The organism is Nitrospira sp. Vd2, assembly GCF_979581665.1.
In genome coordinates this window covers 1-56398 of sequence record NZ_CEFZSK010000033.1, presented here as the reverse complement: position 1 = coordinate 56398, position 56398 = coordinate 1, and the positions used below count along the sequence as shown (strand labels likewise).

Sequence of the window (56398 nt, the reverse complement as noted above, 5' to 3'; positions counted from 1 at the left end):
CGGGCTCTTGAGCAGTTTCTCCAAGACGGCCGTCTCGAAGATGATGTCGCCGTAGAGGATCAGGCAGCGGCCCGTCATCTCGTTCTCGGCGCAGAACAGCGAGAACAATTCGCCGGTCTCCTCGTACCGGTCGTTGTCGTAATAGCGGAGGTTGGGGAGCGTAATCGCTTCCTTTTTGTAGCCGCGGACCACGGCAATGTCCTTGATGTTGCACTCATTGAGAGCAGCGATCTGGCGCTCCAAGATGCTCTTGCCTTTGATGTCGAGCAGGCACTTTGGTTTGTCCTCGATCAGCGGCAACAGATGTTTTTCGAATCCTGCCGCGGCGATGATCGCCGTGATCTTCTCTCCTCCGACGGGCAGGAAGCGGCGCTCGTCTTCCTCCATCTTCGGCACGCCGACGATCTCATACACCTCCTTGAGCTTCACGATGCGATCGTTCACGCTGCCCGGCCGCGTGTCCGCCTTGATAACACTCAACGCGTCCCGCATCGCCTTGATGCTGGCTCGAATCGCCTGATTCGCATAGATCACGATTTTGAAGCCGGCATCCTCCAATTCGGCCGCCGTGACGCCGTCGAAAATCGTGGGTACAACGACGAGCGGCACGCGGCCCGACCAGGCCTTGGCCACCGCTTTCAGCTCATCAAAGGTTGGAGATTTCGAATGGATGAGCACGGCATCAGCGCCTGCCTCGGCATACGCCTCTGCACGGCGGAGGGCTTCGTCCTGGCCCCAACCGGCAATCAACGCTTCGGTTCGAGCGATCACGACGAAGTCCGGCACCGTTTGGGCCGCCTTGGCCGCTTTGATCTTCCCGCAGTGCTCCTCGATGGGAATCAGCTCGCGGCGGACCCCCGCATAGAAGCTGCACCGCTTCGGATAGACGTTGTCCTCGATGCAGAGACCGGCGACTCCGGCCCGCTCACGATCCGTGACGGTGCGCATCACGTTGAGCGCGTTCCCGTAGCCGGTGTCGCAATCGGCAATGATCGGGATCGTCACCGCCTCGGCCATGTTGCGCTCAACTTCCAGTTGCTCGGTCGCCGTGATGAAGCTCGCGTCCGGGATACATTTCAAGGCGGCCGAGATCCCAAACCCGCTCGCCCAGACGCCATCGAAGCCGGCGAGCTGGATCAGCTTGGCGCTGAGCGCGTCGTGCGCGCCGACGATTTTAATGATGCCTGGACGCTCTAGGAGTGTGCGGAGTTTCGTCGCGTTGTGCATGGGGCGCCATGATGCAAAAGAAGGAGAACCCTTGTCAATAAAGATCAGTAGCCGTGCTCGGGCAGCATGTCGTTGAACAAGGGGGCCAGCATCCGGCTTTCGAAGAAGACGTGACCGCGGTCGCCCTGCGGTTGGTACATGATGTTGATCTCCGTGTGCTCGCCGCGCCTGTTGAACTGCTGATTGAGGCCGCGGGCGATTTGGCCGGGCGTGCGATCCAATGCGCCGAACCGTTCTTGGAGATAGGCGACGATTTGATCGTGGGTCGCCTTGCCGCGATACCGGATTGAGACGCGCGCAAATTTTCCATCGATCGTGAAATACTGTAGCGCTTCCACGGGGATGTTCCCCAGCGTGGGCGCCTCCCGGCGTTCGTACCGTTTGATGCGATCGCCCGAATCCACGAGCGCGAAGCCGTCCGCATCTTGCAAACTCGTGCCCCACCTGACGTCGGCGAAGCCGTTCGGGTCGTTCTTCATCTCCACCGAGGCCTGCACGACGCCGGCGGCCATGAGTGCGACCAGCAGGACCAGGGCCGGTTTCGCGGCGACCGCCCGCTGTGAGTGCCGATCATCTCGTCGCCACCCCAGACCGCGTAGCGTCCTGTGCTCCTGCATGCCGCGTCCCTTTCTATTCGGTGACCGTGTCATTGAATCGAGGGGCCAACTCTCGGCTATCGAAGAATAGAAAGCCCTGCTCTTTCGGTCCCTGGTACGTGAGGTTCACCTCTGTGTCCGGACCCCGCCAATTGAACTGCTGGCTCAACCCGCGCATCATCTGGCCCGGCGCATGCTCCGGCGTACCATAGTGTGTCTCCAGATAGCTCAACACGCGACGATGCGTGGCGTCCCCGTGGTACCGAATTGCGACCCGCGCGAACTGCCCTTCGATCGCAATATACCGGACGGAATCAAGCGGACCGACGTCAAGCACCGCCGGACCGTCGCGCCGTTCGTAGCTTTGAATACGCTCGCCGTTCTCGACGATGGTCATGTCGGAGCGATCGTTGAGCGAGCTGCCCCACGGAATCCCGCCGGCACCACCCGGGTCGTGCGCGAGGTCCGAGGCGGAAGCCGGGACGGCGAGCAGCGGAGGGAGGGCGATCATCAGGACGGAAAAGAGGTGACGAAAGCGCATGGGCAATCGCGTCGCATGTCCGTCGAACTTGACACTATCATGACCGAAACGAGCGAGCAATACTGCGGGGCAGAACCTTGTACCGGCTCAGGCGTGCCGCTATAATGCGCTCCGCTCAAGCGGCATGTGTGTCTAACGGCCAGAGCGGGTATGATCGAAAGCGACGTCTTCGTCCAAGCGCTCCAGGATATCGGCTTCGATTTTTTCACCGGCGTACCGGACTCGATTCTCGGCGGAATCATCGCGACGCTGATGGAGCGCCGCCTCTATACGCCGGCGGTCCGGGAGGATGAAGCCGTCGCGATGGCGGCCGGCGCCTTCATGGCCGGCAAGATCCCGGTTGTGTTGATGCAAAACTCGGGACTCGGCACGTCGCTCAACGCGATCATCTCGCTCAACCTGATCTATCAGCAACCCTGCCTGCTGCTCATTTCATGGCGCGGCTTTCAAGGCAAGGACGCACCCGAGCACCTCGTGATGGGCGAGAGCCTGCCGCATATTCTGGATGCCGTGAAAATTCCCCACCGGACGCTGTCGGAACAAAGCGTGATCGAGGATTTGAAGTGGACGGCTCAGACGTTCATGAAGCAGCGCATCCCGGTTGCGCTCCTATTGAAAAAAGGCCTCGTCAAGAGCATTCAGCCATGAGACCGGAAGAAGGCACCATTCAAAGTCGGGCACGAGCCATCGCGGCCGTCTTGGAGTTGCTGACGGACCAGCCGACCATCATCTGTAACGGCTTCCCCTCGCGCGAAGCCTACAAAATCGCCGATCGCCCCACGAATTTCTATATGATCGGCTCGATGGGCGTGGCGCCTGCCATCGGCCTCGGGGTCGCGCTTTCCAAACCGAACAAACAGGTCGTGGTGCTCGACGGCGACGGGAATGTGCTGATGGGCATGGGGACCTTGGCGACCGTCGGGGCGATGAAACCAAAAAACTTCATTCATGTCGTGTTCGACAACGAGGTCTATGGGAGCACCGGCAATCAACCGACGCTCTCCCGCGTCGTCCGGCTCGATCAGATCGCGAAGGCGGCCGGGTACGTCAACGTCGAGCGCGTGATCGAGCGCGAAGATCTCGTGTATGAGTTCAAGGACATGCTGAAGAAGGACGGGCCGAGCTTTCTGCTCGTCAAGGTGACGGAGCAGGTTGAAGACGTCGATCGTGTGATGATCGATCCGCCGGACATGACGCGGCGGTTCATGAAAGCGATTGAGTAGTGGGGACGATTGGACGGCCCTTTGTGCTCGCAGCGCGCGCACGCTCGGAAGGTGCTCGCTCCATGCGCGCAGTGAAGGGTCATCCAATCATCCCCAGAGTAGGGGAATAGGGGGCGCGGAAGTGATTCTCCTCAATCCAGGGCCCGTGAATGTCTCGGAGCGGGTGCGCCACGCGCTGCTTCGGCCCGATATCTGCCATCGGGAGTCGGAATTTGCCGAACTGCTGGCCGGCATCCGGGAGAAGCTGGTCAAGGCGTTCGTCCCTGGGGCTGAAGACGAATACACCGCCATTGTGCTGACCGGATCGGGTACGGCCGCCGTGGAAGCTGCGCTCCTCTCCTCGTTGCCGCACGCCAAGCGCGCCCTGATCATCAATAACGGCGTCTATGGGGAGCGCATGTCGTCAATGTACGGGGTGCATCGGCTCGCGATTCCCGATTTGAAGATGGAGTGGACCACCCGGCCGGATCCGGAAAAGCTGCGGCTGGCGCTCCGCCAACATCAGGAAGTGCACGTGGTGGGCATGGTGCATCATGAGACGACGACCGGCCTGATCAATCCCGTGAAAGACATCGCCGAGGTGGTGGACAGCCAGAATCGGGTGTTCGTGCTGGATGCCGTCAGCGCGCTGGGCGGGGAGCCGATCGATATCGCGGCGTCCAAAATCTATATGGTCGCGGGCACGGCCGGCAAATGCATCCAAGGGTTCCCGGGCGTCTCGTTCGTCCTCGTTCGCCGCGGCTTCATGGAGCGGCTGCGGACGTACCCCAAGCGCTCCTGGTATCTGCATCTGCCCCATTACTATGACGAGCAGGAAAAGGGCTCGATTCCGTTCACACCCGCCGTGCAGGTCTATTACGCGTTCGACGAGGCCCTGACCGAACTGCTCGAGGAAGGCGTCGCGGCGAGAGTCCAACGGTATCGAAAGGCCGCGGCCATGATCCGGCAGCGCATGGCGGCCCTCGGCGTGAAGTCGGTGCTGCCGGCCGAATATCAATCCAACACGATCACGGCCTACCACCTTCCTCCGGGCCTCCCGTATTCCGTGCTGCACGATCGTCTGAAAGAGCGCGGCTATGTGATCTATGCCGGGCAGGGGCAACTCGAGTCGAAGATTTTCCGCATCGCCAACATGGGCGCCCTGTCCCAACAGGACCTCGAAGGCTTTCTCTCGGCCTTCCAAGAGGTGCTCGAGTCGGCCTCGGTCCGTTCATGAAGGCCGTCATCCTGGCCGCGGGCGTCGGCAAGCGCCTGTGGCCGGTCACCCAAGACCGTCCCAAATGTCTGATCGAGATTGGCGGCCGGACCTTGCTGTCGCGGTATTTCACCGCGCTTGCTTCCGTCGGGATTCGAGAGGCTGTCGTCGTCGTGGGATACAAGCAAGAGATGATCCGGGCGGCGGCCGGCAGCGGCCTTTCGGGCGTCACCGTCCGTTACGTCGACAGCGATCAGTACCAGCGGGGCAGCATCACCTCCTTATGGCGTGTGCGGCAGGAGTTGGACGCCGACGTGCTGATCATGGACGCCGACGTGCTGTTCCATCGCGAGATTCTCCGGCGGCTGGTCGCCTCCTCGTCCCCGACGGCCCTCTTGCTGGATGAAACGGTCAAGCAGCAGACGGAAGAGTGTATGGCGATCGTGCGGGGTGGACGGGTCGTCGCGCTCTCCAAACGAATGCCTGATCGCTACGACCTCGCCGGTGAAGGCGTGGGGTTTCTCAAAGTGCGGGGAGCCGATTGCCCGGCACTGGTTCAGTCACTGAAGGCGTACATCGACCGTGACCAGCTCGACATGGAATATGAGGACGCGCTGCGCGAGTTTTTCGAGCAGGTGCGTGTCGGCTTTGAACGTATCGGTGGTCTGCCGTGGACGGAGATCGACTTTGCCGACGATATCCTCCGCGCCGAGCGTGATATACTCCCGAAACTGGACGAATGACGGCCTCCCGCTCGAATCCACAAGCGCTCACCACCGCTCCGGCGAGCAGCGTGCTCGCGACGGCTGTCGTCATCACAGACGGCCACCTGTTTTTTGAGGGACCGGCTTCATCGGCGGGGGACGTCACCGCTTTGTCCTCCGTGGCGGGGCTCACGCTCTTTCAGCGGACGATTCTCTCGCTCCAGCGCGCGGGCTTTACGGATTTCGTCGTCCTCGCGGGACCGGAGGAAGCGACGCTGAAGCGTGCAGTGTTCGAAGACCGTCGGATTACGGCGGTCGTCCGTTGGATGCCCAGCCGGGAATTTCCCGTGTCCGATGCGCGCACCTGGGAGTCGCTGGTCCAAGACATCGAGGGGCCTTGTCTGATCGTCGGCACACAAGCGGTGTTTTCACGTCAACTGTTGGATGAGGTCAAGCGGCAGAGCGAACACACGTCGGCCATCGTCGCCGTCACGTACCCGGATGATGTCCCGACGCGAGTGCCCGCTGCAGCCGATCTCCTGGTGATCCCGGCTGGGATGGCATCCGCCGACTGGCGAGCCCACGTGTCCACGGGGGTCCCCGCGCTTCGGTATGTGACCCAACAGGCGATGGTCGAACGGCGCGTGAAGACGATCGAGACATCTCCCGATTCGCCGCTTTGGTATCAGCCGGTCCGCCGGGCGGCCGATATTGCACGCGCCGAACAATTGCTGCTGAGGAACACGAAAACCGCGTATGAAGGCCTCATCGACACGTATTTCAACCGCAAGGGCGCAAGCCTCTTCACGCCGTTCTTCATCCGCGCGGGATTGACGCCCAATGCGGTGACGGCGCTCTCCCTGCTCATCGGGGTCGCGGCGGTCGCCTGCTTCGCCCAAGGCCGATATCTCATTGGAATCGCCGGCGCGCTGCTCTTTCAACTGGCCGCGATCATCGATTGCTGTGACGGCGACGTGGCAAGGGTGACCTTTCAGGAATCGCGCTTCGGCGAGCAATTGGATCTGTTCGGCGACAACGTCATTCACATGGCGATCTTTGCGGCGCTCGGCTGGGCGGGGTACAAAACCGGCGGCACCCTTCTGCCCGTCGTGCTCGCGATCGCCGCGATCGTCGGCACGGGGTTGTCGCTCTGGTTCGTGACACGGATGAAAGCCGTGCGGGACCGACAGGGATGGGCGAATTCGGTCCAGGCGGCCCGTGGGAATTTCATCATCGATCACGTTGCGAGCCGGGATTTCTCCGTGCTCGTGCTCGTGCTCGCCGTCATCGATCAATTGCATCTCTTCCTCTGGATGACGGCTTTCGGTTCGCAGATTTTCTGGATGCTCACGGCGTGGGTTCACCGGTCGGCCGGCCCCCGTGCTTAGAGCGGTCCTCCTCGCGCTCGGCCTCTTCACATTTGCCACACTCGTCTGGCATGTCGGAGCGAATCGTATCCTGACGGTCCTCGGGGGGCTTGGCCCAAGCGTCTCGTTGCTGCTCGTGCCTTCAATTCTGATGTATGTCCTGGAGGCGGCCGGGTGGCGCGCTGCCCTCGGCAGGTACAGGAAGTGCGTCTCATTCTGGCGGCTGCTCGTCATTCGGACGGCGGGCGAAGCTGTCAATATGACGACGCCGACCGCGTACGTGGGCGGCGAGCCGCTGAAAGCCTATCTCCTCAAACAGCATGACGTGCCGATCGTGGACGGCATGGCTTCCGTGATCACGGCGAAGACGACCATGACGATTGCCGAAGTGTTCTTCATCGTCATGGGAATCGCGCTCGCCGCCTGGGCGGGAACCGCCGCGCGGGGAGGGAGCGGGCATGAAAGCCCCTTGATGGCCGCCGTCATTTCGGTTGGCCTGCTGATCGTCGCGATGGTCCTGTTGCTCGTCCTGCAGCGTCGTGGGCTCTTCATGGGATTGTTGGCGCTCATGCGGCGGCTCGGGCTCAGGCTCGCCGTGTTGGAATCGCGCGAGCAGAATCTGCGGGCGCTCGATGCGGCGATCCGCGGCTTTTACCTCAGGGACCGGCGCGGGTTTGCCGTGTCGCTCTTGCTGTTCTTCCTCGGCTGGCTCGCGGAGGGTCTCGAGGTGTACGGCATTCTTCTGTACTTGTCGGAGGCGCCGCCCGATGTTCTCGGCTCGATATCGATCGCGGCGCTCTCGCTCGTGATTAAAGGAGGGGCGTTTTTCATTCCTGGCAGCTTGGGCGCGCAGGAAGGCGGCAATTTCCTGTTGTTGATGGCGTTTGGCTATTCAGATCTTGCCGGAATGACGTTTGCGATCCTCAGGCGCATTCGCGAATTGGTGTGGATTGCGGTAGGGCTCCTCTGCTTCGCGGCGCTCGGAGGCTTCCGTCGCGCCAACATGTCGGTGGAGCGCGTGGAGCCGACGAGGTCCGGATGAGACCGCGCCCGGCCAATCTGCTCGATCAACTGTTCGTCTATCATCCGGAGCCGTGGATCGATCGGGACTGGCGCCGCGCGAGCCGGCTGCCGCTGGAAGATGTGTGGTTAACCGCGGAGGATGGCACGACCTTGTTCGGCTGGTATGTGGCGTCGCGGGGCGTCTCACCCGTAGTGTTGTGGTGTCATGGCAATGCTGGCAACGTCATTCATCGGTTGGATAACCTGTCACGATTGGTCCTGCTCGGCTTGTCCGTGTTCGTCTTCGACTATCGAGGGTATGGCTTGAGCAAGGGAAAGCCGAGCGAGCAGGGTCTGTACCAGGATGCGCGCGCGGCCTATCGGTATGTGGTCGAGACGCGCGGCGTGGAGCCGCGTCGGCTGGTCGTGTTCGGACGCTCACTCGGGGCTTCGGTGGCGGGCGAGCTGGCCGCGGAACGTGCAGCGGCCGGTTTGATTCTCGAATCGCCGTTCCCCTCGGTGGCCGCCGTTGCCCGTAACCAGCTGCGGGGATTCCCCGCGCACTGGCTGCTCCAGTCAAGGTTCCGACTGGTGGACCGGTTGAAGGACGTGCACGTGCCCGTCCTTGTGATTCACGGTGAGCAGGATCACATGATCCCGATCAAGTTCGGGCGCGAGGTGTTTGCTGCGGCGAATCTCCCGAAATCGTTCTACGCGATTCCCGGGGCCGATCATAATGATACGTATTTGGTCGGCGGCCCGCCCTATTTCGCGCGGCTCAAAGACTTCATCGATGCCGTCACCCAGTCGTGACGGATTGATTACAGTTCTCTGTGATGACCATGCCTCGCGTCATTGCACACGAATCGGGTGTGCGATCGAACTGTGCCACTGAATCGATAACAATCCTGGCCGGCAAGCGGCCGCCGTTTCTCTTGAGATTGCCGCTTCTCGCCGCCGTTTTTCTCATCCTGATCTCCGCGCAGGCCGCGTGGGCAGCACCATCTGACCCGCCGTACCTCTCTACGCTGTTGGCGCGCGCGGCAGCGTTGAATCTCGCCGGCGATCGCTATTGGCATTTGCTTCTCCACTATCGAGGCACGGTCTGGGGCGGGCTGACGAGCGAGGCGGATGATCCGGGATTCTTTCTCGCTCCAGACGGAAAAACGAATCCGCAAGCGGAACTCGCCGCCACGCTTCGTCAGTTCTTCTCGACCGACTTGGTCGGCCGGTCGAAGCAGCCGGCGCAATGCGCCTTTATCGCCCGCTACACCTGGCTCAAAGAACAGCTTGCCTTCGATGACACCCGCCTCCCGCCTCTTCCGTGCGACCGCTTTGAAAATTGGTATCGCGAGCTCAGCCCCATGGGGATCACGGTCATCTTTCCTTCCGCCTTTATGAACAATCCGGCTTCGATGTTCGGCCATACGTTGTTGCGGATCGACCAGAAAGGGCAGACGGAGCAGACGCGCATTCTGGCGTACACGATCAATTATGCCGCCGATGTGCCGCCCAACGAGGGGGTCTCGTACGCCGTCAAAGGAATTTTCGGCGGGTACAAAGGCTACTTTTCGACCGTGCCGTATTACTTGAAGGTGCAAGAGTATCGGGACATCGAAAATCGCGATATCTGGGAATACCGGCTCAATCTGACCGATGATCAAATTCATCGGGTGCTGATGCATGCGTGGGAATTGGGGAACGCCTATTTCGATTACTTCTTTTTCAAGGAGAATTGCTCCTATCATCTCCTCTCATTGATCGACATCGCGAATCCCGACTGGCATCTCACGGACCGGTTCCTGTTCTGGACCGTGCCGGTCGATACCATTCGCGCCCTCACGGCACAATCCGGCCTCGTCGGCGAGATCGTCTACCGACCGTCGCGGAGCACGCAGATCAAGCGAAAGCGAGAGCTCCTCTCGGCGAACGAGCGGGAGTGGTTGACGACGATTACCGGCAAGCCGGAAGCGGCGAAGGATGAACGCTTCGCGGCCTTACCCATTGGTCGTCAGGCATTTGTCCTGGATCTGGCCTCCGATTACCTTCGGTATCGAGCTGTGGCGGATGAGAAACGGGCGGCGGAGTACAAGGAGCAGAATCGGGCCGTGCTGACGCAACGCAGTCAACTGCGGGTCCGATCCGAATCGTTACAGATCCCGCCGTTGACCGATCCTCCGGATCAGGGGCATCGAACGTCTCGGATTGGTGCGGGCGTCGGCTGGCGGAACGGCGAGCTCTTTGAAGAGGTGAACATCCGCGCAGGCTACCACGATCTGCTCGATCCCGATCAAGGGTATCAACCCGGCGCGCAGATCGAGCTCCTGTCGGCAGCCCTGCGGCATTACGAGCAGAGCGAGCAGGTGCGCCTGGAACGATTCACGGCTGCGAACATCATTTCACTCATGCCCGTGGACCGACTCTTTCAAGCGCCATCGTGGAAGGTCAATCTCGGCATGCAGACGATCCATCACAATGAATGTCGTTATTGCAGCGCGGGGATCGCCAACGGAGGGATCGGAGCGGCCGTGGAATCGAAGCTTGTGGGCCGAGAGATCTTCTTCGCGTTTGGCGAGGTCGAGTCAGGCTATAGCGGGGCCTACAAAGAGAATTACCGAGTCGGTGCCGGTGGCACTGTGGGAATGACCGCGGTGTTAACCGATCGATGGAAACTGCTGGCGACCACGACGTACCTCAGATATCCGCTTGGTGAACGGACGGATGATTGGCGTGTCTCTGTCGGACAGCGCGTGACGGTGCAGCGGAATCTCGCGCTTCGCATGGAATTCAATCACCGCGACCATCACGACGACGAAGTGCTGTTCCTCGTCCACGCGTATTTTTAATTTTCCCCCAAGCCCGTAAGCGATTGTAGGCTTTTCTAGCGTTGACAGTCGCCGCTCCGATCTTTATAGTCCGGTCCCGTCCCTAGCTTTTAACCCCTTCATCATCAGGAGGAGATGGTATGAGAAAACTATCGCTTGCATTGGCGGCCCTTGGCCTGCTTTCGCTCACGGCATGCCAGCCGGTCGCCTCGCCGCTCGTGGGCATTCTCTACAATGAAACGAAATACGGGTACATTGCCACGACGAATACGAATGCCACGAAAGAAGGCAAAGCCTGCGCGCAGACCATTCTAGGACTGGTCGCGACTGGTGACGCGAGCATTGCGGCGGCCAAGGCGAATGGAGGCATCACCCAAGTCTCGCATATCGACTACTCGGCCAAGAGCATCCTGGGCATCATCGGGGACTGGTGCACGATCGTGAAAGGTCAGTAGTTCATCCTCTCGCTTGGGAAGGCGCCTCGGGCATCTTAGTCCGAGGTCCTTCCCCCATTCTTCCTCTAGCCTCCACGAAACAGCCCTAGACCGATCAGGCCGTCCCAACTCTTCTCTTGCGCCATAATAGTTTGCCCCCTTGACTATCCGCAGGTTCCCTGCTTGTCTCTGTCTCTCCGTTTACATCCCTCCACTCGCTTGTTACGATACCGCGCATGTCGATTCTGTCGAAATTGTTGTGGGTCGGCGTGGCGGTGCTGTGTGCGGTCGCGTTCGCGTTCGTCACGGGTCTCCTCCATCCCGACGAAAACGTCAACGGATTGTGGCTCGTCGTGGCCGCCGGATGCTTCTACGCCTTGGGACTTCGGTTCTACGGGCGCTTCTTGGCCGCGCGCGTCGTCACGCTCGACGATCATCGCACGACGCCGGCGCACCGACTTCATGACGGGACGAATTTCTACCCGGTCAACAAGTACATCCTCTTCGGCCACCATTTCGCGGCAATCGCCGGCGCTGGGCCGTTGCTTGGGCCCGTTCTGGCTGCTCAGTTCGGCTATTTGCCGGGGTTTCTCTGGCTGGTCGTCGGTGCTGTCCTCGCGGGGGCCGTGCAAGACTTCATCATCCTGGTCGCCTCCATGCGGCGCAACGGGCGATCATTGCCCGAGATCGCGCGTGATGAGTTGGGGATCGTCACGGGAACGGCGACCGCCGTGGCCGTTCTGTTCATCGTCGTCGTCGCGCTGGCCGGCCTCGGCTTTGCCGTCGTCAATGCGCTCTACCGCAATGCGTGGGGCACGTTTACGATCGCGATGACGATTCCGATCGGCTTGCTGATGGGCGTCTATCTGCAACGCTTCCGTCCGGGGCGTGTGAGCGAAGTCTCGATCCTGGGCGTGGGACTGCTCGTGGCCGCCGTCATCCTCGGGCGTGTGGTCTCACAATCAGCCTGGGCGCCATGGTTCGAGTACGAACGGCCGACCTTGGTGTGGGCGCTTGCCGGTTATGGGTTTCTCGCCTCCGTCCTGCCGGGCTGGATGCTACTGGTACCTCGTGGGTATCTCTCGACGTTCATGAAACTCGGCGTCGTCGTCTTCCTCGGACTCGGCGTGATCGCGCTGGCCCCGACGCTCGAGATGCCGCGACTGACCGCCTTCGTTCATGGGGGCGGGCCGATCATTCCGGGCACCCTGTTCCCGTTTTTGTTCATCACGATCGCCTGCGGCGCCATTTCGGGATTTCACTCGCTCGTGTCGTCCGGCACGACGCCGAAGATGATCGAGCGTGAGAGCCAGGCGCCGGTCGCGTATGGCGCGATGCTGCTGGAGAGTTTCGTCGGGGTGATGGCGCTTATCGCCGCATCGGTCCTCGTGCCCGGTGATTACTTGCGGATCAACACCATGCTGACTCCCGACACGTTGGCCGCCATGGGTTTTCCCGTTTCACGCATCGAGGAGTTGTCGCGTCTGGTGGAGGTCGATGTCGCCGGACGGCCGGGCGGCGCCGTCTCGCTCGCCGTCGGGATGGCATCCATCTTTGCCGCGCTTCCAGGCATGAGCGGTCTGATGGCCTACTGGTATCAGTTTGCGCTCGTGTTCGAAGCCCTGTTCATTCTCACCACGATTGATACCGGAACGCGCGTCGCCCGCTATCTCATTCAAGAGATGGGCGGACGCGTGTATGCGCCGCTGGGCGTTATCAACTGGTGGCCCGGGATGGTGGGCAGCACTGCAATGGTAGTGGCGGCGTGGGGGTACCTGATCGGTACCGGGACGATCTCGACGATTTGGCCGATGTTCGGCGCCGCGAACCAATTGTTAGGCACGCTCGCGCTCTGCGTTGCGACGACCGTCTTGATCAAAACGTGGAAATCACAGTATGCGTGGGTCACGGCGCTCCCAATGCTCTTTGTGGCTGCCATCACGCTGACCGGATCATACGAAATGTTCGAGCTGTTTCTCAGCAAGGGCGCGTCCGCTACTGATCCTCAACAGGCCTTCGTCCTGTACCTGGATGCTGCGCTCGTCGCGGTTGTCGCCGCGCTGGCCACGATCGTGCTGGCCGACAGTGCCTCTCGGTGGTTCGGATACATCGTCTTGAAGCGGCCGTTCGCGAGCAGCGAGGTCCTCGCGTCGACCGCTGGCCAAGGCGTGAGAGGACGCTTGACGGTCCGCGACGATTGGCACTTTCCATCAACGGGGTGTTGTTGAGCAAGGAGGCACCGTGGCCGAGCAATATTCATTCGATGTCGTCTCGCAGGTCGATTTTCAGGAAGTCAAAAACGCCGTCGACCAGACGATGAAGGAAATTCGTCAACGGTTCGACTTCAAAGGATCGAAAACGGACCTGACGCTCAAAGAGAAGGAAAAGCAGTTGATCGTCGTGTCCGACGACGAATACAAGCTCAAGGCGGTCCTGGATATCCTGAAGGCCAAGTGCGTGAAGCGCAACGTGTCGGTCAAGGCCCTGACGATGGGCAACCTCGAAGAAGCGCTAGGGGGAACGGTGCGGCAGACGATCACGATTCAAAGCGGGATTCCGGATGACAAGGCGAAGGCGATCGCCAAAGACATTCGCGATGCCAAGTTGAAGGTTCAGCCTCAGATCCAAGGTGACCAGGTACGCGTGCTGAGCAAGAGCAAAGACGAGTTGCAGGCGGCCATCACTTTCCTCAAACAGAAGGATTTCGGTCTCGATTTGCAGTTCGTCAACTACCGCTAATCTTCTCGCCCTTGCCGACGAGGCCCCATGCTCCGCGTCCAGACCACTTCGACCCTGCTTTCCCTGTTCCTGCTCCTGCTGGTGCCGCCCGGATGCAGTCGAAGCGATGCCATTGTCGTCATCGCCGCGCACCCCAAGAATCCACAAATTTTGTACATCGCGACGAACGACTACATCTTCAAGACGCGTGACGGCGGGCAGACGTGGCAGAACCTCTCGAAGGGGCTGACGCACTCGCGTGTGATTTCATTGGCGATCGATCCGGTCTATCCCGCCACGATCTACGCCGGCACGAAGGGAGATGCGGTCTTCAAGAGTTACGATGGCGGCCAGCGCTGGGTCTCGCTTCGGGCCGGCCTGGATGACGTCACGATCTCGTCGGTGGTGAATCAATTCGTCTTCGATCCGGCCGACAACAACCACTTATTCGTGGCGGCGACGATGGGTGTGTTTGAATCCAGCAACGGCGGCGAGCAATGGCAGAAAAAGATGGAGGGCATGAAAGAGGTGTTGATGGTCGTCACGCTCGCCCTCGACCCCCGGCATCCCAAGACGCTGTACGCGGGCACCAGCGGTGGCGTCTACAAGACGGTGGACGCTGCGCAGCATTGGGAGAAAGTGAACAACGGGCTCGTTGCACCCGATGTGCTGCAGTCCTCGCGCGCATTGGGCGTGACTGTCATCCAAGTCGACCCCTTTGACTCTGCTACCGTGTATGCCGCTACTCTCAGCGGCATGTACAAGTCAACCAATGCCGGGCAATCGTGGACTCGGATTGCGGAGTCGTTGCCGGATCAAATGATCAGCGGGATGGTATTGGACGTTGTTGTTCCCGGCTGCGTCTACGTGGCGACCCGGAACGGCGTCCACCGGAGTGAGGACGGTGGGATGACGTGGAAGGCGTTGAATGCGGGACTAGCGACGCTGAATATACGCTCGCTCGTGCAGAGTTCGGTCGACCCAAGGGTTTTTTATGTCGGTACGAACGGGAGCGGCTTGTATCGTAGCGTGAATCGGGGAGAGGCTTGGGAAAGCCTGCCGGCGGTTCAGGTGTCGTCCGCTGCGGCTAGTCGCTAAATGGCGGGGTGGCGCCGTGATGTTATCGGTTGAGCGTCGAGTCGCCGATGTTGGGGCCGACGCGCATCGGGTTTGTGGAAGGACCCGTCGGGCCATGCGAGGTGCCGGCTTCAAATCCCGTACTGCTCGGGAGAGTGCTGTTTTCTATCTCGGAGCCGGTTCGATTCGGGAGCGTGGTGTTCTGAGAATCGAGGCCCGTTTTAGGCGACAAGGTTGAGCCCCCGATCTCGCCGCCGCTTCGTCCTTTCGTCCCGTTGGGGCTCGTCAAATCAGTTCCGACTCGGTTGGGCAGCGTCGTGTCACCGATCTCATTGCCGGTTCGTGCGGAGGATGGCGGCCCCACCGAACGAAATTCACGCCCTAGTGCCTCTTCTTCCTCTTGAATCCGACGGCGCTCTCTGCCGGCAGCCTCGTAGTCCAACGTCTCGAGCCGTCCCTTGGCATTTGTCAGCGCCGTCAACCGCTTTTTCAGCTTCTTCAGGTCCTGTTTGGCCTTCGCGAGCGGCGGAACCAGCTCGCTGTACGTGAACCCGCGCAATTTCATCTGCTCACTGAATAGTGACGTCTGCACAGCCTCGAGGAGATCGGAGGCCCGGGCTTCCAATGTATCCAAGTCCTCAATCGAGTCTCCCTTTGTCGCGCAGCAGTCGAGGAATTCGCGATAGAGTCTGAGAAAGCCTGTCACTTCACTCTGGATGTTCTCCACTTTGATCGGGGTCCGTTCCCGTTTGCGATCGGTGGTGTCCTTCCTCTCCTCGTCTTCCTCGACCAATGGTGTGCAACCGTCTTGGGGCGAAGCGGCATATTGCTGATCCGCCGGCTTGTTCGAGCACCAATACAACGGCTGCACCGCCATGCCCTTACCGTCCGGGAGCAGCAGGAGGAGGACGAAGAGCAGGCCGACGAAGAGCTGTGAGACGGCGATCAGCATGAGGGGAATTGTCGCACCGATTGAAGAAAAGTCAATGTTGCAGCCCGCACCCGACCTTGAAAGGCCTTTGGCTATCGGATACGCTGTACCTGCGTTCAGCCTTCATGATGGACATGCCTGTCGTCTATATCGAAAACATCTCCAACTATGTCGACGAGACTGTCACCGTTCGCGGATGGCTTCGCAACAAGCGTTCGAGCGGCAAGCTCCAGTTCCTCATCGTCCGCGACGGCACCGGGGACCTGCAGGCGATCGTCAGCAAAGCCGCGGTTGGCGACGAGCAGTTCAGCCGCGCGCAGACGCTGACGCAGGAGTCATCGCTGATCGTGACAGGCACGGTGCGTCAGGATCCGCGCGCGCACGGCGGTTATGAGTTGGATGTCGTTACAATCGACGTCCTGCAGATCGCAGAGCCTTTTCCCATTCAGCCGAAGGAGCACAGCGTCGGGTTCCTGATGGAGCACCGGCACTTGTGGTTGCGGTCGGTGCGACAGCACGCGATTCTTCGGATTCGTCATGAAATCGTCCGGGCGTGCCGTAATTTCTTTGATGACCGTGGTTTCGTGCTCGTCGATTCGCCGATCTTTACTCCGAATGCGTGTGAAGGCACGACTACGCTGTTTCAGACTGACTATTTCGATGAAAAGGCCTATCTCACGCAAAGCGGACAATTGTATAGCGAGGCCACGTCGGCTGCCTTCGGCAAGGTCTACTGTTTTGGGCCCACGTTTCGCGCCGAGAAGTCGAAGACGCGTCGCCATCTGATGGAGTTCTGGATGGTGGAGCCAGAAGTGGCCTTTGCTGAATTGCCCGACATGATGGAGTTGGCCGAAGACTTCTTGTGTTTCATCGTAGAGCGTGTCCTTGCATCGCGTCGGGCAGAGCTTGGCATTCTGGAGCGGGACATCGCGAAACTGGAAGGGATCAAAAAGCCCTTTCCCCGCCTGACCTATCACGAGGCAGTCGCTCTGCTTCACCAACAAGGCAGCCCCATTCAGCTTGGCGATGATTTTGGGGGCGACGAAGAAACGCTCTTGTCCAACGCCTTTGATCGACCGGCGATCATCCACCGCTATCCAACCGCGATCAAGGCCTTTTACATGCAGAACGATCCGGAACGTCCGGATCTCGCCCTCTGTATGGATGTTCTCGCTCCCGAAGGCTATGGCGAAATTATAGGGGGTGGCCAACGCATTCATGAATACGAGAAGCTGTTGGCACGGATTCATGAGCATAAGCTGCCGGAAGAGGCGTTTCGCTGGTATCTCGATTTACGGCGATATGGTTCGGTTCCCCACGCCGGCTTTGGTATGGGGATTGAGCGCGCTGTCGCGTGGATCTGCGGTCTCGATCACGTCCGTGAGACGATCCCATTCCCACGGATGCTGTATCGCCTCTATCCCTAGCACTCTCTCCTTAAGCGACCGGCCTTATCAAAGACGCCCCCGCCCGGAAGTTCACGACCCCGACTTCACTCTTTTCGCCGAGAAAACGGCTTTCTGTCCTCAGGGAGGCAAGCCGCGGCTATGTCGTTAATAAACAAAGTTTTTGGTTGACAACGCAATTTGTCACTGTATACTTCTGCCGAAAAGTGGGAGAAAGTGGGTGACAATGGTAGTGACAGATCGGGCGGGCGTTATTCTCACATTCCCGTACTACTTCATGAGGTTGTGGCTGGATTACGGGTTCAACCGGGGGGCATCTATGTGGACTGCACGGTCGGGCAAGGCGGCCACGCGGAAAAGATCCTCGAGATGTCCTCGCCTGAGGGGCGGCTTATCGGACTCGATCAAGATGAGGCGGCCGTCATGGTAAGCGCACGACGTCTCGATCGATTTGGGGCGCGCGTTCGGCTCATTCACAGCAGCTTCGTTGATGTGAAGCAGCAAGTCGCCTCCGTTGGCGTCGAACATGTCGATGGCGTTTTGTTCGACTTGGGTGTCTCGTCGATGCAGCTTCGGGAACCCGAGCGCGGATTCAGTTTTGCCGTCGATGGACCGCTCGACATGCGCATGGACCGGCGGTGTGATGTGACGGCAGCTGACCTCGTCAATGAATTGTCGGAGGCCGAGCTGGCGGATCTGATTTACCGATATGGCGAGGAGCGCTATGCGCGCCGGATCGCTCGAGGGATCGTCCGAGCGAGAGCGGCCCGCCCCCTCCGCAGAACACCGGATCTGGTGGACGCCATTCGGGCGTCAGTGCCGCCGACGTACCGCCATGGACGCCTGCATTATGCGACTCGCACGTTTCAGGCATTGAGAATCGCCGTCAACAAGGAGCTCGACCGCTTGGGGCAGGCCATCCGCGATGCGGCCGATCTGCTGACCGTCGGCGGGCGTCTCTGTGTCATCTCGTTCCACTCCCTGGAAGATCGTATCGCGAAGCAGACGATCCGTGACTTGTCCCAAGGTCCTGAACCGGTCCTCCGGCAAGCCACGAAGAAACCAATCATTCCTTCCGAAGCGGAGCGTGAGGCCAACACGCGTTCACGCAGTGCCAAATTGAGGATCGCCGAACGGCTGCCTCAAAGGAGGTATGCATGAAAGTGGTCGCGGCTCTCGCAGTCTTGTCGCTGCTTCTGTTGTATGTGTGGGAGCGGGTGGACATCGTTCACGTCGGATATCGGATCGAACAGCTCAAGTCGAAAAGGGCCGTATTGGAGCGTGAGCGGGACGAGTTGCGCCTGAAGGTCTCGACCCTGACCGCGCCTGAACGCATTGCGCGTGCGGCAACGGAAAAGCTCGGAATGATTCCGCCGCAACAGGGACAGTTGCGTCTGGTCCGGCTCGATTCCACTACGCCCCTGAAGGGCCAGCCGTTGACGGCGGAAATTAGAGTCGCGAAGAACGAGACGCTGCGAGCCATTCGATGATCGAGCCAGACGGACATTGGGGGCGACGGGTCTTCGCTGCGTTTCTCCTGATCGGCGGATTTGCGGTCATTCTCGTGCGCTTGTTCTACCTGCAAGTGCTGCATGCCGCGGAGTTGACGGTCAGGGCGGACCGACAACACGAGAAGACAGTTACCATGGAAGGGGCCCGCGGAGCGATTCGCGACCGGCGTGGGACCGTGCTCGCCGTGAATATCGACGTGCCGTCAGTATTCGGTGTCCCGACCTCCTTGGACCATCCGGCCGCCGTCGCTCGTGATCTTGCTCGCGTCCTCCACGTGCGCGCCGATGAGATCGAGAAGAAGTTACGGCAGGACCGGAGTTTCGTCTGGATCGCCAGAAAGCTGGACCCCGAACAAGGCAAGCGACTCGAGGCGCTGTCATTGGAAGGTGTCGGCACGGTCTTGGAAGGCCGACGCTTCTATCCGAATGGCTCGTTGCTGTCTCACGTATTAGGATTTGCTGGCCTTGATGGGCAGGGACTCGAAGGATTGGAGCGGCGGTACGATCGGTATCTCATGGGAGAGAAACAATTGATCGTCCTGGAGCGTGACGCCCTGGGCCGAACGGTGTTCCCGAAGGGCATCAGCGAACGCACGCCTGCTGCCGGCCATAACCTTACTCTCACGATCGACGAGTTCATTCAGTACACCGTGGAAAAGGAGTTGGAGGAGGCAATCACGGCAACGCGTGCCAAGGCCGGCATGGCGATCGTGATGGTGCCGAAGACGGGTGAAGTGCTGGCGATGGCGCTGAGTCCGAAGTTCGACCCGAATGCGACGGCAGGAATCTCGGCCGATCGATGGCGCAATCGGCTGATCACGGATTCCTATGAGCCGGGATCGACCATGAAAGTGGTGGTCGCCGCGGCCGCGCTCGAAGAGCGGGTGATGCGGCCCGATACGTTGATCTATGGTGAAAACGGGCGTATGGAGGTGGCGCACACCGTCATCCATGACCATGAGAAGTCCCAATGGCTGACGTTCGCCGAAGTGATTCAACGTTCGAGCAATATCGGGGCGGCCAAGATTGCCATGTGGCTCGAGGCCGACCGGCTCCATCGGTACATGAAAGGGTTTGGCTTTGGTGAGCGGACGGAGATCGATTTGCCGGGCGAAGTCTCGGGGCTCGTCAAGGAGCCGCGCGATTGGGGGCGCCGGACGTTGGCCTCGGTGGCGATGGGACAAGAGATTGGAGTGACGCCGCTACAGCTTGTGGCCGCGTACAGTGCGGTGGCCAACGGCGGCACGCTGATGCGGCCTTATCTCGTCTCCGAGATACGCGATGCCAAGGGCCAGGTGGTCGCTCGGACCGAACCTCATGTTCGCCGGCAGGTGATTTCGGCCGAGACCGCCCGGACGCTCACCTCGATTCTTGAAGGCGTCGTGACGCACGGCACCGGTGGAAAAGCGGCTGTTCCGGGGTATCGTGTGGCAGGGAAGACAGGGACGGCTCAGAAGATCGACCCGCATACCGGCGCGTATTCGCCAACGCTCTTTGTGGGCTCGTTTGTCGGGTTTGTCCCTGCCGACGACCCTCGACTGGCCATCGTCGTCGTGATCGATGAGCCGAAAACCGAAGCGTGGGGCGGGGTGGTCGCCGCACCGGTGTTTCGCCGTATCGCTGAGCAGGTCCTGCCCTATCTTGGAGTGTCGCCGCAGGAGCCGGTGAAGCTGACCCGGGCAATTTCGAACTCGCAAAAAGAAATCTCGTACTCATGACGCTGGCTGAATTGATCAGACCCCTTAAGGAGCGCGGCGAGGTTCTGAAGGTCTCCGGTAACGTTGCCATGGACGTCTCCGCCGTCTCCGATGATTCCCGGCGCATACCTCCCGATGCCGTCTTCGTCGCGGTGCGCGGTGAGCGGGTCGATGGCCATGACTACGTCAGCCAGGCCGTGGCGGCGGGAGCTGCGGCGGTCGTCGCGGAAGAGCCGCCAGCGATTCGGGATGTACGAGTGCCGGCGATCGTCGTGCGCAATTCTCGACGGGTGCTCGGCGAACTGGCGGCGCGCCTCCTGGGGGAGCCGTCCGCCGCGTTGCGAATGATCGGTGTGACGGGTACCAACGGAAAGACGACGACGACCTACCTCTCGAAGGTTTTGCTCGAGGCCGCGGGCCATCAGGTCGGGTTAATTGGGACAGTCGTATATCAGATCGGCAAGGAGACGATCGCCGCCTCCCACACGACGCCGGGAGCCGTTGAACTGCAGGCCCTGCTGTCGAAGATGCGGAGAGCCGGTCTCGATTCGGCGGTTATGGAGGTTTCCTCGCATGCGTTGGCTCTTGATCGCACGGCGGGGTGCGAGTACGACGTGGCGATCTTCACGAACCTGACACAGGATCACCTCGACTTTCATGGCACGATGGAGGAGTATTTCAAAGCCAAGCTCCGACTGTTTGCTGGATTATCGGCGTCAGGGGCAAAGACCAACAAGCGCGCGATCCTGAACGTCGACGATTCATGGACGGATCGGATTCGCGAGGCGTGCAGGGTTCCGGTGTGGACGTATGGCATCCGCCAACCGGCCGATCTTCGTGCTCAAGATGTCCGCCTGTCGGTGGCCGGCACGGCCTTTACCGCCGTGACGCCCCACGGATCGTTCCCCGTCGAAAGTCGCCTCGTCGGCGAACACAACGTCTATAACATCCTTGGAGCGATCGGTGTCGGATTGAACGAAGGGCTGTCGCCCGCGCAGATCCAGGAAGGGATTGCGAGGGTGCACAACGTTCCCGGTCGGTTCGAGCGGGTCGAGGCGGGGCAAAACTTCTCGGTGGTCGTCGATTATGCCCATACCGATGATGCACTCTCCCGATTGCTTTCGGCGGCACAGGCGCTGAGGACCGGACGGATCATTACCGTCTTCGGCTGCGGAGGCGATCGGGACCGCGGGAAGCGGCCCAAAATGGGCCGGGTCGCGGTGGAGAGGAGCGATGTCGTCATTCTCACGTCCGATAATCCACGAACCGAAGATCCCATGGTGATTTTGAAAGAAGTGGAGGTCGGTGTCCTCGAAGGACTCAAGCATCGCCCAGTCCCGTATCGCCTGATTGCGGATCGCCGCGCGGCGATCGAATCGGCCGTCCGGGAAGCGCGTCCCGGCGATATGGTCTTGATCGCCGGCAAGGGACACGAGGACTATCAAATCATCGGCACCACGAAGCATCACTTTGACGATCGCGAGGTCGCCCGCGAAGCGATCTTGCATGTCCTTGGACGATGATGTCGTTTGAGAAACAGGCGACGACGGCTTCGCCGGTGGAATCGCCTATGCCGTTGTTTACGGTCGAAGAAATCCTCGAGATCACGGGAGCGCACCTCCTCGCCGGCAATCCTCATGCCGTTCGGCGAGTCGTCGAGCGGGTGTGCACCGACTCGCGGACCACCACCGCCGGAGACCTGTTCGTCGCCTTCCATGGTGAACGCTTCGACGCGCACCAATTCCTCGCGGACGTTCTCGCGAAAGGCGTGATCGTCGTGCTCGTCAACGCCGATGCGACACTCCCTCCCGCTGTCAGCAAGGCCGCCCACAAGAACGGGCAGGGTGAGTTCTTCGTTCTCGGCGTTCCGGACACGATCATCGCGTACCAGCAACTCGCCGCCTTTCACCGGAGCCGGTTCAAGATCCCGGTCGTTGCCGTGACAGGCAGCAACGGCAAGACCACGACCAAGGAGATGGTCGCGCGAGTCCTGGAAGAGCGATGGCAGATTCTCGTGACCGAAGGGAATCTCAATAATCGTATCGGCGTCCCGCAGACCTTGCTTCGTCTTACCTCCGCTCATAAGGCGGCGGTCATCGAGATGGGGGTTGATCAGAAGGGGCAGACGGCGCGGCTCGCCGAGATCGTCTGCCCGACGATCGGCGTCATTACGAACATCGGGCCCGACCACTTGGAGTTCTTCGGGACGATGGATGCGTCGGCCGAAGCCAAGGGGGAACTGTTGGATTGGCTGGATTCGGATGACGCCGTCGTCTTGAATGCCGACGATCACTACTTCAGCTATCTCGCGGCGCGGGCGCGATGCCGAGTCGTCTCCTTCGGCCTCGTTGGGCCCGCTGACGTGCGAGCCACAGCGGTGATGGACATGACCGACGGGACCACGTTTAATCTCATCCTCCCTGGCATGACTGCCGGCACCTCGGTGCGACTCCCTGCCCATGGCCGGCACAACGTTTCCAACGCGTTGGCGGCTGCGGCTGTCGGAATTCTCTGTGGCCTCACCGCTGACACCATTGCCCGAGGCCTCGCGCGATTTACACCTGCGGCCATGCGCTCCCAAGTCGAACGCTTCGGCGAACTGACCGTGATCGTCGATTGCTACAATGCCAATCCCGCGTCCATGAAAGCTGCCATCGAATGGCTCGCGGGCCGCTCGAAAGGCGTCCGGACGGTTGCGGTGCTTGGCGACATGTTGGAACTCGGCGACGGCGCGGCGGCCTTTCATGAAGAAGTGGGCGCGTATGCCGCTGTCCAGGGAATCGGCGAGTTGGTCGCATGCGGCTCGTTGGGAAAGGGATTTGCCGACGGTGCCGGTCGTGCCGGGATGGATCGGAACCGAATCATTGAAACGCCGGATGCCGCGCATGCCGCCGACGTCGTTGCGGCCCGTGTCCGGCCGGGTGATGTCGTCCTGGTAAAAGGATCGCGGGGCATGCGAATGGAGCAGGTCGTCGAGGCGTTGCGAAGTAAGTTTCAGCCGAAAGGAACATCAGTGTCGAGCAGCGTTGCCGGGACATAATGCTGTACCTTTTTCTCTATCCGTTGCACACTGAGTTTTCCTTTCTCAACGTCTTTCGCTATCTCAGCTTTCGCATCATCTATGCGGCTGTCACGGCGTTTCTCTTGGCCTTCGTGCTCGCGCCACCATTGATTCGGAAGCTCCAGGAGATCAAACTGGGCCAGAACATTCGGACCGACGGCCCGAGCCGGCACTTGGCGAAGAGCGGCACGCCGACGATGGGCGGCCTGCTGATCTTGTTCGCGGTCGTGATCGCCACCATCCTCTGGGCGGATATTATGAACCGGTACGTGTGGCTGGCGATGCTCGCCACCGTGGGATTCGGACTCGTTGGATTCGCCGACGACTATCTGAAATTTATTGGCCGGCAGTCGAAGGGACTCACGGCGTCCCAAAAGATGCTGGCTCAGGGCCTCGTTGCGCTGGCCATCGGCGTGTTCTTCTACTTCCTGCCCGGGTATTCGACGAAACTGAGTGTGCCGTTCTTCAAAAATTTCACCCCGGACCTCGGCTGGTTGTACATCCCGTTTGCCGTCTTCGTGATCGTCGGCAGCTCGAACGCCGTCAACCTCACCGACGGGCTGGACGGCTTGGCGGTCGGCCCGGTTATGATCGCCTCACTGGCCTACACGATCGTCGTCTATGTCGTCGGCAACCACATCACCGCCGACTATTTGCTGATTCCCTACATCGAGGGCGCGGGTGAGCTGGCGGTGTTCACGGCGTCGATCTTTGGCGCGAGCCTGGGCTTTCTGTGGTTCAACGCGTATCCGGCGTCGGTCTTTATGGGAGACGTCGGCTCGCTCCCGCTCGGGGCCGCACTGGGGACGGTCGCGGTGATCAGCAAGCATGAGTTGCTACTGCTCCTGGTCGGCGGCGTGTTCGTCATCGAAGCGATCTCGGTCATTTTCCAGGTTGCCTCCTACAAATCGCGCGGCAAGCGGATTTTCCTCATGGCGCCGATCCATCATCACTTCGAAATGAAAGGCTGGGAAGAGCCGAAAGTGGTGGTCCGTCTGTGGATCATCGCTATCTTGCTCGCGCTGCTGAGTTTGAGCACGTTGAAGCTTCGGTAATTGCGATGGTGAAAGATTTCGCGGGAAAGAAGGTCACGGTCGTCGGGCTGGCGCGGAGCGGCGTGGCAGCCGCCAACCTGTTGGAAAGCATCGGCGCCCACGTGACTGTGGCGGACGCCAAGGACCGCGAGGCGCTCACCGGCATCCTCCCGCGGCTCAAGAGCGACCGAATTGCCGTGAACGTTGGACAGGGGTACGAGGACGCCTTGGCGCACGCCGATCTCGTCGTGATCAGTCCCGGTGTACCGACCGAGTTGCCTTCGCTGGCTCGTGTTCGCAAGCGGGGCGTGCAGGTCATTGGTGAGCTCGAACTGGCGTCGCGCTTTTTGAACGCGCCGATCCTTGCCGTGACCGGCACGAATGGCAAGAGCACGACCGTCACGCTGACCGGGCTCCTGCTGAAGGAAAGCGGTAAGCACGTGTTCGTCGGCGGGAACCTCGGCACGCCGCTGAGCGAGGCGGTGCTCACGACGTTGTGTAACGGGTCGCAACCTGCGTCCTATGACTATGCCGTTGTCGAGGTGTCGAGCTTTCAATTGGAGACGATCGAGACGTTTCGGCCGTGGGTCGCCGCCCTGCTCAACATCACCCCCGATCATCTGGATCGTTACCCCTCACTCGATCCGTACGTTGCCGCGAAGGCGCGGATCTTCGAGAACCAGGGTCAAGAGGACTATGCCCTGCTCAATCTCGACGATGAGCGGGTTCGCGGCTACCGAGACCGGACAAAGGCGCGAGTTCTTGGTTTCAGTCGGATGCAGCCGCTCACCCGAGATGGCGCGGCAGTGGAACACGGTCAACTGGTCGTCTCGATCAACGGCCGGCGCGAGGCGATCTGCCGGTTGGAGGAGATTCGCATCCCGGGGGCGCACAACGTCATGAATGCGCTTGCCGCCGTCACGATCGGTGCACTCTGCGGATGCCCTGCAGAGTTGATGCGGCGTGTCCTCATGACGTTTCCGGGTCTCGAACACGCGCTCGAACTCGTACGCGAGTGGCAGGGCGTCCAATACATCAACGACTCGAAGGGGACGAACGTCGATGCGACGCTCAAAGCCCTCGACAGCCTGTCTCGGCCGATCGTGTTGATTGCCGGTGGTAAGGACAAGGGCGCGGACTTCTCCAAACTGCGCGGGCCGGTGGGGCGCCGAGTCAAGAAAGTGGTGCTTATTGGCGAGGCGGCCGGTCGGATTCGGGAGGCGTTGGGAGATGCCTGTCCCATCCTCGATGCGCCGACGTTGCGCGACGCCGTGGAAATCGCGGCGCGGGAGGCGCGCTCTGGCGACGTCGTCCTGCTGTCACCGGCGTGCGCGAGTTTCGACATGTTTGCCGATTATCAGGATCGCGGCCGCCAATTCAAAGCACTCGTGAATGGGCTGCCGTGAGAAGAGGTACGCGGCCGGGCGGGCGGTGCGCCTGAGGATGATAGTGGCGTCCCTGCCGGTCCTCATCGGGTGGCCAACGGATAGTATGGCGCGAAAAGCCCACGGAGCGGGAAGTCTGGTCCTTCCCTGGTCGTTGGGTGGCGAGCGAACGATTCACCGGCCCAGCGCCGATGGGACGGTCATCCTCGTCACGGCCATCCTGGCGTTCATCGGCCTCGTGATGGTGTTCAGTGCGAGCGGCGTTGTCGCGGGCAATCGATTCCATGATTCGGTGTATTTTCTCAAACGGCAGATTGCGTGGTTGGCGTTCGGACTGTTGTTGATGCAGGGGGCCAGTCGTATCGACTATCGCGTGTGGCGAAAATTCGCTCTGCCGATCCTTGCCATCACGATCGTTCTGCTCGTGCTTGTCCTGATTCCCGGTGTGGGCAGCGCGGCGAAAGGCGCGCGGCGGTGGCTGAGACTTGGCCCGGTCTCCATTCAACCGGCCGAACTCATCAAGCTCGTCGCGGTCCTCTACCTCGCCTCCTATTTGACGAATAAAGGGGAACGGCTGAAGGACTTCTCGCGCGGCTTCCTGCCCCCGCTGGTCGTGATCGGTGCGCTCAGCGTGCTCGTGCTGTTGGAACCGGACCTCGGCACCGTCGTCGTGCTCGGGCTTGTGACGCTCGGACTACTTTTCCTGGCGGGGGCCCGCTTGACTCACTTGATGTCGTTGATTCCGGTCTTTCTCCTTGCTGTCGCCACCGTGGTCTGGAAGTCACCGTATCGGCTGCAGCGGCTGATGACGTTCCTCGACCCGGGCAAGGACCCGACGGGCGCCGGGTTTCAGGTAAATCAATCTTTCCTGGCCTTCGGCAGCGGCGGGCCGTTCGGCGTGGGACTGGGTGAGGGCCGGCAAAAACTGTTTTTTCTACCCGAAGCCCATACGGACTTTGTGTTGGCCCTTGTCGGAGAAGAGCTGGGCCTGATCGGGACGGTCTCGATCATGCTGCTGTTTTCCGTCTTGGCGCTCAAGGGATTTCAAATTGCGGCCCGTGCGCGAGAGCCGTTCGGTCGGCACTTGGCGCTGGGCATCACGCTGCTGATGACCGTACAGGCCTTGATCAACGCCGGTGTCGCCACCGGGCTGTTGCCGACCAAGGGCCTGACGCTGCCGCTCGTGAGCTATGGCGGCTCGTCTTTGGTCGTGAGCCTGTTGGGGATCGGCGTCCTGTTGAGTATTTCACGTGACCGGCAAGCCGGCAGACAGATCGGTCGCTATGGCGCGATCAAAACACAATGACGATCGTGATCGCGGCCGGCGGCACCGGCGGCCACCTCTATCCTGGTGTGGCGCTCGCGCAGGAGTTCCTGCGTCGCGATCCCTCCGCGGTCATACGGTTCGTGGGGACGACCCGAGGGATCGAAACGAAAGTTCTCGCGCATGAGGGCTTCCCATTGGATTTGATCGCGGCGCAGCCCGTCATGGGACTCGGACTGAAGCAAGTGGCATCCGCCCTTCTGGCGCTACCCTGCGCCGTCCTTCAATCGGTAGCGCTCCTCAGGCGCATGCACGCCGATCTGGTCGTCGGCATCGGTGGGTACACGTCGCCCCCCGTCGTGGTTGCCGCATGGCTCCTGAGAGTTCCCCGCGTGATCCTCGAGCCGAACGCGTACCCCGGGATGGCCAACAAAGTGCTCGGCCCGCTGGCGCAGCGGGTCTTCGTGGCGTTCGAACCCGCGGTTCGGCACTTTGCGAAAGCCAAAGTGCGATTGTTCGGGACACCGATTCGTCACAGCTTCTTCGAAGAAGCGCGGGCCGCGACGCCACACAAGGAGCAGCAGACGTTGCTGGTGTTCGGCGGAAGCCGAGGCGCGCATGCGATCAATATGGCGATGATCGACGCGTTGCCCATTTTGAAGAAGGACGAGGCACTGACGCGTCGATTGACGATCGTCCATCAAACAGGCGAGGCGGATTATGAGCGAGTCAGGCAGGCCTATGGATCGGCGCGGATCGCGGCGCGCGTGGTGCCGTTCTTGTTCGATATGCCGACAGTGTTGTGCGAAGCGGCTCTCGTAGTGTCGCGGGCGGGCGCCATGACGCTGGCCGAGTTGGCGGCATGCGGGCGGCCGGCGATTTTGATTCCCTTGCCGCACGCGATTTATGAGCATCAGGCCCGCAATGCAGAAGTGATGCAGGCGGCGGGAGCCGCGATCATGATGAGTCAGCGTGACTTGAACGGCGCGCGTCTGGCCGAGGCGATTCAGCAACTGCTCCATGATGGCGATCGGCTGAAGGTGATGGGGGACCGCAGTCGAGGACTGGCGCGAGCGGACGCGGCAGAACGGATTGTGGACGAATCTTTAAGGCTGATCACAACGATCGAGAGGAGCGGGGACTAGAGGCCCACAGGAGGAAGGGGAACGCAGTTCCCCTTGGCCTCTAGCTCCCCGCGGACACGATGTTTCGAAAAATACAACAGATTCACCTCGTCGGGATCGGCGGTGCGGGCATGAGCGGCATCGCTGAAGTGTTGCTCACGTTGGGCTACAAGGTCACCGGGTCGGATCTCACGCGCTCGGACACGGTGCGGCGACTGGAAGAATTGGGCGGCAAAATCTTCATCGGACACCACGAGACGAACATCGGCGAGGCTCAGGTCGTCGTGATCTCCTCGGCCGTCTCCGCCAACAACCCCGAAGTCCTCGCAGCGCGCGCCAAGGCGATCCCCGTGATTCCGCGAGCCGAGATGCTGGCGGAGCTCATGCGGCTGAAATACGGAGTGGCGATCGCAGGCGCACATGGCAAGACGACGACGACCTCCATGGTGGCCACCGTGCTGGCACAGGGCGGGCTGGACCCGACGATGGTGATCGGCGGCAAGGTCAATGCGCTCGGGAGCCACGCGCGACTGGGACGAGGCGACCTGCTCGTCGCCGAGGCCGACGAGAGCGACGGCTCGTTCTTGAAGCTCTCGCCATCCATCGTGGCGGTCACCAATCTAGATCGCGAGCATCTGGATCATTACGGGTCGATGGATCGGCTGGAGGCGGCGTTCGTCGAGTTCATCAATCGTGTACCGTTCTACGGCCTCGCCGTGCTCTGCCTCGATGATCCGCGCCTGCGCGCACTGCTGCCCCGGGTGGTTCGTCGATATCAAACGTACGGGTTGACGGAACCGGGAGCGCGTCCGGATTTCCGCGCCGACGAGATCGCGCTGAAGCCGGGTGAGTCGGAGTTCCGCGCCTACTTCCGCGACCGGAACCTCGGCCCGTTCCGGCTGCAGGTGCCCGGCGTCCATAACGTATCCAACGCGCTCGTGGCGATCGTCATCGGCATCGAGTTGGATGTGCCGGTCGATCTCATTCGCAAGGGATTGGCGACCTTTACCGGCGTGGAGCGCCGCTTTCAACGGCGCGGAGAGAAAAACGGCATCATGGTGGTGGATGACTACGGCCACCATCCGACCGAGATCAAAGCGACACTCGCCGCGGCCAAGCAAGGCTGGAATCGGCGCCTCGTCGTCCTCTTCCAGCCGCACCGGTACACGCGCACCCGCGATCTACTCACCGAATTCGCGACCTCGTTTCAAGCCGCCGATGTGCTGTACGTGACGGATATCTATGCGGCGAGTGAACAAGAGATTCCCGGCGTGTCCGGCGAGAAACTCGCGGAGACCATTCGTACGGCCGGCCATCCGTCGGTAACGTACGTCGAGCGGAAGGATCAGTTGGCCGAGCGAGTGCGACCGACCCTTCAAGCCGGCGATCTCGTACTTACCTTGGGCGCGGGTGATATTTGGAAGGTGGGACCGGAATTGTTGGAACGGCTGTGATGCCGGTAACAGCGACATCTCGAGAGAATCGGTCAGCGACGAAGCGTGTGACGGCCGCCGCACCGTTGCGCGAAACGCTCAGCGGGTTTCGCGGCGACGTCCGATTTGAGATGCCGTTGCGCGAGTTGACGTCATTCCGGATTGGCGGTCCCGCAGACGCGGTTGTGTGGCCGGCCGACGTCGAAGACCTCCGTCGTCTCATGCGGCAAGCACGGGCCGCCCACATTCCGTTGTTCGTGATCGGCGGCACGAATCTCCTCGTGCGCGATGGCGGCATTCGCGGAATCGTCGTGAGTTTGGCCAAGCTCCGGCGGATCATCGATGAGCCGAACGACGTCCTGTATGCGGAAGCCGGCGTCACGATGCCCATCCTCCTTCAGCATTCGATCAGCCGTTCGCTGAGCGGGCTCGAGTGGTCGGCCGGCATCCCCGGCACGGTGGGAGGATGCGTCGTGATGAACGCCGGAACCCGCCTCGGGGAGATGAAGGATGCGCTCAAGGCCATCCATCTCGTCACGCCGACGGGCACGATCAAGGAGATCGCCACCGATGCCCTCCGGTTCAGTTATCGGCGCGCTCACCTGCCGCGCGGCATCGTCGTCGGGGCGTGGCTGCAATTGCGCTCGGCGCCGAAGGAGCGGATTCAACGCGTGGTCAAGGACTACCTGCGCTATCGAAAAGACACGCAGCCCCTCACGATCCCGAACGCCGGCTGCGCCTTTAAGAATGCCGGCTCTGAGCCGGCCGGCCGACTGATCGAAGCAGCAGGACTCAAGGGCGCCCGGATCGGCGACGCGCAGGTCTCGGAGAAGCACGGGAACTTCATCGTGAATCGCGGTGCGGCGACCGCGGCCGACGTGTTGGCTTTGATCAGGAAAGTACGGCGGGTGGTCCGGCAGAAAACCGGCGTCACGTTGGAGCTGGAATTAAAGGTGGTGGGAGAGCCGTGACACGGAGCGATGCACCGATCACCCGCGGCCGCATCGGCGTGCTGATGGGCGGCCGCTCATCGGAACGCGAGATTTCGTTGAAGACCGGCCGGGCGGTCCACCAAGCGCTCCTGCGGGGAGGTTACGACGCCGTGGCCATCGATGTAGACGGCTCGATCGCTGAGCGGTTGCGAGAGAAGAAGATCGACGTGGCCTTCATCGCCCTGCACGGCCCTGGTGGTGAAGACGGAAGTATCCAAGGATTACTCGAGACACTGCGAATCCCATACACCGGGTCAGGTATTCGTGCGAGCGCCGTGGCGATACACAAGGGTCTGACAAAAACCCTCCTGTCCGCATTCGGCATTCCGGTACCTGCCGGTGTCATTGTTCGAGGGGGCGATCGAGTGCCGTCAAAGCCGCCGGGCGGGCTGAAACTACCGGTCGTCGTGAAGCCGGCGTCCGAAGGGTCGACGTTCGGGGTGAGCATCGTGCGGCAGGCCAAAGAGTGGCGGGACGCCTTGGCCCGGGCTCATCAGTACGATGCCGATGTCGTGGTCGAAGCCTACATTCCGGGCCGTGAACTCACGATTTCGATCCTGTCGGGGATGGTCCTCCCTGCCGTCGAAATCGTTGCGCCGGGCGGCTTCTACGACTTCAACGCGAAATATCAGAAAGGGCAGACGCAATACATCTGCCCGGCGGTCCTGCCGCGACGGCTGGACAAGGTGATCAAAGAGCTGGCCTTGAAGACGTATCGGATCATTGGCTGTGAAGGGGCCGCCCGCGTCGATGTGCGATTGACGCCGCGCGGGAAGCCCTATGTGTTGGAAATCAACACGACGCCAGGTATGACCGAAACGAGTCTCTTGCCAAAGGCCGCGGCCCAAGCCGGCATCGACTACGACACGTTGACGGAGCGGATTCTCGCATCCGCAATGGCCCGCATGCAAACGATGGCACAGGTGCATGGTGCGTTGGCGAGGTGAGTCACCAGGCAAGCTGCGAGGCCCGCGCGGTCCTCGGCCGAATCGCTCGCGGCGATCAGCCGGGCCACGTAGGACCAGATCGCGATGGACTGGGATCATCGGCAAGACCGCGCTCTGGACGACCGTGCTCGTCCTTGTCGCATGGGGTATCAGAGCCGGCTATGAGATCCTCCGACCGTCCCTTGATCGTGCGTTCGCGATTCATCAGATCACGGTGACGGGCAATACGGAAGTGAGCCGCAGCGATATCATCGATCAGTTGAAGCTGAACCCGAAGGAGACGCTGTGGACCGTCAATACCACTCGTTTAGGCCTTCGGCTCGAATCCCTGCCGTGGATCAAGCGTGCCACGGTCCGACGAGAATTGCCGCATACCTTAGCGGTCCACGTGGTCGAGCGCCGGCCTGCGGCTGTGCTGCGCGCACCGACCCTTTCGCTGCTGCTCGATGAAGAGGCGCATCCGCTGATCGAGTTGAGTCAAGTGACTGAACCCGCGCTCCCCGTCCTGGTCGGCATCGCTCCGAAACGGCTGGTCAACCAAGAGCCCGAATGGGTAAATGCGGCGCGGAAAGGCATCGAGCTTGGCACGCTGCTGACGCGGACGTTTCCAGGTCAGCCGGAGGTCGATGTGGCGAACCCGGAGAACATCGTCGCGTATGTCCAAGGCCTGCGGCTGCAATTCGGGACGTCGGGGTTCGAGGACAAATGGGATCTCTACCGAAAAATGGAGCCGCACCTCGCCGGTAACACGGGCAATGGCCGGGGTGACGTGCGAGGTGAGGTCGACCTGCGCTATCCCGGCAAGGTGATCGTGCGCGAAAGGGGGTAACCGGCGGTGGCCAAACGTGATCACATCGTGGTCGGCTTGGATATCGGCACGACGAAGATTTGTGCCATCGTCGCCGAATTGACCGAAGACCGGACGATCAACATCATCGGTGTGGGCTCGTGTCCCTCGCGTGGGCTGCGGAAAGGGGTCGTCGTCAACATCGAGAGCACGGTGGAGTCGATCAAAAAAGCCGTCGAGGAGGCGGAGCTGATGGCGGCCGTGCAGATCAACTCCGTCTATACGGGGATCGCGGGCAGCCACATCAGCGGCGAAAACTCACGGGGGGTCGTGGCACTGAAAAAACAGGAAGTGACGCGTGCCGACGTCGAGCGCGCGATCGAGACGGCACGAACGGTGGCCGTGCTGCCGCACGATCGGCGCATCCTGCACGTGCTCCCGCGCGAATTCATGGTCGATAATCAGGACGGCATTCGCGAGCCGCTCGGGATGAGTGGCACTCGGCTCGAAGTGGATGTGCACATCATTACGGGCGCGGTGACGTCGGCTCAGAACATCATCAAGAGCGTGAACCGCGCGGGCTTGGACGTCATCGATATCGTGCTCCAGCCGCTCGCCTCCAGCGAAGCGGTGCTGAGTCCGGAGGAGCGGGAATTGGGCGTGGCGATGGTGGATCTCGGCGGCGGCACGACGGACCTTGCGATCTTCGCCGACGGCACCATTCGCCATACCGCCGTGCTGCCCATCGGAGGGCAGCATTTGAGCACCGACCTGTCGATCGGGTTACGGACGCCGCAGGCCGAGGCGGAGAAGCTCAAGATCCGGCACGGCCTGGCGCTGGTGGATCTCCTCCACGACGACGAGCAGGTGGAAGTGCCGAGCGTGGGCGACCGGCTCCCGCGGCTCATGCCGCGAAAAATCCTGGCCGACATCATTCAGCCCCGTGTGGAAGAAATGTTCGACCTCGTTCGCCGTGAAATTATCCGGGCCGGGTACGAAGGTATGTTGGCGGCGGGCGTCGTCATCACGGGGGGGACCTCCATGCTCGAAGGCATGCCGGATGCGGCGGAGCAGGTGTTGGATCTGCCGGTGCGGCGCGGCATTCCGTCGGACGTCGGGGGGCTGCGCGATATCGTGAGCAATCCCATGTACGCGACCGGCGTCGGGCTGATTCTCCATGCGTGCCGCCATACCGATGAATTGGAGACGGTCGGGGCGCGGAGTGGGAAGCGGTTTGGTCGGGTGTTGGATCGGATGCGAGGCTGGATGCTCGAATTCTTCTAATCACGCTGGGTCCGCTCAGCGTTTGCGAAGGGAGGGATGCGATGTTCTCTTTCCAAGACGACGATGCCATGCCGGTTCGCATCAAAGTGATCGGCGTCGGAGGCGCCGGCTGTAACGCCGTGAATACGATGATCGGCGCGGGCCTGAGCCGCGTGGAGTTCATCGCGGCGAACACCGACGTGCAGGCGTTGGGACGGTCTCAGGCGCCGTTCAAGGTGCAACTCGGGCCCGAACGGACGCGCGGGTTGGGCGCGGGCGCCAAGCCCGAGGTCGGCAAAGAGGCGGCGGTCGAGAGTAAAGACCGGCTCCGGGACGCGCTGGAAGGCGCCGAGATGGTGTTCGTCACGGCCGGGATGGGCGGCGGGACCGGCACGGGAGCTGCGCCAATCGTCGCGAACATCGCCCGTGATTTGGGCGCGCTCACGGTCGGCGTCGTCACCAAGCCGTTTCAATACGAAGGCAAGCGCCGGCTCCTGCACGCCGAGGAAGGCTTGCAAGAGCTTCGGAAGAACGTCGATACCCTGTTGGTAATTCCCAACCAGCGGCTCTTGGGATTGGTCGATAAGGCGACGCCGCTGCTCGATGCGTTCAAAGTCGCCGACGATGTGCTGCGTCAGGCGATCCAAGGCATCGCCGATATCATCACGACGACGGGCCACGTGAACGTCGATTTCGCCGACGTTCGAACGGTCATGACCTATACCGGCCGGGCGGTGATGGGCATGGGCATCGCGCGCGGGCCAAACCGGGCGCTCGAAGCCGCCCAGAAGGCCATCTCCAGTCCTTTGCTCGAGGAAGGCAGCGTGCAAGGCGCGCGCGGTGTGCTGCTGAATATTACGGGCGGCGCGAGCTTGTCGCTGCACGAAGTGGACGAGGCGTCGTCGATCATCAAGGAAACGGCCGACCCCGATGCCAACATCATTGTCGGTCAAGTAATCAATCCGGACCTGGAGGAGGATTTGATCATTACCGTGGTGGCGACCGGATTCGACCGGGAGGAGCCGATTCTCACCGCGCCCCAGCCGGAGCGCGCCAAACCGGCGAGGGCCGTGCAGTCGGCCTTGGGCGCCGGCCGCGTTCCTGTGTCCGATCCCACGCCGCAAAACCTGGAGCGGCCCGCCTTCTTACGGCGCGTGAACGGGCAAGCCGAGAGCCAAGAGCGGCTAGGCCTGGCGCTCGAGGATGAGTGGGACGTGCCGACGTTTCTACGGAAGCACGCCGACTAGGCTATGAAGGCAGCGTGACGACTTCGAAGCGCGAATCATCCTCGCCGGCAAGCGAGGGGATCATGATCCCGGCATTCACGGCGCCCGGCATGCGTCACTTCTTCGGCACGCGCCAGTCCCCGACCCTCGCGATGCTGATCACCGAGATACCCGGCGGCGAGCGACCGCCCCGCGTGGTGGTGTCGGTGCGGCAGGTGCATGGCACCGACTCGCTCATCATTGATCGCCAGGTGGAACCCGGTTCTACCTTTTCAGGAAGCTGGGATGCGCTGATCACGAATCAGCCGGGCGTCTTGGTGACGGTGAAGACGGCTGATTGTGTGCCCGTGCTCATTCATGACCCCCACAGCCGAGTTGTGGCGGCCATCCATGCGGGATGGCGTGGCGCCATCGCAGGAATCGTTACCAAGACACTGGAGACGATGGTCCAGCAGTTCGGATGCCGGGTTGAAACAACGCGGATTGGGATTGGACCGTCGGCGGGGCCGTGTTGTTATGAAGTCGATCGGGCGGTGCTCGATCCGTTACGGGAGCGGTATTCGTATTGGCAGACGGTCGTCAGGGAGACGGACGCGAACCGCGGCCATCTCGATCTCCGTGCGTTGATCGGTCGCCAAGTGGCGGCGATGGGAATACCTGACGGCCGCGTTTCGACCGTAAACGCGTGTACCATCTGCCTGCCCGCGCGATTCTACTCCTATCGCCGCGATGGTGTCGTCAACGGCACGATGATCAGCGGCATCATGCTGGAAGCTTAATCGCGCTCGTCGATCTCTTTGACAGAAGCGCGAGCAGGACTGACAGCGCTTGGGACTTCCTGTACAATCCGAGAGCAGCGGAGTCGGGTGGATCGTGTGGGCTCGAGCAATACCGGTACAGATGATATCGGGAAACGTGTACAAGCGATTCGCGAGCGGATTGCACGGGCCGCAGGTCGAGTAGGGCGCGATCCCAGAAGTGTGGAGCTCCTCGCCGCGACAAAAATGGTCCCGTCAGATCGGGTCGTGGAGGCGGTTGCCGCAGGGGTTTGTGACTGTGGCGAAAATCGGCTACAAGAAGCCTTACCGAAGATCGAGGCGCTCGCTGGTCATGGAATTCGCTGGCATTTTATTGGTCGGCTGCAACGGAGGAAGGTCAAGGCAGTCGTCGGCCGTTTTACAATGATCCATTCTGTGGATTCGATCGAGCTTGCGCACGAGATCGAGCGGCGCGCCGCTGAGAGCGCTCTCCAACAAGACGTGCTCCTCGAAGTGAACATCGGTGGGGAATCGAGCAAGGCCGGTTTTAGGCCCGATGAGTTGACCGCAGCGCTCGAAACGCTAGATGGCCTGTCCCACATCCGCATCCATGGGCTCATGACCATGCCGCCAAGGACCGAGACCTCAGAAGGAGCACGGATCTATTTTAAAGCGTTGCGAAGTTTAGCGGCTGCTGCGGCGCAGCGCGGCTATCAGCGGGTCCTCCTCGATCAGTTGTCGATGGGGATGTCGAACGACTTCGAAGTCGCCATCGAAGAAGGCGCCACGATGGTACGAATCGGCACCGCGCTGTTCGGCGAACGTCCGATGGAGGAGCGATGAGCGGCCGTCTCGAGAAACGGATCGCGTTTGTTGGAGCGGGGCAAATGGCCGAAGCGCTCGTCGCCGGCCTGCTGGCGGCAGATGTCGTCGACCCCGTGCGGCTGATCGTGAGCGATCCGAGCGAAGCACGAGTGGCGCTGTTCATGCGGCGCTTCGGCGTAAGGGGCGTTCCAAGTAACAGGGACGCGGCATCAGAGGCCGATATCATCGTGCTCGCGGTCAAGCCGCATGCTGTACCGGCCGCCGGCCGGGAGATGGGGCCACTGGACCGCAAGCTGGTGGTCTCAGTGGCGGCGGGCGTGACGATTCGCGCCGTACACGAAGCATGCACGGGTGCCATTCGGGTCGCACGGGTCATGCCGAATGCGGCCGTTGTGGTACGCGAAGGGATGTCGGCCATCGCCTATGATGTCTCTGTCAATGACGAGGATCGGACAGAGGTTGCGAAAATGTTGGAGTCAGTCGGTCGGATCGTGGTGGTGGAGGAGCACCTGCTCGATGCCGTCACGGGCGTGAGTGGCAGTGGCCCTGCGTATGTGTGTCTCGCGATGGAGGCCTTAGCCGACGGCGGCGTCAAGATGGGACTGCCTCGTTCCATCGCCAATCGGTTGGCGGCGCAGACGCTCTACGGCGCCGCCCGCTACGTCATTGAGTCGGGGCAGCATCCCGGGCAACTCAAGGATCAGGTGGCATCGCCGGGTGGCACAACAATCGCTGGGTTGCATCAACTGGAGGCGCATGGGTTTCGGGCGACGGTGGTTCGTGCGGTGGCCGCCGCGACCCGACAGGCGCACGAGATGGGACGGTCATGTTTGTCGTAGGCAATGTGTTGCAGGCGGTCGCCGTCGTGCTCGACTACGTGCTGTGGCTCTACATGTGGGTGATTATCGCCAGGGCGCTCATTTCCTGGGTGAATCCTGATCCCTGGAATCCGATTGTTCAGTTTCTCCAGCGGATGACCGAACCGGTCCTGTACCCGATCCGCCGAAGACTCGGCTTTGCCATGGGACTCGACGTGTCGCCGATCATCGCGCTCTTGATCATCGTGTTCCTGCAGGTCGCGCTCGTCCAATCGTTGAAGGATGTCGCGCTGCGCATGCATTGATAGCGAGGTGCCGAATGAGACTCACGCCTCTCGATATTCAACAGATGGTGTTCAAAGTCCGGATGCGCGGCTTTGACCGGGATGAGGTCAAGCTGTTCCTGGAAGACATGGCGCAGACGGTTGAAGCGTTGAATCATGACAATGCGGCACTGCGTGAAAAGCTGACCGAGACCGAGGAGCAACTCAAGGCATTGAAAAAAACCGAAACGACGCTGACCCACACGCTGGTGTCGACGCAGGCGATGGCCGAGGACATGAAGCAGATCGCGCAGCGGGATGCGGCCTTGCTGTTGAAAGAGGCTGAATTGAAGGCGGCCGAGATGTTGCGCGAAGCGCGCCAGGAACTGGCGAACCTCCAGCGCGACATCGCCGACCTCCGGAAACAACGGGTGATCGGCATCGAGCGGTTACGGTCCACCCTCCGGACACTGGAACGGACGCTGGAAATTGAAGAGGAAGACATCGCGCAAGAAGCGCCACTCCCTGGTTCCGCGGCGAACCTCACCGGCGGCACGGATCGTTGAAGGGCCTCTCGCTCGTCCTACCTATCTTCTCTTCGTGCGCCGGTGAACGCTGATGACCGGTGCAGATGTCATCACGCAAACCATGCAAGATGCCGTGGAGCACGGGGTGTTCCCGGGTGCCGTCGTTTCCATCCGCCACCGCGGGTTTCTGGTTTATGAACGGGCGTTCGGTGCATCGATCGTCGAGCCTCATCGAGAGCCCGCGACCGTGGAGTCCGTCTATGATCTTGCGTCTCTTACGAAACCTTTGGCGACGGCCACAGCCATCCTCTGCCTGATTCAAGATGGGCGTGTCGGTCTGGACGATGCGATCGGCTCGTTCTTTCCGGAACTGAGCCGCACGGCGATTGGCGCCGCATTGATCCGCCACCTGCTCAATCACTGCTCGGGGCTACCCGGATGGCGTCCGATCTATCAATGGTTGGGCGTCTCGCCGGTGTGCGGGTGGCAAGGCAGCGATGAACAACGGACGGCGAGGCTTCTCCAACACCTCGGCCGTGAAGCGCTCGAACATCCGATTGGAACCCGGGCCATCTATAGTGATTTGGGGTTTATTCTTCTTGGGCTCCTGATCGAGCGAGTGACCGGCGTGCCGTTGGATCGGTACTGCCGCGATCGCGTCTATCAGAGGATCGGCGCGAAGCCTCTCTTTTTTCGCTTTGAGAGGGAGGCCGGCGGGAACGACGTGGAGAGCGTTGCTTTCGCCGCCACCGAGCGCGACCCCTGGCGCGGCCGTGTCCTTCGAGGAGAGGTGCACGATGAAAACGCATATGCCTTAGGAGGTGTCGCCGGACACGCCGGCTTATTCGGCAGCGTCCGGGCCGTCTCGCGGCTCGTTCATGTCTGGCTTGCCGCGTGGCTCGGCTCCGAGGAATTCCTAGCGCCCGTGCTGGTTCGCGAGTTCACGGCCCGGCAGAACATCGCGGTGGGTTCAAGCTGGGCGTTGGGTTGGGATACGCCGTCTCCGCCGTCCACCTCGGGACGCAATTTCGCAGCGGCATCTTTCGGTCATTTGGGCTTTACGGGAACGTCGGTGTGGGTCGATCCCGTGGCTCAGTTGGAGGTCGTGCTGCTGTCCAATCGCGTGCATCCGACAAGGCAGAATACAAAAATTCAGCAATTCCGGCCGCTGATTCATGATGTGATCTACGAAACGTATGTCGGCAGAGGCGAGGAGGCGAATCGGTGGGGCAGCTAAGGATCAACGTAATCGGTCCATGATTCTTTTTCGGCGAGGTACCGACGTCCCTTGAAGTTCGCTCTGGTCCGCATGCGACGGAAGCCTAGATCCTGAAGTTTCTGAACGACACTTGCGACTGCACCAGCGATCGTCGGTTGGCTCATGCCTTCGACGGTCAACGCCTCATACATCACTTTCCCCACGTATCCTTGCGACACGCGGCTCACGAGGATGGCGCGATTGAAATAGCGGTCGCTCGGGTCGTTTCCTTCGATCTGATGGCGCTCGACAACACCGTCCTTTTGCTTTAGCGACAGGGGAAGTGTGCTCACGAAAGGCTCCTACTATAGAACGGTGCAATTATAAAAGGCCATGTCGCGCAAGTGCAAGAGTTGACAAGCATAACGGCCTTCTATCATGCTTCCTCCGCGGCCCAACGTTGGCATCGAACGCCGATTCCGGGTGCCGCTTCTCATGAACGTTCCTAACAGTCTGACGATTCTCCGCATCCTGTTGATCCCGGTCTTCATCGAGTTTCTCATCTATGAACGGTACAATGCGGCGCTCACCGTCATCCTCATCGCTGGAATTACCGACGGCCTTGACGGCACGATCGCTCGCGTGGCGAACCAGCGTACCAAGCTGGGCGCCTATCTGGACCCTCTCGCCGACAAATTGCTCTTGACGTCCGGCTTTGTGACCCTGTCGGCGCTCCATCTCGTCCCCCTCTGGGTCGTGATCTTGGTCGTCAGCCGTGACATCATCTTGATGGCGGGAGCGTTGCTCACGCGGGTGACCGATTTACCGCTCGACATGTCGCCGACCCTCTTGGGCAAGGGAACAACGCTTCTTCAATTGCTGTATATTATCCTCGTCATCGCGTTCACCCCGCGAGACGTTGATCTCCTCACGATCCAACCGCTGTTGTATCTCATGGTCGCGCTCACGCTACTATCCGGCTTTCATTACCTCTACCGGGGCGTGATTCAGTTCAATGCCCGAGAGGCTTGAACCTTCCTCCTTGTGTTCAGTTCACGCAGTCGGTTGACAACTTACGCATCGTCCAGTAGACTTCCGTCAGTCCACCCGTGTTGTAACCCCTGAGAACACCAAGAGAATGGGTCGATCAGCAGCCGTAGCCAGAAAGCTGGTAGATGACGGCCGACGATCCATTGCGACCGTCAGTGCAGGCGCTTTGTTGAGTTGTCCGTCCGGCGTCGACCGCCCCGGTCTAACGTAGGGAAGAACCATGGCCACTTTTGCATACGTCGGCAAGACGAGGCAGGGAGTCGTCAAGAAGGGCGAGGTCATTGCCAAGACAAAAGAAGAGGCCATCGAACAACTTAGACGTCTGAATCTCGCCGTGACAAGCCTTCAGGAAAAGGCGGCGCTCGGGGGGCTTGTCGGTAAACTGGGGGGGGCGGCAAGTGTCAAGGACAAAGATCTCGTCGTCTTTACTCGACAATTTGCAACGATGATCAATGCCGGCCTGCCTCTGGTGCAATGCCTCGATATTTTAGCCACGCAATCGGAAAACAAGACGCTGGGCAAGACGGTTGGTGAAATCAAGGTCGACGTCGAGGGCGGATCGACCTTTGCTGATGCTCTGAAAAAGCATCCCAAGGTCTTCGATGAGCTGTACGTCAACATGGTCCATGCCGGAGAAGTGGGTGGTCTCCTTGATGCAATCTTGTTGCGGCTGGCGAAGCACATTGAGAAGGCCATGAAGCTGAAAGGCGCCATCAAGTCCGCGATGGTGTACCCCGCGGCGATCATCGGGGTCGCCGTCATCGTGATTACTGTGCTGATGATTTGGGTGATCCCAATTTTTGCAAAAATGTTTGCTGAGATGTCAGGCGGAAAGGTAGGGCTGCCGGGTCCGACCCAATTCGTCATCAACGTCAGCGAGTTCATGCAGTCGTATATTATTTTCATTGCCGCAGGCTTGGGTCTTCTGGCCTTTGGCATCAAGCGGTACTATAAAACCACCAACGGCCGCGTCGCGATCGATCGGTCGCTCCTCAAAGCGCCAATTGTCGGTGAGCTGATTCGAAAAGCGTCGGTGGCAAAGTTTACTCGGACCCTGGGGACGTTGATTACCAGCGGCGTGCCGATCATGGATGGTTTGATGATCACCGCCAAGACCTCAGGCAATAAGATCGTAGAGGCGGCGATTCTTGACGCGAGACAAAGTATCAGCGGAGGGAAAACGCTGGCTGAGCCGCTGTCAAAGAGCAACATCTTCCCCAAGATGGTCACGCATATGATTTCGGTCGGCGAATCTACGGGAGCCCTCGATGCCATGTTGGGCAAGATCGCCGATTTTTACGATGATGAAGTCGACCAAGCAGTCGCTTCGCTCACCTCCCTGCTGGAGCCGGTGATGATGGTATTCCTCGGGACCATTATCGGTTTTATCGTCATCGCGATGTATTTGCCTATCTTCAAAATGGCTTCCGTCATTGGGTGACGAACCCATAGTAGAAGGCACAAGACCCCGCCGTGCAGGTTGTCGCGGCCGGCAGGCACGTGGTTTCCTCTCGCTGGCCGGCGTCCCGAAGGGTTGATTGGCGCATGCCTACGAGCCACTCTTTGAACGTTGAAGAAGCGGCCAAGGATCTCCGCACACGGCTCTACTGGTTGATGGCGTTCCGGCTGGTCGTCGTGACGCTCTTACTCGGCATCTCCACCATGGTCCAGATCGGAAGGAGCCAGCCGGTTCTGACCTTCCTTCCGCTCATCACCTTTACATACGGCCTGACGGTCGTCTACGCATTGCTGCTCCGGTATGCCGTCTCCTCTGCCTGGCTCCCCCACTTGGCCTATTTGCAATTGGGCGTCGATCTTTGTCTTGAAACGTATCTCGTCGCAAAGACCGGCGGCATCGAAAGTCCCTTTTCGGTCTTCTATATCATTACGGTCACGCTCGCGAATCTGATCCTGAGACGGCAAGGTGGATTGAGCGCAGCAGGGCTGTCCGTCCTTCTGTTCGGGCTCGTCACCACTTTCCAACTCTCCGGGCGGTTCGACCTTGTTCCGCCGACCCGGCTGTCCGCTCCGGGGACCATCTACACCTTCGGTGTGCATAGCCTCGCCGTCATCGTCGTTGGATTGCTCAGCGGTGCACTCGCCGATCAGTTAAAGCGCGCAGGACAGTCACTCGTCGAAAAAGAAGAGGGATTGAGCCGACTGCAGGCCTTTCACGAAAACGTGGTACAGAGCTTGAGCAGCGGACTCTTCACTACCGATAGTGCCGGACGGCTCACCACTTTCAATCGAGCAGCCCGCGACATCACGTTGTATCCAAGTGAAGCGGTTATCGGCCGGCCGTGGTGGGAGATCTTCAATTGGGAGCAGACGAATTTGTTCGATTCCGATACATCGACCGTCGTGTCGCCCTACCGATTTGAAGGGGAGGGGCGTCGCGCGGACAACAGTCGGATGATCATCGGAATGACGCTCGCCCCGTTGACCGAGAACGGTGTGCGCACCGGGCTCGTCGGCGTCTTTCAGGATCTGACACAGATCCGAGACCTGGAAGAGCAGATGCGACGGCGGGAATGGCTTGCCACGCTCGGTGAAATGTCGGCGGGGATGGCGCATGAGATTCGCAACCCGTTGGCTGCCCTTGGCGGCGCGATGCAAATGCTTCGAAAGGATATTGATCTTGACGAGTCGAATCGGCATTTAATGGATATTGCGATCCGCGAGACGTCCCGGCTCGATGCGATCATCACCGAATTCCTTCTCTACGCTCGTCCTCCAGCCCTCAATCTCAAGGACTGTGATGTGAATGCCGTCCTAGCCGATACCCTCGACCTGATCAGACACGAAGCCCAGTCCCACCAAAACATTGTCATTGTGACGTATCCGGGGCCGGGAATGATGCAGGCGCAGATCGATCCTGATCAAATCAAGCAGGTATTTTGGAATCTGGCGACGAACGCGTTTGAAGCGATGCCCGCGGGTGGGCAGCTGACCATTTCCACCGGGCGTCGGCGGGTGGGGTCCGGCAGGCGCAGCGGCGACGTGATCGAAATCACGTTTCAGGACACGGGGGAAGGGATCAAGAAAGAGCGGCTGGACAAGATCTTTCTCCCCTTTTTCACGACGAAGAAACGTGGGTCGGGCTTGGGGCTTGCTGCGGTTCACCGAATCGTGGATCTTCACGGTGGCTGGATTCGCGTCGAAAGCCAGGAAGGCAAGGGTTCGCAGTTCATCGTGTGCCTCCCGGTCTCGGCCGGTGAGGGATTACGTCTCTGGCACGAAGGTAGGGAACCGTGGAAAAGATCTTAGTCGTCGATGACGAACGAAGCATGCGGGACGTCTTGAGCATCATGCTCAAGCGAGCCGGATACGAGATCATGGTCGCCTCCGACGGAAGCGAGGCCATCGCCCAAATCGGCAAGGAGATCTTCGACCTCGTGATTACCGATCTGAAGATGCCGAAGGTCGGCGGGCTCGAAGTCCTGAAGGCCGTCAAGGAGGTCTCTCCAGACACCGTCGTCCTACTGATCACGGCCTTTGCCTCGACCGATTCGGCCGTCGAAGCGATGAAGCTCGGCGCGTACGACTATCTCAGCAAGCCGTTCCAAGTCGATGATGTTCAGTTGGTCGTGCGCAACGCGCTTGAGAAGCGCCGCCTGTCAACTGAAAATATCCTCCTCAAGCGCGAGATTGCCAGTCAGTCATCTTTGTCGAGAATCATCGGCGAAAGCGAGCCGATGCAGAAGGTGCTCGAGGTCATCCGCAAAGTCGCCGATAGCAAAAGCAACGTCCTCATTTGCGGAGAGAGCGGAACCGGAAAGGAGCTGGTCGCGCGAGCCATCCATTACAACAGCGTGAGGAGCCGCCTTCCCTTCGTGACGGTGAATTGCAGCGCGCTGCCGGAACCGCTGTTGGAGAGTGAACTGTTCGGTCATATGAAAGGGGCCTTTACGGGTGCCATTGCGAACAAGGCCGGGTTGTTCGAAGTCGCGGATGGCGGGAGCATTTTCTTGGACGAGATTGGCGAGACGAGTCCGGCGATGCAGGTCAAGTTGCTCCGGGTCATTCAGGAAAGGGAATTTCGACGAGTTGGCGGCACCCGGGACGTAAAGGTCGATGTCCGTGTCATTGCCGCCACCAATCGCGACCTTGCGAAGGCGGTGGCCGATGGCACGTTCCGCGAAGACCTCTATTATCGGTTGGACGTCATTCCTATCACCCTACCCCCGTTGCGCATGCGGACGGCGGATATCCCGCTGCTGGCGAAGCATTTTCTCGAGCAATTCGCGCGGGCGAACGGCAAACCGGTCCCGACGCTGTCGGCTGATGCCATGCGGGTTCTCGTTGCCCACGAGTGGAAGGGCAACGTGCGGGAGTTAGAGAATTTGATTGAGCGGGTTGTCGCGTTTTCGACGACTCAGGATATCCAGGAAGCGGACATTCAAGGCTGGCTCCATCGGCCCGCACCGCCCTCGACCGGTTCTTCACAGCACTATCCGATCGAACTGCCTCCCGACGGCTTGGACTTGGAAAAACTCATCAACACGATCGAGAAGGACCTCCTGCTCAAGGCTCTCGAGCGGAGCCGTTGGGTGAAGAAGAAGGCCGCGCGCTTGCTGCAACTCAATACCAGGTCGTTCCGGTATCGACTCGAGAAATACGAGATCAAGGGCGGAACTGACGACTAGTCGTCTCACCTAATCTTTCTCTACCTCGCGGCTGTCTCTTCAAGTAAGATACCGCAAGTTGAGTTCATTCCCTTCAGGCCGCCGACCTCGACTATGAGAGAAATTGCTGTTCAGGCTCCGGCGAAGATCAACCTCATTCTTCGTGTCCTCGACCGCCGACCCGACGGGTACCACAACCTCTGGTCTTTGATGCAGACCGTGGACGTCGAAGATCAGGTGCGGGTGCGCCTCGTGCCTGGCTCAGGCATTCAGTTATCGTGTAATGACGCCTCGTTGCCGACGGATAGCCGCAATCTCGCCTGGAAGGCAGCCGATCTTGTCCTCAAGACGGCGAGACGCTCGGTCGGTATCGACATTCGAATCCTCAAGCGCATTCCGGTGTCAGCGGGGCTCGGAGGCGGCAGTAGCGATGCGGCGGCGACCATCATCGCGCTCAATGAGTTGCTGGCGCTCACGTGGACGCCGACTACCATGGCGTCGATCGGTCAGGTGTTGGGCAGCGACGTTGCTTTCTTTTTTTTCAGTCCGTGCGCGCAGGTACGCGGCCGTGGTGAGGATGTTGTGCCAGTCGCCTTATCCGGTGAGCGGTGGGTCGTCCTTGTGAATCCTGGATTCCCGATCGAAACCCGCTGGGCCTACGAACGGCTCAGTTCAACGCGCGCGGGCGTGACGCCCGTTGACGAGTGCATTACACGGCTCATCGCGCAACCCACGGTATCCTGGGACGACATCGTGCCGTTGATGGAAAATGACTTTGAACCGGCGCTGTCATCCACTCATCCGATGTTAGCGACGATCAAGCGGGCGCTCTTGAGCGAAGGTGCAGAAGCGGCGATGCTGTCGGGCAGCGGGGCAACGGTCTTCGGCGTGTTTCGCGAGAAGGCAGCGGCTCTGCACGCGAGCGAGGAATTAAAGCGTCGCTACGGATGGTGGAGCACCGCGGCAGCAGCGAGCACGACCGGTATGGTTTGGCGAGACTCGGATCAGTCTCTTCCGCTTCGAGTGAGTTGACAACTTCCCGCTCATTTCGATACCGTAGCCAGTTGCTAGTTTGATCCCCTGAATGACTGACCCAGCCGGGCAAACCGTCAATCAGCTGATCACCTCGGAGGGCGAGATGGACAAGCCGCTCAAGCTGTTTACGGGCAACGCGAATCCCGCGTTGGCGAAAGAGATTTGCGCGTATCTGGGCATCAATCTTGGGCAAGCAACCGTCTCGTCCTTTAGCGATGGGGAGATTCGGGTCAAGATCGACGAAAACGTCCGCGGCGCCGATGTGTTTTTGGTTCAGTCCTGCTGCCAGCCGGTGAACGACTCGATCATGGAACTCTTGATCATGATCGATGCGCTCAAGCGCTCATCGGCCAACCGCATTACCGCCGTCATCCCGTATTTTGGGTATGGTCGCCAGGATCGAAAAGATCAACCGCGTGTGCCGATCTCGGCGAAACTCGTCGCCGATTTGATCACGACCGCCGGGGCCAGTCGCGTGCTGACGATGGATCTCCACGCGGGCCAGATTCAGGGGTTCTTCAATATCCCGGTCGATCACCTGTATGCGACCCCGGTGCTCCTCGATTACATCAGTAAAGTCGGCGGCGAGAATTTAGTCGTGGTCTCTCCGGATGCGGGCGGCGTGGAACGCGCCCGGGCGTTTGCCAAGCGTCTCCAGGCCGGGCTGGCGATCATCGACAAGCGGCGGGAAGGGCCGAATCAGGCGAAGATCATGAATATCATCGGTGAAGTGGAAGACAAGAGCGCCCTTCTGCTCGACGACATGATCGACACGGCCGGTACCATCGTCCAGGGTGCACAGGCGTGTGCCAATAAAGGTGCGAGCCGCGTCTGGGCGGCCTGCACGCATCCGGTTCTGTCCGGCCCCGCACTGGAGCGCTTGCAAGCGTCGCGACTCGATGAGGTGGTCGTGACGAACACGATTCCCTTGAACGGAAAAGAACATCAGTGCCCGAAGCTGCGGGTCCTGTCCGTGGCGCCGTTGCTCGGTGAAGCGATCACAAGAATTCACCAGGAAGAATCAGTCAGCTCACTGTTTGCCTAAGAAAGCCCGCCCGACTTCGACCACCGACTGTGGTCTTGCCGTTCACGTCAACCGGGAAGTCCGTCGGCGCGATTGTCTAGAGGAGGACTGCATGAAGTTTGAGATGACAGCAGAGGTGAGGCAGCAGGCGGGGAAGGGCGCCGCGCGGCAATTGCGGCGGAAGGGGAAAATCCCCGGCGTCCTGTATGGCCAAGAAGAGTGCCTGTTGCTTACGCTGGAGCCCGAGCCCATTCGGAAGATTCTACGAGCGCACGCGGGAACGGCGCTCGTCTCGGTGACAATCTCGGGGAGCACAGGCCAGAACGTCCGGACCGCGCTGTTGCGGGACTATCAGCTCGACCCGGTGACCGGCGAGATCCTCCATGCCGATCTGTTCGAAGTTTCGATGTCGAAACCGATCCGGGTGAAGGTGCCGGTCGTGCTCGTCGGCGGGGTCTCAGCCGGTGTGAAAGAAGGCGGTGTGCTTCATCACAACCTCCGTGACCTTCACATCGAATGTCTGCCCAGTGTCTTGCCGGACCAGATCGAGGTCGATGCGTCACAACTCGGGATCGGCCAAGGCATCCATGTGCGGGAGATGGCTGCACGCGAGGGAATTCGGTTTCTTGATGAGGCCGATCAGATGGTGGTGAGCGTGGCAGCACCGATCTCCGAGGCCAAGTTGGAGGCGTTGCTGACGAGCGGTGCCGGCGCCGAAGAAGGAAAGGAGCCGGAGGTCCTCGCGAAGGGCAAGGCCGAAGGGGAAGCAGTCCCTGCCGCGCCGGCCGCTGGGGCGGAAGCCAAAGGCGAGAAAAAGGAAGCGGCTGCGGCCAAGCCTGAAAAGAAGGAAGCCAAGGAAGAGAAGAAGAAGTAGTTTTGCGACTCATCGTCGGCCTCGGGAATCCTGGGCCCCGGTATGCAGCCACCCGGCACAACGCCGGCGTGATGGCCGTGCAGCAGGCGGCCGGACGTTGGGGGATTCGACTTCAGGAAGAAGGGCCTGCGTTCCAGGGACAAGGCAAAGCGGTCGGTCAGGAAGTGGTGCTGGCACAGCCGCTTGCTTGGATGAACGAAAGCGGGCCGGTTGCGCAGCGTCTCCTCGCCGATCGGGGCCTCTCTCCCCGGGATCTCGTCGTCATCCACGATGATCTCGACCTTCCCGTCGGGCGCCTGCGGATAAAACGGACGGGCGGATCCGGCGGGCACAACGGGATCCGGTCCATTCTTGATAGGCTGGGCACTGCGGAGTTTTGCCGGATCAAGATCGGCATCGGCCGCCCTTCGCCGGATGACGATCCCGCCGACTACGTGCTTCGTCCATTCGAGCCGCCCGAACTGGAAGCCATTCGCGAAGCACTGGTCCGAACGGTGGATGCGCTGGAGTGTCTATTGCGTGATGGAATCGACGCGGCGATGAATCGATACAATGCGCGCGAAGCGGGGAGGACGGAGTAAAGCATGGGGTTGTGTTGCGGGATGATCGGGTTGCCCAACGTCGGGAAGACCACGGTCTTCAACGCGCTCGTGGGAGCCGGGGCCGTTGCCGCCAATTATCCCTTCTCAACGGTCGAGACGAACGTCGGGATCGCGCCCGTTCCTGATCCGCGCTTGGCCAAACTGGGCGAGCTCTTTCGGTCGAAAAAGGTGACGCCGAGCACGCTCGAGGTACGAGACATCGCGGGGCTCGTGCAGGGCGCGAGCCAAGGTGAAGGCTTAGGGAACCAGTTCTTGGCGCAAATTCGGGAAGTCGATGCGCTGCTGCATGTCGTCCGCTGCTTTCAGGATTCCGACGTCGTGCATGTCGGTGGGGGCGTGGATCCGATCAAGGATATCGACACGATCGAGACCGAGTTGATGCTGGCGGACCTCGAAACGCTCGAGCGACGGCGACAACGCCTGGAGAAGCGCGTCCGTGCGGGCGAGGCGCAGGCCGCGAAAGAGCTGGCGTTCGTCGGCAAGCTGAGCGATCTCTTGAACAAGGGGGAGTGGCTGAAGGGGCAGCCGTTCTCGCCGGACGAGCAAGCGTGGCTGACTGAGTGTCAGTTGCTCTGCGCAAAGCCCGTCCTGTTCGTCGCGAATATTTCCGAAGGGATGTCGATCGACGATCCCTTGGTGAGGTCCGTTCGACAACTGGCCGAGAAAAAGGGAGCGAAGATCGTCGTGATCTGCGGACAGTTCGAGGCGGAGCTGTCGGCATTACCCGAGCATGAGCGCCAGGCCTATCTGGATGAACTCGGGCTGGCCGAATCTGGACTGGTACGGTTGACCAAAACGGCGTATGAGTTGCTCGGATTGGTTACGTTCTTTACCGCTGGAGAAGAAGAGTCGCGGGCGTGGCCCATCCGCCAAGGCACGAAAGCCCCGGCCGCCGCCGGAAAAATTCATTCGGACATGGAGCGCGGCTTCATTCGCGCCGAGGTCTACACGTATCACGACCTGATGACGTACGGGACGGTGACCGCCGTCCGAGAGAAAGGTCTGTATCGGTTGGAGGGCAGAGAGTACGTGATCAAGGACGGGGACATCGTCTACTTCCGCTTCAACGTCTAAATGCAGATGAAGCCGCTTCAGTGACGTCGCTGACCGTTTGCGCTTCCCCTTGTTTGACACGGCGTTTGGTCATGTGTTAGGGTCCCTGGCCCATTATTCCTCGCTCCAGACTCCGTGCTGGGGCCTTTGACCGGGAGGAGCACCGCATGCATCGCTACGAATCCATCTTCATCGTCCGTCCATCGCTGTCCGACGAAGACACGGCAAAAGTTATCGATAAAATGAAGGGCGTGGTGGAGAAGTCCGGGACGGTCATGAAAGTCGAGAACTGGGGCCGCAAGAAGTTGGCGTATGAGGTCAAACGTGAGCGAAAGGGCACGTTCGTGTACCTCAACTTCGAGGCGAAGGGGGATGTCATCGGGGAATTGGAACGGTCGTATCGGCTCGAAGATTCGGTGCTCAAGTTCTTGACCGTCCGATTGAAGCCGACCACGTCTTCGGCGCCGGTCGCCGAAGGGACCGAGCATGACCGGGTTCAATAAGGTCATCCTGATCGGCAACCTCACGAAGAACCCTGAAGTGAGGTACACGCCGAATGGAACGCCGGTCACGAGTTTCGGCTTGGCCGTCAACCGGCGGTTCCGGCAAGCCGAAGAGCTCAAGGACGAAGTCTGCTACATTGACATCGTGGTCTTCGGGAAGCAGGCCGAGCACTGCGGCCAATACTTGAGCAAAGGCAACGGCGTCATTATCGACGGCCGTTTGCAGCAGCGCCGGTGGGAAACCGAGGACGGGCAGAAACGCAGCAAGCATGAAGTCGTGGCGCAATCGGTGACATTCCTGCCCAAGCGGGGTGACGGCCCGGCAGAGGCGGGGACGGCCGACGTGCCGAGTTATGAATACGAAGAACCGGTCTGAGAGGGAGGATGACGGTGGAACGTGCAGCGGCTGGCGGTGGAGGCGGTGGGCGACTCTTCCAACGACGACGGATTTGTCGCTTCTGCTATGACAAGACGCCGATCGACTTTAAGGATGTGGGATTACTCAAGAACTTTCTTACCGAACGCGGGCGGATCGTTCCTCGGCGTATTTCGGGTAATTGTATGCCGCATCAACGAGAGCTCACGATGGCGATCAAGCGAGCGAGGACGATCGCCTTGCTGGCGTTCGCCGAGGAGCGGTAGCCCCGGCACCAATGATGTGGCAATGGGTGGGGTTCACAGTGGCGGCGACGACGTTTCAATTGAACGACATTCCCGAAGAAGGACTGACGGTCGAGTTGGATCTCTCACCCGACGACCTGGCGCTCTCGCCGGACGATGCGGAGATCCGTGGCGACAGCCATGCCTCGCTGACGGTGGAACGGGGCGTTGGGCGCGTCGCGGTACACGGGACAATGACCGCGACGTTCGTCGACGAATGCGTGCGCTGCCTGAAACACTCCGAGCGCGTGGCCGAAATTCCGATTTCGGCCGAATACCGAGTCACGGAGGCGCCCGGCAGGCATCGCCAGCCACGACGGGAGCGGGAGGCGCGCGAGGAGAGCACTGAGATCGCCGATCATGACGACGTCTATGTGATCGCGGGGGATCACCTGGATCTCGCGGAGATGCTGCGTGAGCAACTCATCTTATCCCTTCCCATGCAGCCGCTCTGCAGCGACACGTGCCGGGGTCTCTGCCCGGTCTGCGGGAGAGACCGAAACGAGCGAGACTGTGGATGTCATGAGCTGCAGCGGCAGAACCCGTTCTCGGTTCTTCAGGACCGTTTCAAGAAACACGAGTGATCGGCGGTGCCGGTCCACCGTGTCGACATACAGCGAGGGAGCCATGCCGAATCCGAAACATAAAATCTCACGTGCCCGTCGGGACAAGCGCCGCACGCAGAAGATGCGGATCACGCCGCCCAGCTTCTCCACGTGCCCTCAATGCCATGAGCCGAAATTACCTCACCACACCTGCCTCAATTGCGGCACGTACAAGGGCATGGACGTGATCGCCGTCGAAGAAGTCTGAGCATCCCGCGCGTCGGCCTGAGACGCGTCTGCCTGCCATGAAAATTGCCGTCGATGCCATGGGCGGGGACCACGGCCCCGCCCCGAATGTCGAAGGAGCACTCCAGGCGGTCACCGAATTGGGGATCGAGGTCGTCCTCGTCGGCGATGAAGCGCAGCTCCGAGGGCAGTTCACGAAGCACAAGATCCGCGATCCCCGGTTGACGATCCGGCACGCGCCGCAAGTCGTGGAGATGCATGAGTCCCCGGCGCAGGTCGCACGGAAGAAGCGCGAGTCGTCGATCTGGATCGCCACCGAACTAGTCAAGGCGCGGGAGGCGGCGGCCGTCGTGAGCGCCGGAAACACGGGGGCCAGCATGGTCGCGGCGTTCTTCCTCTTCGGTGTCATCAAGGGAGTGGAACGGCCCGCGATTGCCACGACACTGCCGACGGTGACCGGGACCGCCGTCATGTTGGACGTCGGCGCCAATGTCGATTGCCAACCGGAACACTTGCTCCAGTTCGCGCTCATGGGGAACGAGTATGGCAAGTACCTCTTTGCGAAACCGAACCCCCGAATCGGCCTGCTCAGCATCGGCGAAGAGGACAGCAAGGGCAACGAGGTGACCAAGCAGGCGTTCGCCTTGTTGAAGGCCAGCCCCATTCATTTCATCGGGAACGTCGAAGGCCGCGACGTGTACAGCGGTGCCGCGGATGTGATCGTCTGCGACGGGTTCATCGGTAACGTGGCGTTGAAGATTTCGGAAGGGGTTGCGGATACGATCAAGAAGCTGTTGATGAAGGAGATTGTCAGCTCCCGGTTGGGCCGCCTTGCCTATCTCTTCATGGCCGGTCCCTTGACCCGCCTCCGCCGGCGCATCGATTATGCCGAGTTCGGTGGAGCGCCGCTCTTGGGCGTCAACGGCATCTGCATGATCTGTCACGGTCGTTCCTCTGCGAAGGCGATCAAGAACGCGATCATCAAGGCCAAGGGATTGGCGGAAAGCCGGGTGAACGAGCTGATTCAGCTTGATATCGAGGAAAGCCTGGCGCGGCAACACCGCGGTGAGGTCCCACCGGCATGAGAAGCCGGATCGCAGGAACCGGCGCCTATGTGCCGGACCGCGTGATGACGAATGCCGACCTCGAGCGCTTGGTCGCGACGTCGGATGCGTGGATCGTCGAGCGGACCGGCATTCGAGAACGCCATATCGCCGCCCCGGGCGAGGCGTGCTCGGACCTCGGCGTGCGGGCAGCCGAACGAGCGTTGGCGGCGGCAGGGATCGAACCCGCGGATCTGGACCTGATCCTCGTCGCCACGTGTACCGGGGACCAACCGCTGCCGTCCACCGCGTGTCTCCTCCAAGCACGACTTGGTGCATCGCGTGCCGCGGCGTGCGACCTTTCGGCCGCGTGCTGCGGCTTCGTGTACGCCCTGTCGGTCGCCGACGCCTATGTGAGAACCGGCTCGCGCTATGTCCTCGTGGTCGGCGCCGAAGTCATGTCCTCGATTACCGACTGGTCGGACCGCGGTACCTGCATCCTGTTTGGCGACGGTGCCGGAGCCGTCGTCCTCGGGCCGTCGTCCACCGACCGCGGCATTCTCTCCACGCATTTGCATTCTGATGGGTGCCTTGCCGATTTGATTTGTGTGCCGGGCGGCGGGTCTCGGATTCCGCCGTCCGAAAAAATGCTGTCGGAGGGCGCGCAGTACCTCAAGATGAAAGGGAACGAAACGTACAAGGTAGCGATCAAGACGCTGGAGGAGGTGGCGCGAGACACGCTCGCCGCCAACGGCGTGGCGATCGAGGAACTCGATCTGTATGTCCCGCATCAGGCCAATGTACGGATCATCCGCGCGGTGGCGGAGCGACTGGGGCTGCCGATGGAAAAGGTGTTTCTCAACATGGAGCGCTACGGGAATACGTCCGCGGCGTCCATTCCGCTCGCCTTGCACGAAGCCGTACAGGCCGGTCGGCTCAAAGATGGCAATCTCGTCATGATGGGCGCCTTCGGCGGTGGCCTCACGTGGGCGTCGGCTCTCGTCCGCTGGGGATAGGCGACGACGAGCTGAGCGTCGCTCGCTGTCGGCCACGACCACTGAAGGCGTTCTCGTAACTGATCGCGAGGTGAAATGGGGGACCTATGACGACGAAAATTCGACCGCTGCAAGGCGAATGGGCGTTGATCCTCGGCGCATCGAGCGGATTCGGGGAAGCCACGGCGTTGGAACTTGCAAGACTGGGTCTGAACATCTTCGGCGTGCATTTGGACCGGAAGGCGACGTTGCCGAACGTGGATCGTATCGCCGGAGACATCCGCGCCGCAGGACGTGAAGCGGTGTTTTACAACGCGAATGCCGCCGATGCCGAGAAGCGGCAGGAAATCCTCAACGACATTCAGACCCGGTTGGCGCAACAAGGGCGCGGAGCCGCCGTGCGCGTGCTCCTTCACTCGCTGGCCTTTGGGACGCTCAAGCCCTTCATCGCGAAATCGCCGGCCGACGCCATTACCAAAGCGCACATGGATATGACGCTGGACGTCATGGCGAACAGCCTGGTCTATTGGGTTCAAGACCTCGTCGCGCGCGAGTTGATAGGCCGTGGCGGCCGCATCTTCGCCATGACGAGCGCGGGCGGCGCGCGCGTGTGGAAAACCTACGGGGCCGTCTCCGCCGCGAAAGCCGCGTTGGAATCGAACGTCCGTCAGTTGACGTTGGAGCTGGCGCCGCTTGGCATCACGGCCAATGCGATCATGGCGGGTGTCACCGATACGCCGGCGCTCCGAAAAATCCCGGGCTCCGATGAGATGATCCAGATGGCGCAGCGAAAAAATCCGGCCGGGCGCTTGACGACCCCAAAGGACGTGGCGGAGGCCATTGGTCTGCTCAGCCAACCGCAGGCGCAGTGGATCACAGGCAACGTGCTGTGCGTGGACGGCGGCGAATTTATCGTCGATTGAGGTCCGCGAATTCGATGCAAGACCGCTCGCTCGACAGGCCCGTGCCGAGCCTTTTTGCCGTTGACATTGTAGACCGTTTCCCTCATATCTAGCGCCGTATGACGCCGGACGTTGGACTCGTTTTTCCCGGCCAAGGCTCCCAAGCGGTCGGAATGGGAAAAGCGTTCTATGATGCGGTGCCCGAGATCAAGACGATTTACGAGGAAGCGGCCGAGGTGCTCGGGTATGATGTCGCCGAGATCTGTTTTCACGGGCCGGCGGATCGACTCAATCTGACGGAATACACTCAGCCCGCTCTGCTTACCGTTAGTATCGCCGCGCTTCGTGCGCTCGAACCGCATGGCCTCGAACCCCTCGCCGTCGCCGGTCACAGTTTGGGCGAATACTCGGCGATTGTGGCGGCCGGCGGTCTTGGCTTTCGTGATGCCGTCTCACTCGTCCAAAAGCGTGGGCGGTATATGTCCGAGGCAGTCGTGCCCGGGAGCGGGTTGGTCGCCGCGATTCTCAGTCTTGATGCCCCTGCTGTTCGAGAGGCGTGCCGGGATGCACAGGCGGCGGGGATCGTGGCACCGGCAAATTTCAACTGCCCCGGCCAAGTCGTGATTGCGGGAGAGAAGGCCGCCGTGGAGCGGGCGATCGAAGCCGCGAAAGCGCGAGGTGCACGAAAAGCCGTGTCCTTGCCGGTCAGCGTCCCGGTGCACACGCCGCTCATGCAACGTGCGGCGGATCGACTGGCGAAAGATGTCGCCGCACTCTCATGGTCAGACCTTCGAGTGCCGCTGATCAACAACGCCGATGCGGCCGCATTACGCCGGGCGTCCGATCTACAAGCATCGGTGATTCGCCAATTGCCCAGCCCTGTTCGATGGGAGGAATCGGTTCGCGCCATGAGCAATTTGGGCGTGAAGACGTTTCTCGAGGTGGGACCTGGGGCGGTGCTCACCGGCCTGATCAAACGCATCATCCCTGACGCCAGGACCTTTCAGGTCCAGGACCCAGCTTCATTGAAGGCAACAGTGCAGGCGTTGGGTCGCGGATAGTTGTTCGCAGCTCACTTCACGAGGACACATGTCTCTCCAAGGGCGAACGGCGATTGTGACGGGGGCGGCACAGGGCATCGGGCGGAGTATTGCAGAAACACTCGCCGCGGCCGGAGCCGATATCGCGGTCGCCGACATGGACGCGGGCCGCGCGCAGGACACCGCAAAGGCTGTTGAACAGTTGGGCCGGCGGGCGCTGACGATCAAAGTCAATGTCGCCGAGTGGGACGACGTCAAGGCGATGACCGACCGCGTGATCCAGGAGTGGGGCAAAGTCGATATCCTGGTGAACAACGCCGGGATTACGCGCGACGGCCTTCTCCTTCGAATGAAGGAAGAGGACTGGAACCTCGTGCTGCAAGTGAACCTGACGGGCACGTTCCATTGCACGAAGGCCGTCATGCAACCGATGACCAAACAGCGGTACGGCCGCATCGTCAACATTGCCTCGATCGTTGGTGTGATGGGAAACGCCGGGCAGGCGAATTATGCCGCATCGAAAGCGGCGGTGATCGGCTTTACGAAGACCGTGGCACGCGAGTATGCCAGCCGCCAAGTCACCGTTAACGCCGTCGCGCCGGGTTTTATCGATACGGCGATGACCCAGGGGTTGCCGGCTGACGTCAAGGAGACGCTGCAGAAGCAGATCCCGCTGGGCCGATTGGGACAAGCATCAGATGTCGCCGCTGCTGTGCGGTTCTTGGTGTCCGACGAAGCGAGTTACATTACCGGACAGGTCATCCATGTGAATGGGGGCATGTTGATGGCCTAGTGTCCTGTCTCTGAAGTACGTGGAATAAGTTGTGCATTGGTGGTGTCCT

Annotated in this window: 58 protein-coding genes (1 of these 58 cut by a window edge); 53 read left to right on the top strand and 5 right to left on the bottom strand. The window is 60.8% G+C overall.

Annotated features, from left to right (window positions below; all coding sequences use genetic code 11):
- The 3 genes in view from AC1U7K_RS12470 to AC1U7K_RS12460 are tightly spaced (at most 44 nt apart) and all read right to left on the bottom strand, a layout consistent with a single transcriptional unit that may run on beyond the window.
- Positions 1-1227, bottom strand: partial view of an isocitrate lyase/phosphoenolpyruvate mutase family protein gene (locus tag AC1U7K_RS12470; RefSeq protein ID WP_480251696.1) — the 5' portion only. 453 nt of this gene lie to the left of the window's left edge; only the first 1227 of its 1680 coding nucleotides appear in the window; its start codon is at positions 1225-1227; its stop codon lies off the left edge, out of view.
- A 44-nt stretch (positions 1228-1271) separates the two neighbouring features.
- The gene (locus AC1U7K_RS12465) at positions 1272-1844 is read right to left on the bottom strand and encodes a hypothetical protein (protein WP_480251695.1); all 573 of its coding nucleotides are present in this window, start codon (positions 1842-1844) and stop codon (positions 1272-1274) included.
- Positions 1845-1857: 13 nt separating this feature from the next.
- Positions 1858-2364, bottom strand: coding sequence for a hypothetical protein (locus AC1U7K_RS12460; RefSeq protein ID WP_480251694.1), 507 nt, complete (start codon positions 2362-2364; stop codon positions 1858-1860).
- Positions 2365-2514: 150 nt separating this feature from the next.
- Between AC1U7K_RS12460 and AC1U7K_RS12455 the strand changes: the two genes are divergently transcribed.
- The 12 genes from AC1U7K_RS12455 to AC1U7K_RS12400 all read left to right on the top strand — a co-directional run bounded on the left by AC1U7K_RS12455 (position 2515) and on the right by AC1U7K_RS12400 (position 14930).
- The gene (locus tag AC1U7K_RS12455) at positions 2515-3012 is read left to right on the top strand and encodes a thiamine pyrophosphate-binding protein (RefSeq protein WP_480251692.1); all 498 of its coding nucleotides are present in this window, start codon (positions 2515-2517) and stop codon (positions 3010-3012) included.
- Positions 3009-3587, top strand: coding sequence for a thiamine pyrophosphate-dependent enzyme (locus AC1U7K_RS12450; protein WP_480251691.1), 579 nt, complete (start codon positions 3009-3011; stop codon positions 3585-3587). The genes AC1U7K_RS12455 and AC1U7K_RS12450 overlap by 4 nt, the downstream gene beginning before the upstream one ends.
- A 121-nt stretch (positions 3588-3708) precedes the next feature.
- A complete protein-coding gene (locus tag AC1U7K_RS12445; protein WP_480251690.1) occupies positions 3709-4803 on the top strand; it encodes a 2-aminoethylphosphonate aminotransferase in 1095 nt (364 codons plus the stop codon).
- The gene (locus AC1U7K_RS12440; protein ID WP_480251689.1) at positions 4800-5525 is read left to right on the top strand and encodes a phosphocholine cytidylyltransferase family protein; all 726 of its coding nucleotides are present in this window, start codon (positions 4800-4802) and stop codon (positions 5523-5525) included. The genes AC1U7K_RS12445 and AC1U7K_RS12440 overlap by 4 nt, the downstream gene beginning before the upstream one ends.
- Positions 5522-6874, top strand: coding sequence for a CDP-alcohol phosphatidyltransferase family protein (locus tag AC1U7K_RS12435; protein ID WP_480251687.1), 1353 nt, complete (start codon positions 5522-5524; stop codon positions 6872-6874). The genes AC1U7K_RS12440 and AC1U7K_RS12435 overlap by 4 nt, the downstream gene beginning before the upstream one ends.
- The gene (locus tag AC1U7K_RS12430) at positions 6867-7895 is read left to right on the top strand and encodes a flippase-like domain-containing protein (RefSeq protein WP_480251686.1); all 1029 of its coding nucleotides are present in this window, start codon (positions 6867-6869) and stop codon (positions 7893-7895) included. The genes AC1U7K_RS12435 and AC1U7K_RS12430 overlap by 8 nt, the downstream gene beginning before the upstream one ends.
- Positions 7892-8668, top strand: a complete 777-nt coding sequence (locus AC1U7K_RS12425; RefSeq protein ID WP_480251685.1) for an alpha/beta hydrolase — start codon at positions 7892-7894, stop codon at positions 8666-8668. Before AC1U7K_RS12430 ends, AC1U7K_RS12425 begins: the two co-directional genes overlap by 4 nt.
- Before the next feature lie 29 nt (positions 8669-8697).
- Positions 8698-10701 carry an Lnb N-terminal periplasmic domain-containing protein gene (locus tag AC1U7K_RS12420; RefSeq protein ID WP_480251684.1) on the top strand — a complete coding sequence of 668 codons (2004 nt, stop codon included), beginning with the start codon at positions 8698-8700 and terminating at the stop codon, positions 10699-10701.
- Positions 10702-10820: 119 nt separating this feature from the next.
- A complete protein-coding gene (locus AC1U7K_RS12415) occupies positions 10821-11135 on the top strand; it encodes a TRL-like family protein (protein ID WP_480251683.1) in 315 nt (104 codons plus the stop codon).
- Between the two features lie 215 nt (positions 11136-11350).
- A complete protein-coding gene (locus tag AC1U7K_RS12410; protein WP_480251682.1) occupies positions 11351-13342 on the top strand; it encodes a carbon starvation CstA family protein in 1992 nt (663 codons plus the stop codon).
- Between the two features lie 13 nt (positions 13343-13355).
- Complete coding sequence (locus AC1U7K_RS12405) at positions 13356-13853, top strand: YajQ family cyclic di-GMP-binding protein (RefSeq protein ID WP_480251681.1); 498 nt, start codon at positions 13356-13358, stop codon at positions 13851-13853.
- 27 nt (positions 13854-13880) lie between these two features.
- Positions 13881-14930, top strand: coding sequence for a WD40/YVTN/BNR-like repeat-containing protein (locus AC1U7K_RS12400; protein WP_480251680.1), 1050 nt, complete (start codon positions 13881-13883; stop codon positions 14928-14930).
- 22 nt (positions 14931-14952) lie between these two features.
- Here the strand turns inward: AC1U7K_RS12400 and AC1U7K_RS12395 are convergent, their stop codons facing one another.
- Positions 14953-15861, bottom strand: a complete 909-nt coding sequence (locus AC1U7K_RS12395; RefSeq protein WP_480251679.1) for a hypothetical protein — start codon at positions 15859-15861, stop codon at positions 14953-14955.
- 104 nt (positions 15862-15965) lie between these two features.
- Between AC1U7K_RS12395 and asnS the strand changes: the two genes are divergently transcribed.
- The 22 genes from asnS to AC1U7K_RS12285 all read left to right on the top strand — a co-directional run bounded on the left by asnS (position 15966) and on the right by AC1U7K_RS12285 (position 39398).
- Positions 15966-17267: an asparagine--tRNA ligase gene (gene asnS, locus AC1U7K_RS12390; protein ID WP_480251678.1), complete on the top strand. Its 1302-nt coding sequence runs from the start codon at positions 15966-15968 to the stop codon at positions 17265-17267.
- A 195-nt stretch (positions 17268-17462) separates the two neighbouring features.
- Positions 17463-18407 carry a 16S rRNA (cytosine(1402)-N(4))-methyltransferase RsmH gene (gene rsmH, locus AC1U7K_RS12385; protein WP_480251677.1) on the top strand — a complete coding sequence of 315 codons (945 nt, stop codon included), beginning with the start codon at positions 17463-17465 and terminating at the stop codon, positions 18405-18407.
- Positions 18404-18736 (top strand): cell division protein FtsL, encoded by a 333-nt coding sequence (gene ftsL, locus AC1U7K_RS12380; RefSeq protein ID WP_480251676.1) that lies wholly within the window; start codon positions 18404-18406, stop codon positions 18734-18736. The genes rsmH and ftsL overlap by 4 nt, the downstream gene beginning before the upstream one ends.
- Positions 18733-20475, top strand: a complete 1743-nt coding sequence (locus AC1U7K_RS12375) for a peptidoglycan D,D-transpeptidase FtsI family protein (protein ID WP_480251674.1) — start codon at positions 18733-18735, stop codon at positions 20473-20475. The genes ftsL and AC1U7K_RS12375 overlap by 4 nt, the downstream gene beginning before the upstream one ends.
- On the top strand, positions 20472-21977 hold the full coding sequence (locus tag AC1U7K_RS12370) for a UDP-N-acetylmuramoyl-L-alanyl-D-glutamate--2,6-diaminopimelate ligase (RefSeq protein WP_480251672.1): 1506 nt from the start codon (positions 20472-20474) through the stop codon (positions 21975-21977). The genes AC1U7K_RS12375 and AC1U7K_RS12370 overlap by 4 nt, the downstream gene beginning before the upstream one ends.
- A 47-nt stretch (positions 21978-22024) precedes the next feature.
- Entirely contained in the window at positions 22025-23494 is a 1470-nt protein-coding gene (locus AC1U7K_RS12365) for a UDP-N-acetylmuramoyl-tripeptide--D-alanyl-D-alanine ligase (RefSeq protein ID WP_480251671.1), read from the top strand.
- The gene (mraY, locus tag AC1U7K_RS12360) at positions 23494-24570 is read left to right on the top strand and encodes a phospho-N-acetylmuramoyl-pentapeptide-transferase (RefSeq protein WP_480251669.1); all 1077 of its coding nucleotides are present in this window, start codon (positions 23494-23496) and stop codon (positions 24568-24570) included. Before AC1U7K_RS12365 ends, mraY begins: the two co-directional genes overlap by 1 nt.
- A gap of 5 nt (positions 24571-24575) precedes the next feature.
- Complete coding sequence (gene murD / locus AC1U7K_RS12355) at positions 24576-25955, top strand: UDP-N-acetylmuramoyl-L-alanine--D-glutamate ligase (RefSeq protein WP_480251667.1); 1380 nt, start codon at positions 24576-24578, stop codon at positions 25953-25955.
- A gap of 85 nt (positions 25956-26040) precedes the next feature.
- On the top strand, positions 26041-27240 hold the full coding sequence (ftsW, locus tag AC1U7K_RS12350) for a putative lipid II flippase FtsW (protein ID WP_480251666.1): 1200 nt from the start codon (positions 26041-26043) through the stop codon (positions 27238-27240).
- A complete protein-coding gene (gene murG, locus AC1U7K_RS12345) occupies positions 27237-28343 on the top strand; it encodes an undecaprenyldiphospho-muramoylpentapeptide beta-N-acetylglucosaminyltransferase (RefSeq protein WP_480251665.1) in 1107 nt (368 codons plus the stop codon). The genes ftsW and murG overlap by 4 nt, the downstream gene beginning before the upstream one ends.
- Positions 28344-28402: 59 nt before the next feature.
- Complete coding sequence (gene murC, locus AC1U7K_RS12340) at positions 28403-29776, top strand: UDP-N-acetylmuramate--L-alanine ligase (protein ID WP_480251663.1); 1374 nt, start codon at positions 28403-28405, stop codon at positions 29774-29776.
- Positions 29777-29823: 47 nt separating this feature from the next.
- On the top strand, positions 29824-30726 hold the full coding sequence (gene murB, locus AC1U7K_RS12335) for a UDP-N-acetylmuramate dehydrogenase (protein ID WP_480251662.1): 903 nt from the start codon (positions 29824-29826) through the stop codon (positions 30724-30726).
- Positions 30723-31694 carry a D-alanine--D-alanine ligase gene (locus AC1U7K_RS12330; protein WP_480251661.1) on the top strand — a complete coding sequence of 324 codons (972 nt, stop codon included), beginning with the start codon at positions 30723-30725 and terminating at the stop codon, positions 31692-31694. Before murB ends, AC1U7K_RS12330 begins: the two co-directional genes overlap by 4 nt.
- 124 nt (positions 31695-31818) lie before the next feature.
- On the top strand, positions 31819-32523 hold the full coding sequence (locus tag AC1U7K_RS12325) for a cell division protein FtsQ/DivIB (protein WP_480251659.1): 705 nt from the start codon (positions 31819-31821) through the stop codon (positions 32521-32523).
- A gap of 6 nt (positions 32524-32529) precedes the next feature.
- On the top strand, positions 32530-33765 hold the full coding sequence (gene ftsA / locus AC1U7K_RS12320; protein ID WP_480251658.1) for a cell division protein FtsA: 1236 nt from the start codon (positions 32530-32532) through the stop codon (positions 33763-33765).
- Positions 33766-33806: 41 nt separating this feature from the next.
- Entirely contained in the window at positions 33807-34991 is a 1185-nt protein-coding gene (gene ftsZ, locus AC1U7K_RS12315; RefSeq protein WP_480251657.1) for a cell division protein FtsZ, read from the top strand.
- A 62-nt stretch (positions 34992-35053) separates the two neighbouring features.
- Positions 35054-35749: a peptidoglycan editing factor PgeF gene (pgeF, locus tag AC1U7K_RS12310; RefSeq protein ID WP_480251656.1), complete on the top strand. Its 696-nt coding sequence runs from the start codon at positions 35054-35056 to the stop codon at positions 35747-35749.
- 87 nt (positions 35750-35836) lie between these two features.
- Positions 35837-36571, top strand: a complete 735-nt coding sequence (locus tag AC1U7K_RS12305; protein ID WP_480251654.1) for a YggS family pyridoxal phosphate-dependent enzyme — start codon at positions 35837-35839, stop codon at positions 36569-36571.
- Complete coding sequence (gene proC / locus AC1U7K_RS12300; RefSeq protein ID WP_480251653.1) at positions 36568-37392, top strand: pyrroline-5-carboxylate reductase; 825 nt, start codon at positions 36568-36570, stop codon at positions 37390-37392. The genes AC1U7K_RS12305 and proC overlap by 4 nt, the downstream gene beginning before the upstream one ends.
- Entirely contained in the window at positions 37380-37676 is a 297-nt protein-coding gene (locus AC1U7K_RS12295; protein WP_480251651.1) for a YggT family protein, read from the top strand. Before proC ends, AC1U7K_RS12295 begins: the two co-directional genes overlap by 13 nt.
- Positions 37677-37690: 14 nt before the next feature.
- Positions 37691-38200 (top strand): DivIVA domain-containing protein, encoded by a 510-nt coding sequence (locus tag AC1U7K_RS12290; protein ID WP_480251650.1) that lies wholly within the window; start codon positions 37691-37693, stop codon positions 38198-38200.
- Between the two features lie 52 nt (positions 38201-38252).
- A complete protein-coding gene (locus AC1U7K_RS12285) occupies positions 38253-39398 on the top strand; it encodes a serine hydrolase domain-containing protein (RefSeq protein WP_480251649.1) in 1146 nt (381 codons plus the stop codon).
- Here AC1U7K_RS12285 and AC1U7K_RS12280 read toward each other — a convergent pair.
- Entirely contained in the window at positions 39395-39712 is a 318-nt protein-coding gene (locus AC1U7K_RS12280) for a hypothetical protein (RefSeq protein ID WP_480251648.1), read from the bottom strand. The genes AC1U7K_RS12285 and AC1U7K_RS12280 overlap by 4 nt on opposite strands.
- A gap of 85 nt (positions 39713-39797) precedes the next feature.
- On the opposite strand from AC1U7K_RS12280, the gene AC1U7K_RS12275 reads away from it, so the two are divergent.
- The 19 genes from AC1U7K_RS12275 to fabG all read left to right on the top strand — a co-directional run bounded on the left by AC1U7K_RS12275 (position 39798) and on the right by fabG (position 56349).
- The gene (locus AC1U7K_RS12275; protein WP_480251646.1) at positions 39798-40391 is read left to right on the top strand and encodes a CDP-alcohol phosphatidyltransferase family protein; all 594 of its coding nucleotides are present in this window, start codon (positions 39798-39800) and stop codon (positions 40389-40391) included.
- Positions 40392-40629: 238 nt separating this feature from the next.
- Positions 40630-41850, top strand: a complete 1221-nt coding sequence (locus tag AC1U7K_RS12270) for a type II secretion system F family protein (protein ID WP_480251645.1) — start codon at positions 40630-40632, stop codon at positions 41848-41850.
- Positions 41851-41972: 122 nt separating this feature from the next.
- On the top strand, positions 41973-43676 hold the full coding sequence (locus AC1U7K_RS12265; RefSeq protein ID WP_480251644.1) for a two-component system sensor histidine kinase NtrB: 1704 nt from the start codon (positions 41973-41975) through the stop codon (positions 43674-43676).
- Entirely contained in the window at positions 43661-45055 is a 1395-nt protein-coding gene (locus AC1U7K_RS12260) for a sigma-54-dependent transcriptional regulator (protein WP_480251643.1), read from the top strand. The genes AC1U7K_RS12265 and AC1U7K_RS12260 overlap by 16 nt, the downstream gene beginning before the upstream one ends.
- A 93-nt stretch (positions 45056-45148) precedes the next feature.
- Complete coding sequence (gene ispE, locus AC1U7K_RS12255) at positions 45149-46066, top strand: 4-(cytidine 5'-diphospho)-2-C-methyl-D-erythritol kinase (protein WP_480251642.1); 918 nt, start codon at positions 45149-45151, stop codon at positions 46064-46066.
- Between the two features lie 106 nt (positions 46067-46172).
- Positions 46173-47114 carry a ribose-phosphate diphosphokinase gene (locus AC1U7K_RS12250; protein ID WP_480251886.1) on the top strand — a complete coding sequence of 314 codons (942 nt, stop codon included), beginning with the start codon at positions 46173-46175 and terminating at the stop codon, positions 47112-47114.
- A gap of 91 nt (positions 47115-47205) precedes the next feature.
- Positions 47206-47967, top strand: coding sequence for a 50S ribosomal protein L25 (locus AC1U7K_RS12245; protein ID WP_480251641.1), 762 nt, complete (start codon positions 47206-47208; stop codon positions 47965-47967).
- Positions 47968-47969: 2 nt separating this feature from the next.
- Entirely contained in the window at positions 47970-48548 is a 579-nt protein-coding gene (gene pth, locus AC1U7K_RS12240; protein WP_480251640.1) for an aminoacyl-tRNA hydrolase, read from the top strand.
- Positions 48549-48551: 3 nt separating this feature from the next.
- On the top strand, positions 48552-49643 hold the full coding sequence (ychF, locus tag AC1U7K_RS12235) for a redox-regulated ATPase YchF (protein WP_480251639.1): 1092 nt from the start codon (positions 48552-48554) through the stop codon (positions 49641-49643).
- 146 nt (positions 49644-49789) lie between these two features.
- Positions 49790-50125, top strand: coding sequence for a 30S ribosomal protein S6 (rpsF, locus tag AC1U7K_RS12230; protein ID WP_480251637.1), 336 nt, complete (start codon positions 49790-49792; stop codon positions 50123-50125).
- Positions 50109-50501, top strand: a complete 393-nt coding sequence (locus AC1U7K_RS12225) for a single-stranded DNA-binding protein (protein ID WP_480251635.1) — start codon at positions 50109-50111, stop codon at positions 50499-50501. Before rpsF ends, AC1U7K_RS12225 begins: the two co-directional genes overlap by 17 nt.
- Before the next feature lie 8 nt (positions 50502-50509).
- Positions 50510-50767, top strand: coding sequence for a 30S ribosomal protein S18 (gene rpsR, locus AC1U7K_RS12220; RefSeq protein ID WP_480251634.1), 258 nt, complete (start codon positions 50510-50512; stop codon positions 50765-50767).
- A 26-nt stretch (positions 50768-50793) separates the two neighbouring features.
- Positions 50794-51369 (top strand): YceD family protein, encoded by a 576-nt coding sequence (locus AC1U7K_RS12215; RefSeq protein WP_480251632.1) that lies wholly within the window; start codon positions 50794-50796, stop codon positions 51367-51369.
- Between the two features lie 43 nt (positions 51370-51412).
- Positions 51413-51598: a 50S ribosomal protein L32 gene (gene rpmF / locus AC1U7K_RS12210; RefSeq protein ID WP_480251630.1), complete on the top strand. Its 186-nt coding sequence runs from the start codon at positions 51413-51415 to the stop codon at positions 51596-51598.
- A 37-nt stretch (positions 51599-51635) separates the two neighbouring features.
- A complete protein-coding gene (gene plsX, locus AC1U7K_RS12205; protein ID WP_480251628.1) occupies positions 51636-52661 on the top strand; it encodes a phosphate acyltransferase PlsX in 1026 nt (341 codons plus the stop codon).
- Entirely contained in the window at positions 52658-53635 is a 978-nt protein-coding gene (locus AC1U7K_RS12200) for a beta-ketoacyl-ACP synthase III (RefSeq protein ID WP_480251626.1), read from the top strand. Before plsX ends, AC1U7K_RS12200 begins: the two co-directional genes overlap by 4 nt.
- An 86-nt stretch (positions 53636-53721) precedes the next feature.
- The gene (locus tag AC1U7K_RS12195) at positions 53722-54537 is read left to right on the top strand and encodes an SDR family oxidoreductase (RefSeq protein ID WP_480251624.1); all 816 of its coding nucleotides are present in this window, start codon (positions 53722-53724) and stop codon (positions 54535-54537) included.
- A gap of 98 nt (positions 54538-54635) precedes the next feature.
- A complete protein-coding gene (gene fabD / locus AC1U7K_RS12190; protein ID WP_480251622.1) occupies positions 54636-55577 on the top strand; it encodes an ACP S-malonyltransferase in 942 nt (313 codons plus the stop codon).
- 28 nt (positions 55578-55605) lie between these two features.
- Positions 55606-56349, top strand: coding sequence for a 3-oxoacyl-[acyl-carrier-protein] reductase (fabG, locus tag AC1U7K_RS12185; RefSeq protein ID WP_480251620.1), 744 nt, complete (start codon positions 55606-55608; stop codon positions 56347-56349).
- Positions 56350-56398: the final 49 nt, after the last annotated feature.

Coding starts and splice junctions, on each gene's coding strand:
- AC1U7K_RS12465 (WP_480251695.1), bottom strand. CDS start 1,844: ATGCAGGAGCACAGGACGCTACGCGGTCTGGGGTGGCGACGAGATGAT.
- AC1U7K_RS12460 (WP_480251694.1), bottom strand. CDS start 2,364: ATGCGCTTTCGTCACCTCTTTTCCGTCCTGATGATCGCCCTCCCTCCG.
- AC1U7K_RS12455 (WP_480251692.1), top strand. CDS start 2,515: ATGATCGAAAGCGACGTCTTCGTCCAAGCGCTCCAGGATATCGGCTTC.
- AC1U7K_RS12450 (WP_480251691.1), top strand. CDS start 3,009: ATGAGACCGGAAGAAGGCACCATTCAAAGTCGGGCACGAGCCATCGCG.
- AC1U7K_RS12440 (WP_480251689.1), top strand. CDS start 4,800: ATGAAGGCCGTCATCCTGGCCGCGGGCGTCGGCAAGCGCCTGTGGCCG.
- AC1U7K_RS12435 (WP_480251687.1), top strand. CDS start 5,522: ATGACGGCCTCCCGCTCGAATCCACAAGCGCTCACCACCGCTCCGGCG.
- AC1U7K_RS12425 (WP_480251685.1), top strand. CDS start 7,892: ATGAGACCGCGCCCGGCCAATCTGCTCGATCAACTGTTCGTCTATCAT.
- AC1U7K_RS12420 (WP_480251684.1), top strand. CDS start 8,698: ATGCCTCGCGTCATTGCACACGAATCGGGTGTGCGATCGAACTGTGCC.
- AC1U7K_RS12415 (WP_480251683.1), top strand. CDS start 10,821: ATGAGAAAACTATCGCTTGCATTGGCGGCCCTTGGCCTGCTTTCGCTC.
- AC1U7K_RS12410 (WP_480251682.1), top strand. CDS start 11,351: ATGTCGATTCTGTCGAAATTGTTGTGGGTCGGCGTGGCGGTGCTGTGT.
- AC1U7K_RS12400 (WP_480251680.1), top strand. CDS start 13,881: ATGCTCCGCGTCCAGACCACTTCGACCCTGCTTTCCCTGTTCCTGCTC.
- AC1U7K_RS12395 (WP_480251679.1), bottom strand. CDS start 15,861: ATGCTGATCGCCGTCTCACAGCTCTTCGTCGGCCTGCTCTTCGTCCTC.
- asnS (WP_480251678.1), top strand. CDS start 15,966: ATGATGGACATGCCTGTCGTCTATATCGAAAACATCTCCAACTATGTC.
- ftsL (WP_480251676.1), top strand. CDS start 18,404: ATGAAAGTGGTCGCGGCTCTCGCAGTCTTGTCGCTGCTTCTGTTGTAT.
- AC1U7K_RS12375 (WP_480251674.1), top strand. CDS start 18,733: ATGATCGAGCCAGACGGACATTGGGGGCGACGGGTCTTCGCTGCGTTT.
- AC1U7K_RS12370 (WP_480251672.1), top strand. CDS start 20,472: ATGACGCTGGCTGAATTGATCAGACCCCTTAAGGAGCGCGGCGAGGTT.
- AC1U7K_RS12365 (WP_480251671.1), top strand. CDS start 22,025: ATGCCGTTGTTTACGGTCGAAGAAATCCTCGAGATCACGGGAGCGCAC.
- mraY (WP_480251669.1), top strand. CDS start 23,494: ATGCTGTACCTTTTTCTCTATCCGTTGCACACTGAGTTTTCCTTTCTC.
- murD (WP_480251667.1), top strand. CDS start 24,576: ATGGTGAAAGATTTCGCGGGAAAGAAGGTCACGGTCGTCGGGCTGGCG.
- ftsW (WP_480251666.1), top strand. CDS start 26,041: ATGGCGCGAAAAGCCCACGGAGCGGGAAGTCTGGTCCTTCCCTGGTCG.
- murG (WP_480251665.1), top strand. CDS start 27,237: ATGACGATCGTGATCGCGGCCGGCGGCACCGGCGGCCACCTCTATCCT.
- murC (WP_480251663.1), top strand. CDS start 28,403: ATGTTTCGAAAAATACAACAGATTCACCTCGTCGGGATCGGCGGTGCG.
- ftsZ (WP_480251657.1), top strand. CDS start 33,807: ATGTTCTCTTTCCAAGACGACGATGCCATGCCGGTTCGCATCAAAGTG.
- pgeF (WP_480251656.1), top strand. CDS start 35,054: ATGATCCCGGCATTCACGGCGCCCGGCATGCGTCACTTCTTCGGCACG.
- proC (WP_480251653.1), top strand. CDS start 36,568: ATGAGCGGCCGTCTCGAGAAACGGATCGCGTTTGTTGGAGCGGGGCAA.
- AC1U7K_RS12295 (WP_480251651.1), top strand. CDS start 37,380: ATGTTTGTCGTAGGCAATGTGTTGCAGGCGGTCGCCGTCGTGCTCGAC.
- AC1U7K_RS12290 (WP_480251650.1), top strand. CDS start 37,691: ATGAGACTCACGCCTCTCGATATTCAACAGATGGTGTTCAAAGTCCGG.
- AC1U7K_RS12285 (WP_480251649.1), top strand. CDS start 38,253: ATGACCGGTGCAGATGTCATCACGCAAACCATGCAAGATGCCGTGGAG.
- AC1U7K_RS12275 (WP_480251646.1), top strand. CDS start 39,798: ATGCTTCCTCCGCGGCCCAACGTTGGCATCGAACGCCGATTCCGGGTG.
- AC1U7K_RS12270 (WP_480251645.1), top strand. CDS start 40,630: ATGGCCACTTTTGCATACGTCGGCAAGACGAGGCAGGGAGTCGTCAAG.
- ispE (WP_480251642.1), top strand. CDS start 45,149: ATGAGAGAAATTGCTGTTCAGGCTCCGGCGAAGATCAACCTCATTCTT.
- AC1U7K_RS12250 (WP_480251886.1), top strand. CDS start 46,173: ATGGACAAGCCGCTCAAGCTGTTTACGGGCAACGCGAATCCCGCGTTG.
- AC1U7K_RS12245 (WP_480251641.1), top strand. CDS start 47,206: ATGAAGTTTGAGATGACAGCAGAGGTGAGGCAGCAGGCGGGGAAGGGC.
- ychF (WP_480251639.1), top strand. CDS start 48,552: ATGGGGTTGTGTTGCGGGATGATCGGGTTGCCCAACGTCGGGAAGACC.
- rpsF (WP_480251637.1), top strand. CDS start 49,790: ATGCATCGCTACGAATCCATCTTCATCGTCCGTCCATCGCTGTCCGAC.
- AC1U7K_RS12225 (WP_480251635.1), top strand. CDS start 50,109: ATGACCGGGTTCAATAAGGTCATCCTGATCGGCAACCTCACGAAGAAC.
- rpsR (WP_480251634.1), top strand. CDS start 50,510: ATGACGGTGGAACGTGCAGCGGCTGGCGGTGGAGGCGGTGGGCGACTC.
- rpmF (WP_480251630.1), top strand. CDS start 51,413: ATGCCGAATCCGAAACATAAAATCTCACGTGCCCGTCGGGACAAGCGC.
- plsX (WP_480251628.1), top strand. CDS start 51,636: ATGAAAATTGCCGTCGATGCCATGGGCGGGGACCACGGCCCCGCCCCG.
- AC1U7K_RS12200 (WP_480251626.1), top strand. CDS start 52,658: ATGAGAAGCCGGATCGCAGGAACCGGCGCCTATGTGCCGGACCGCGTG.
- AC1U7K_RS12195 (WP_480251624.1), top strand. CDS start 53,722: ATGACGACGAAAATTCGACCGCTGCAAGGCGAATGGGCGTTGATCCTC.
- fabD (WP_480251622.1), top strand. CDS start 54,636: ATGACGCCGGACGTTGGACTCGTTTTTCCCGGCCAAGGCTCCCAAGCG.
- fabG (WP_480251620.1), top strand. CDS start 55,606: ATGTCTCTCCAAGGGCGAACGGCGATTGTGACGGGGGCGGCACAGGGC.